The following is a 57,671-nucleotide window of genomic DNA, read 5'->3' as shown; positions in this document are numbered from 1 at the left end:
TCTGAAAACAGGCCGCTTCCGGTTTGTTTGCGGCAGGGTTTATAATCCTGCCTTTATTTTTCAGACGGCCGCATCATGAATAAAGAACTGCTCGGTATCATTTTTCTGCCCGCAGGCGTAATCAGCATGTGTATGGCGGCTTTGTGGCAGATGTATGTGATGATCACCGAAAGCTACACGCTCAACCGCTTCAAAGACAAACAGCTGGTGTGGGTGGTGGCCGCCCTGTTTTTCAGCTTCAGCCTCGCCGTTTACTGGTTTTGCCCGAACGCGCGCAAGAAAGGCATTTTGTTTGTGCTGCTGGGCGGGGGCGGCGCGGTGATGTATGTGTTGGCCAGAATGTGGCTGCCGTTTGGCAAATAAAGATAAAGGCGGAATCCGGCAGGCCGTCTGAAAGTTTCAGACGGCCTGCCGTGTAGGAAACGCTGGCGTTGTTTGTACGTTTCATCCCGTTTTGGTTAGGTTTATGCCCGAGTTTTCATTTACCGACTGGCTGCTGTTCGCCCTGCTGTGCGTGCCGGTTTTGGCCACGCTGCTGCCGCTGGTGAACCACAACCATTGGTCGTTCCGCATTTTCGATTTTCCGCGCCCGCAGATTGCCGCCGTGAGCCTGTTGTGCGTGGTGCTCAACTATGTTTTGCAACAGCACGAGCATTGGCTGTTTGTGGCATTCGAAATATTGAATTTGGGCTGTTTCGCCTACCAGTTGAAAGAAATATCCGCTTATACGCGGTTGTCGAAACCCGAGGTTTTGCGTTATCGCGGCGAAGACAACGGCCGCACCGTGTCGCTGATTACCGCCAATGTTTTAACCGGCAACCGCCGTTCCGGCCTGCTGCTCGGGCAAATCAGCCGCTACCGCCCCGATGTGGTGCTGACGCTGGAGAGCGATGATTGGTGGGAGCGGCAGCTTGCCGTGTTGGAACGGGAGCAGGGCTACGGCTACACGGTGAAGATTCCGCTCGACAATCTTTACGGTATGCACCTATACAGCCGCCTGCCTTTACGGAATGCGGAAGTCCGCCATTGGGTTGCCGAAGATATTCCCTCGATTGCCGCCGAAATGCAGTTGCGCTCGGGCGAATGGATACGCATCTATTGCCTGCACCCGATGCCGCCCAGCCCCACCGAGGCAGACACTTCTACCGACCGCGATGCCGAGCTGTTGCTGGTGGGCAAGGAAATCGCGCAAAACAACCATTCGGTGCTGGTGTTCGGCGATTTGAACGATGTAGCTTGGTCGCGCACTTCACGCCTGTTTCAAAAAATCAGCGGCTTGTTAGACCCGCGCAAAGGGCGCGGGCTGTTTAGCACGTTTCATGCCGGTTACCCGCTGTTCAGATGGCCGCTCGACCATATTTTCCACAGCAGCGATTTTATGATGAGCGAAATCAAAGTTCTGCCCCACATCGGCTCGGACCATTTTCCGGTGTACGGCAAGTTTCAATTTGTACCGGCCGCCGAAGCCGTGCAGGAAAAAGAAGCGGCCGACGCCGAAGAAAAGCAGGAGGCGCGTGAAAAAATCGCCGAGGCGGAGCCGGTTAAGGAGGTTGTTCGGGAAAAATACACCGATAACGGCAGATAGATTTGCAAATAGGTTTGCAAAAATAACAGGCCGTCTGAAAGCGTTTCAGACGGCCTGTTTTGCTGTGTGGAAATTACAGGCTGTTGGTGAAGGTGCGGGTAATCACATCGCGTTGCTGTTCGGGCGTGAGCGAGTTGAAACGCACAGCATAGCCGGAAACACGGATGGTCAGCTGCGGATATTTGTCGGGGTTGGCAACGGCGTCTTCCAGGGTTTCGCGGGTTAACACGTTCACGTTCAAGTGTTGGCCGCCTTCCACTTTCGGGCGGGCGGTGATGTCCACCGGCACTTCTTTGTAGGAAACGTCGCCCAAGGCGGAGAGGGCGGTAACGTCGTCTTCGCGGTATTTGCCGCCTTTAACGCACAGGCAGCGCACTTCTTGGGTTTCGTCGTCCAACAGCCAGAAAGAGTTGAGCAGGTCCGCATCGGTGCTGCGGGTGATTTGGATACCTTTGATCATGGTTTATCCTTTCGTTCAGGGTGGGTGTTGAAAAATTACGTTTTAAGCATTGTATACCCCGTGCCCGAACGGATTTTGACTTAAGTCAACTTACAAAACACTACACCCGACGAATTGAAATGATTTCCATGGGGTGTTTAATACATTGTTTTGCATATTTTATTTGAATTTCGTTCAGACGGCCTGCATAACGACCCCGCTTTTTAAAGCAGTTTCCGGCAATTTGAAACTATGTTACAAATAAGAATTGAGACCTTTGCAAAATCCCCAAATGCGGATGCAGTTCAAGGCGTAGCAGCGCAGCGAGCGCAGACATAATATGGAGTTAGGCAAGCGAGAGGGCAGCACACAACGCAGAAATGCGCCGCAGATGGGGGGGTGCAAAGGTCTCAGTTTAATATTGATTAGATATTCAGGTGGATAATGGACATTTCTTTATTACTGCAACTGGCCGTTTTGCTGGGCGCGATTTTTCTCGGTGTGCGCTTGGGCGGCCTGGCCATCGGCTACACCGGCGGTTTGGGTGTGGCGGTGCTGGCGTTGGCATTGGGCATGGAGCCGGGCAAGGTTCCTTACGACGTGATTCTGATTATTATGGCGGTGATTTCCGCCATCGCCGCGCTGCAACTGGCGGGCGGTTTGGATTACTTGGTGCGCGCCGCCGAACGACTGCTGCGTAGAAACCCGAAAAACATCAACTTCTTGGCGCCTACGGTTACTTATTTTCTCACCATTCTCGCCGGCACGGGGCACACGGCGTTTTCGATGATGCCGGTGATTGTGGAAGTGGCCAAAAGCGAAAACATCCGCCCCAGCGCGCCGTTGAGCATCGCCGTGGTGGCCTCGCAGATTGCCATCACCGCTTCGCCCGTGAGTGCGGCGGTAGTGTTTATGAGCGGCGTGCTCGAGCCTTTGGGGGTGAGCTACCCCAAATTGCTGCTGGTGTGGCTGGTTACCACTTATGCGGCTTGTATGCTGGTGGCGCTGCTGATTAATTTGTTCGGCAATCTGGATTTGTCGAAAAGCAAGGCTTACCAACGGCGTTTGGCCGAAGGTTTGGTGAAGCCGCACAACGTGGGCGAGCGCGGGGAGCTGCCTGAGGGTGCGCGCACATCGGTGTGGATTTTCTTCGGCGGCGTGGTGGCGGTGGTGCTGTATGCCTGCGCGATTTCGCCTGCCGTGGGTTTGATTAAAGAGCCGGTGCTGCCGCGCGACGGTGCGATTATCAGCTTTATGATGATTATTGCCAGCCTGATTGTGATGTGCTGCAAGCTCGATACCGGCAAACTGCTGGATATGAGCACGTTTAAATCGGGCATGGCCGCCTGCGTGTGCGTGCTGGGCGTGGCATGGCTGGGCGACACGTTTGTGAGCGGCCATATCGATGCCGTTAAAGAAACCGCTTCGGCGCTGGTGGGCAATTATCCGTGGTTGTTGGCGGTGGCGCTGTTTTTCGCCAGCATGCTGCTGTATTCACAGGCGGCAACGGCCAAAGCCATTATGCCCGCCGTGATTCTGGCGCTGGGCATCACGCCGGAAAACAATTCGCAAGTGTATATTCTGGTGGCCAGTTTCGCCGCCGTATCGGCCCTGTTTGTGCTGCCTACTTATCCGACCCTGCTCGGTGCGGTGCAGATGGACGACACCGGCAGCACGCGCATCGGCCGTTTCGTGTTCAACCACTCGTTTCTGATTCCCGGCGTATTGGCGATTGTGTTTGCCGTGGCTTTGGGTTTTGTGGTGGCACCGTTGGTGCTGTAACCGGATAGGGCGGAAAGGCTGTCTGAAATACACCCCATTCACGTTATATTCGGGCTTGACCCGCGCATCTTTTTATTGCGAAAGAAAGAACAGATGCCAGGGTCAAACCCGGGCATGACGCAGATGTTTTAATATGTGGTATGAATCTTTCAAAGAGTTTATGTACGAACAGAAAGGCCGAGGCCTTTGCAAAATTCGTTTAGGCCGTCTGAAATATTCAACCATCGTCATTCCCGCGTAGGCGGGAATCCAGTCGTTTTTTTATAAGTTATTGAAATAAAATACTTGATAGTTTTAAGGCTGGATTCCCGCCTACGCGGGAATGACGGAATCTAAGCATTTCAGACGGCTTCAAGGTATTTTTGCAAAGGTCTCAGGCCGTCTGAAAATATTTCAGACGGCCTTTTGACATTAAAATCAAGCTGTAAATCAAGCCAGTTCGAATGCTTTGTGCAGCACGCGGGTGGCCAGCTCCATGTATTTTTCGTCGATCAACACGGAAACTTTGATTTCGGAAGTGGAAATCATCTGGATATTGATGCCTTCTTCGGCCAGCGTGCGGAACATTTTCGAGGCCACGCCCACATGCGAGCGCATACCCAAACCCACGATGGAAACTTTGCACACGGTGTCGTCGCCGTCGATTTCGGTGGCGCCGAGGCTGTCTTTCAAGCCGTTGAGAGATTCCAAAACAGGTTTGTAGTCGCCGCGCGGTACGGTGAACGAGAAGTCGGTGGTGCCTTCGGCACCTACATTTTGGATAATCATATCCACTTCTACGTTGGCGGCGGCCACTGCGCCTAAAATCTGATAGGCCACGCCGGGTTTGTCGGGCACGCCGCGCACGTTGATGCGGGCTTGGTTTTTATCGAATGCGATACCGGATACGGCAGCTCTTTCCATGTTGTTGTCCTCTTCAAAGGTAATTAATGTACCGTTGCCGCCTTCCTGAAGGCTGCTCAATACGCGCAGGCGCACTTTGTATTTGCCGGCGAATTCCACCGAACGGATTTGTAAAACTTTCGAGCCTAAGCTCGCCAGCTCGAGCATTTCTTCGAACGTGATGGTGTCGAGGCGGCGGGCTTCGGGCACCACGCGCGGGTCGGTGGTGTACACGCCGTCGACGTCGGTGTAAATCTGGCACTCGTCGGCTTTGAGGGCGGCGGCCAATGCAACGGCCGAGGTGTCGGAGCCGCCGCGGCCGAGGGTGGTGATGTCGCCTTTGCCGTTAATGCCTTGGAAACCGGCCACGATAACCACACGGCCTTCTTTCAAATCGGCGCGCATGGCGGCATCGTCGATATCTTCGATACGGGCTTTGGTGTGCGACGCGTCGGTTTTCACCGCCACCTGCCAGCCGGTGTAGCTTTTGGCCGGCACGCCGATGTCTTTTAAGGCCATCGCCAAAAGGCCGATGGTAACTTGTTCGCCGGTTGCCAGCACCACGTCGAGTTCGCGCGGGTCGGGCAGGTCTTGCATTTCGTGAGCCAATGCCACCAAACGGTTGGTTTCGCCGCTCATGGCGGACACTACCACAACAACGTCGTGCCCTTCGGCGCGGGTTTTGGCAACACGTTTGGCTACGTTTTTGATGCGTTCGGCGGAACCTACCGAGGTGCCGCCGTATTTTTGTACGATTAACGCCATTTTTTCGTGCTTTCTTGATTGGGATTTAGAGGTGCAACGGCAGAATCGTTGCGGTTTGGAAAATGTGTAACATTATTACCTATTTTTACGCCCGAAAACAAGGCTGCGGGCATGATTAATCGGTGTTTTGTGGTGCGGCCGCCGCTTGTTTTGACACGTGTCAAAACAGGGCAGGCCGTCTGAAATGTTTCAGACGGCCTGTCCTGCTTTGCAAAATACCTTTAAATATCTTAAATCCTCTGCGTCATGTTCGTGCTCAACCCGAGCATCTTTTTGTTTCATAAAGAATATATAGATACTCGGGTCAAGCCCGAGTATGACGAGATAAAAATATTTTCAGGAGTGGGCAGGATTTTTGCAAAGGTCTCGACCAGTTATTCTTTTTTGGCCTTAGCCGCCAGCATGGCCTGCAATCCGGCCAGATTGCTTCTGCCTTCTTCTTTGCTCACGATGGGGTCGCCGCCTTTGCGGCCCAAGATTTTCAAGTCTTCCTGCGGCATTTCGTCGATAAAGCGGCTGGGTTCGGGAAACTGCCAGGTGCCCTGGCGTTTGCGCTTGATGCAGTGGGTGAGCGTGAGCTGGCGTTTGGCGCGGGTGATGCCCACATACATCAGCCGCCGCTCTTCTTCGACGTTGCTCTCTTCGATGCTGTCGGCGTGCGGCAGCATGCCTTCTTCGCAGCCCACCAAAAACACATACGGATATTCCAGCCCTTTGGAGGCGTGCAGGGTGGAGAGTTTCACCGCGTCGGCTTCTTCTTCGTTTTTGCCTTCCAACAGCGTCATCAGCGCGATGGTTTGGGCGATTTCGATGATGTTTTTGCCGTCTTGTTCGCCTTTTTTCGCCAGCCAGCCGGTTAGGTCGCACACGTTGCGCCATTTGATTTCGCCGGCCTTGCCTTCTTCGCTGTTCAACAGGTGCGCTTCGTAGCCGATGTCGGCAAGCAGGTTGTTGATCAATTCGCCGGCATCGTCGTGTTCGGCGCGGGCGCGGTAGTTTTCCATCAGCGTCATAAACTGGTGCAGATGTTCGCGGTTGGCGGCGGCAAGTGCGGACTGTGCCTCTTCGTTTAAGGCCGCTTCATAAAGGCTGCACCCGTGCTGTTGGGCATGGGCGTTGAGCTTGCCCAGCGTGGCCTCGCCGATGCCGCGTTTGGGCGTGGTGGCGGCACGCAGGAAGGCGGGATCGTCGCTGGGGTTGGCTAAAAGGCGGATATAGGCGAGCACGTCTTTGATTTCGGCTTTATCGAAAAAACTCTGCCCGCCGGATAGCTGATAAGGCACGCGCGCGCTGCGCAGGGCTTCTTCAAACACGCGCGCCTGATGGTTGCCGCGGTAGAGTACGGCGAAATCGGCATAGCGGGTTTTGTCGCCGCCCACCAGCTTTTGTTTCACAATCTGCCCCACCACCCATTCGGCTTCGTGCTGTTCGTGCTGGCAGGCCACGATTTTGATGTGTTCGCCCATGCCGAACTGCGACCACAAGGTTTTTTTAAACAGTTTGGGGTTGTTTTCAATCACTTTGTTGGCCACTTTGAGAATCCGCGCGGTCGAGCGGTAATTCTGCTCGAGCTTGATCACTTTCATCTGCGGATAGTCGGCCTGCATTTGGCGCAGGTTTTCCATATTGGCGCCGCGCCAGGCATAGATGGATTGGTCGTCGTCGCCCACGGCGGTAAACATGCCTTCGGCGCCGGTTAAGAGTTTCATTAAGGTGTATTGGCAGGCGTTGGTGTCTTGGCATTCGTCCACCAGCAGATAGCGCAGGCGAAGCTGCCATTTGTGGCGCACTTCGCTGTTTTGCTGCAACAGCAGGGCAGGCAGGCGGATTAGGTCGTCGAAATCCACCGCCTGATAATGCTCCAGCGTGGCCTGATAGCCGGCGTAAACGGCGGCCATTTGCCTGTCCCATTCGTTTGAGGCCGTCTGAACAATGTCTTCGGGTGTTTTCAAATCGTTTTTCCACAACGAAATCTGGTGTTGGGTTTTGTATAAGGCTTCTTTGCCGGTGCCGCCCAATAATTCGTTGAGGATTTTGGTGCTGTCGGTGCCGTCGAGTATCGAAAAATTCTTTTTATAGCCGATGTGCGGCGCTTCTTCGCGCAGAATGCGCATACCGAGCGAGTGGAAAGTGCAGATGGTTAACCCGCGCGTGTGCTTTTTCGGCAGCATCTTGCCCACGCGCTCCTGCATTTCGCGGGCGGCTTTGTTGGTGAACGTGATGGCCGCCACATGATGCGGCGCATAGCCTACGTCGGTAATCAGATGCTTGATTTTTTGGGTAATCACGCCGGTTTTACCGCTGCCCGCACCCGCCAGCACAAGCAGCGGTCCGCCGAGATACTTTACTGCCTGAAGTTGCTGGGGGTTGAGTTTCATGGAAGATGGGCCGTCTGAAAAAAGAGGCGGGATTATAACATTGCACGGAAACCTTGAAGGCCGTCTGAAAGTTTTCAGACGGCCTGAGAATTTTGCAAAATTTGTTGGGATTGCCTGAAATGCCTTTTCTTCGTTATTCCCGCGCAGGCGGGAATCCAGATGGTAAAGTTAAAGTATTGATTAAACAAACACTTGAATGTAAACGTCTGGATTCCCGCCTGCGCGGGAATAACGGATTAAAACGTTTCAGACGGCCTTTTAAGGCATTTTTGCAAAGGTTGCGGCCTTTGTGTTTGTTCGGCATAACGGCTAGGCGTTTTGCTCGAAATAGCTTAAAACCGTTTGCGGCATCCAATCGAGGCTGCCTCTGCCGCTACCGCTCACAAAGGCGCAATGCCCGCCGCAGGCGGGTTGCAGCAGGGTAACCTGCGGGGAAACTTGGGCGGCGTTTGGCAGGGCGGACGGCGGCAGAAAGGGGTCGTTGACAGCGTTCAGCAGCAGGGTGGGCACGGCGATGTGCGGCAGCAGCGGCTTGCTGGAGGCGCGGCGGTAATAGTCGTGCCGGTCGGCGAAGCCGTGCAGCGGGGCGGTAAAGGCGTCGTCGAAATCGCCCAGCGTTTTGCAGCGGTTCAGCAGGTCGGTGTGAAAGCTGGTGGCGCGGGCTTTGGGCAGCAGCGAGTCGAGAAAATAGCGGGTGTAGAGCAGGCGGGTCAGGCCGCGATCGAAGCGGGAGCCGGCGGCGGTTAAATCGACGGGGGCGGAAACCACGGCGGCGGCCTGAGGTATGGCTAAGCGGCCTTGCTCGCCCAGATATTTGGCTAGTGCGTTGCCGCCGAGCGATACGCCTGCGGCGTAGATTTTGGAATAGCGTTTGGCCAGAGTGGCGAGCATAAAGCCGATTTCGGGGCTGTCGCCCGAGTGGTAAAACACGGGGGCTGTGTTGGGTACGCCGCCGCAACTGCGGAAATGCGCCACCACGCCGTGCCAGCCTTTGGCCTGAACCGCCTGCATCAGCGCCACGGCGTAATGGCTGCGGCTGCTGCCTTCCAAACCGTGAAACAGCACCACCAGCGGGGCATCGGGGTTGGGGCTGTCGATAAAGTCGTAGGCGGTTAGGGTTTGGCCGGTGCTGTCGGGCAAGAGTTCGCGGCGGTAGGCGGGCGGCGGCTGTTGCAGGGTTTTGGCATAAAGGGTTTCGATATTGCCGTTACGCAGCCAGCGGGGCGTGTGCAGCGGGGGCAGGTTCATGATGGTTTTCCGGGGAGCTTGCGGAATAAAACGAGATAGAGGCCGATAACGGTGCTGGTGCCGGTTATCCAGCCGACCAACACGTCGGTGGGGTAGTGTACGCCCAAAACCATGCGCGACAAACCCATCAGCAGGGCAAAAGTTACGGCAGCGGCGATAATCGGCACGCGGCGCGGCGACTGCCAGTAAATCAACACCACCATGGTGGCGAAAGCGGCGGCAAAGGTGCTGTGGCCGCTGGGAAAGGAAGCGTTGGTTTCTTCGATGATGCGCGGCCAAAATTCGGGGCGGGGGCGGTTGAAAAACTGTTTGGCGGCGAACATCAGGGCGGTGGGCAGGGCGGCCGCGAGCAGGGCGAACACGGCATAGCCGCGCTGTTTGCGGAAAAACAGCCAAACCGCAAACAAAATAACCAGCAGCGCGGCAACGGTGGTTTTGCCGATATGGTGCAACACAACCGCCACGGGCGTAAATGCGCTGCCGATGTTGTGGTGCAGCCACAACATAAAGGGCTGTTCGAAATAGAAGCGGTCTTTATCCCAAACGTCTTCGGCAATGAATCCGGCAATCACCAACGGAATCAGGATGCCGAAGAAGAGCAGCAGTAATAAGGGCAGGGAGGGGCGGTAGGCGCGTAATGGCAGCATAAAGGAATAACAGGCCGTCTGAAAAGGCCGTATTGTATAGATTGGCTGCGGTTTTGGGCAAACTGCGGTTGCGGGCGGGATAGGGCAGGTTAATAACGGTTGGCGGTTCTTGCAGAAAGGGAAATGTGAATATGGGTTAAATTTGGTTTACCCTTTTAATTGTATTGATTTATTTTCCTATTTATTGATGATAACCATTGTAATTTTCAGAGTGGAAAGTTAAGTAAAGGTAAAGAAATGTTATGAATTTGTTGGTATGATAGCACCTGATTTTTACAACAACGACAAACCGCTGTTTGCACCAAGCGCGGCGGCCCGCATGATACGGAGATTCTTATGTCTGTTTTCTTTCTGCAAATCATCATTCTGATAGGCTGTGCATCGCTGGTTACTTTGGCTGCGTTGTGGCTGGCCGAACGGGATTCTTTTTAATTAAACTATTAATGTTTTTTGAGGCCGTCTAAACAATCCGTTTCAGACGGCCTCTGCCGTTGCAGACGTTCAAAATAAAATAGACGGCTGCGATTCAAATGGCTTACAATCCGCTACATCAAACCACACAACAAAACACTACAACCAAAGTAGTAGATAACGAAAGCAGTAGCAGAATAAAAAGGCCGTCTGAAAAAAAGGCGGCCGGCCAAAAGGAACACAACATGAAAGTAACCAGACGGCAGTTTTTCAAAGTAACCGCTGCCGGCGCAGGTGCGTCGGGCTTGGCGGTAATGGGCATGATGCCTGCCAATGCGTGGGCGGAAGTGCGCCAATATAAGCTGACCCGCGCCACTGAAACCCGCAACAACTGTACCTATTGCTCGGTGGGCTGCGGCACATTGCTTTACAGCTTGGGCGACGGCGCCAAAAACGCCAAAAAGAAAATTTTCCACATCGAAGGCGACCCCGACCATCCGGTCAGCCGCGGTTCGCTCTGCCCCAAAGGCGCATCGCTGGTGGATTTCGTCAACAGCCCCAACCGCGTGCTTTACCCCGAGGTGCGCGAGCCGGGCACCAACGAATGGAAACGCATTTCCTGGCACGACGCGCTCACCCGCATCGCCCGCCACATCAAGGCCGACCGTGATGCCAACCTGATTGTGCAAAACGAAAACGGCGTTCCCGTACACCGTCTGCCCACATTGGGTATGCTGACGGCTTCCGCTTCTTCCAACGAAACCGGCATTCTCACGCAAAAATGGATGCGCTCGCTGGGCATCGTCGCCACCGACGCGCAGGCCCGCGTCTGCCACGGCCCCACCGTGTCCGCGCTGGCTTCCACTTTCGGCCGCGGGGCGATGACCAACACTTTCGTCGATATCCAACATGCCGATTTCATTATGGTGATGGGCGGTAATGCCGCCGAAGCCCACCCCGTCGGCTTTAAGTGGGTAATCGAGGCGAAAAAGAAAAAAGGTACCAAGCTGTTTGTGGTCGACCCGCGCTTTAACCGTACCGCAGCCGTGGCAGATTTCTACGCTCCCATCCGCTCGGGTAGCGACATCGCCTTTTTGGGTGCATTAATCAATTGGCTGATTGAAAACAATAAAATCCAGTGGGAATACGTTAAAGCCTATACAAATGCTAGCTTTATCGTGGCCGAAGGCTTCGATTTCGACGAAGGTATGTTTTCGGGCTATGAAGAGTCTAAGAAAAAATACGACAACGAAACCTGGTATTACGAACTGGATGCCGACGGTTATGCCAAAACCGACCCTACGTTGGAACACCCCCGCAGCGTGTGGCAGCTGCTGAAAAAGCATTATTCGCGCTACACGCTCGATATGATGACCACCATCTGCGGAACTTCAAAAGAAGATTTCCTCAAAGTGGCCGAAGCATGGGGCGAAACGGCCGCACCAAACAAAGCGGGCACCATTCTCTACGCGCTGGGCTGGACGCAGCACACCACCGGCAGCCAGATTATCCGCACCATGGCGATGGTCCAATTATTGCTGGGCAATATCGGTATGGCGGGCGGCGGCGTGAATGCTCTGCGCGGCCACTCCAATATCCAAGGTTTGTCGGATTTGGGCCTGCTCTCCACCATGCTGCCGGGCTATCTGGTTTTGCCCAACGAAACTAACCACCCGACCTTTGCCGATTATTTGGAAAAGCAAACCCCCAAAGCATTGCAACCCGGCCAGATGAACTACTGGCAGAATACGCCCGCATTTTTCGTGAGTTTTTTGAAGTGGATGTATGGCGACAACGCCACCAAAGAAAACAATTGGGGCTACGATTGGCTGCCCAAGTGGGACAAGATGTATGACATTATGCAGCTGATAGAGCTGATGTATCAGGGCAAGGTAAACGGCCTGTTGGTGCAGGGCTTCAACGCGCAGGGTTCGTTCCCCGACACGCACCGCGTAACCGAGGCGTTTTCCAAGCTGAAATACATGGTGGTGATGGATCCGCTCGATACCGAAACCGCCACTTTCTGGCAAAGCCACGGCGAAGCGCACGATGTCGATCCCGCCAAAATCCAAACCGAAGTGTTCCGCCTGCCTACGCCGTGTTTTGCCGAAGAATCGGGTTCGATTGTGAACTCTTCGCGCTGGCTGCAATGGCACCACCCGGGTGCCGAGCCGCCCGGTGAAGCGTTGCCCGACTTGGATATTTTGGGCGAACTGCACCTGTTGCTTAAAGAAATGTATGAAAAAGAGGGTGGCACCGCGCCCGAGCCGATTACCAAACTTTCTTGGAAATACGCCAAACCGCACGCGCCTACGCCCGAAGAAATGGCAAAAGAATCAAACGGTTATGCGCTGGCAGACATCAAAGACAAAGACGGCAACGTTATCCGTAAAAAAGGCGAGCTGCTCGACGGTTTCGCCCAATTGCGCGACGACGGCACCACCGAGTGCGCCACCTGGATTTTCTCAGGCTCGTGGACGCAGCAGGGCAACCAGATGGACCGCCGCGACAACACCGATTCCGGTTTGGGCAATACGCCCAAATGGGCATGGGCTTGGCCTGCCAACCGCCGCATTCTCTATAACCGCGCCTCATGCGACCCCGGCGGTAAACCGTGGGATCCGAACCGTGTGCTGATTCATTGGGACGGTAGCAAATGGACGGGTGCCGACGTGGCTGATTTCAAAGCCGATGCCGCGCCGGACTCCGGCATGAACCCGTTTATTATGAACGAAGAAGGCGTGGGCCGTTTATTCTGCGCCCGCAAATTGGTGGACGGCCCGTTCCCCGAACACTACGAGCCGCTCGAATCGCCCATCGGCACCAACCCGCTGCACCCGAAAGTGGTGCAGGCACCCGCCATACGCCTGTTTGACAGCGTGAAAGAACGCATCGGCACGCATGAAGAATTCCCTTATGTCGGCACCACCTACCGCCTGACCGAGCATTTCCAATTCTGGACCAAATCGGTGAAGCTGCTGATGATTGCCCAACCCCAGCAGTTTATCGAAATCAGCGAAGAGCTGGCGAAAGAGAAAGGTATTCAGAAGGGCGATTGGGTGAAAGTCAGCTCTAAACGCGCATGGATTAAAGCCAAAGCCGTAGTTACCAAACGCATGAAACCGCTTACCATCAACGGCAAAACCGTGTATCAGGTAGGCATTCCGCTGCACGGCGGTTGGGTGAACGTATCGGGCGAGCAGCAGTTTTTGGTGAATTCGCTCACGCCTTTCGTTGGCGACTGCAATACCCAAACGCCCGAATACAAAACCTTTTTGGTTAACATAGAAAAAGCATAAGGAACGGAAAACATGGCTCTGCAATCATTAGACATTAAACGCCGTTCCGCCACGGCCGAAATCACGCCGCCGCCGGGCGTGCGCCGTCCGACGGAGGTGGCCAAGCTGATTGACGTTACCACCTGCATCGGCTGTAAAGCCTGCCAAGTGGCCTGTTCGGAATGGAACGATATCCGCGACGACATCGGCATCAACCACGGCGTGTACGATAACCCGATTGATTTGACCGCCAAAAGCTGGACGGTGATGCGGTTTTCGGAAGTGGAAGAAAACGGCAAGCTGGAATGGCTGATCCGCAAAGACGGCTGTATGCACTGCGCAGATCCCGGCTGCCTGAAAGCCTGTCCTTCGCCCGGCGCGATTATCCAGTATCACAACGGTATTGTGGATTTCCACGAAGAAAACTGCATTGGCTGCGGCTACTGCATTTCGGGTTGTCCGTTTAACATTCCGCGCATCAACAAACAGGACAACCGCGCCTATAAGTGCACATTGTGTTCCGACCGTGTGGCCGTCGGCCAAGAGCCTGCCTGCGTGAAAACCTGCCCTACAGGTGCGATTCAGTTCGGTGCCAAGGAAGACATGAAACAGGTGGCGCAGGAGCGCATCAAAGATTTGAACAACCGCGGTTATAAAAACGCCGGCCTGTACGATCCCGAAGGCGTAGGCGGCACACATGTGATGTATGTGCTGCACCATGCCGACAAACCCGAGCTTTACCACGGCCTGCCGAATAATCCGGCCATCAGCACCACCGTAAAACTGTGGAAAGGCCTGCTCAAGCCGTTGGCCACCATCGGCATTGCCGCCGCCACCTTAACCGGATTCTTCCACTACATTACCGTAGGCCCCAGCAAAGCCGAGGAGGAAGGCCCCGAGGTAATCGGCAAAGACGGTAAAACCCTGCATGGCGAGGAGGATGCATAATGAAAGAAAAACTGATTCAGCGCTATAACCGCAGCGAACGTATCAACCACTGGATTGTGGCCATTTGCTTCGTGCTGCTGGCAATTTCCGGTTTGGCGTTTTTCTATCCCGCCTTTTTCTGGCTGACCGGCGTATTCGGTACCCCTCAATTGGCACGGATTATCCATCCGTTCGTAGGCGTGGTAATGTTTATCGGCTTCTTCGTGCAGTTTTTCCGCTATTGGAAATACAACTTTATCGATAAAGAAGACGTAAAGTGGATGAAATCTGTAGGCACCGTGCTCAAAGGGCATGAAGTGGGTGATACGGGTAAATACAACGGCGGTCAAAAAGGCATGTTTTGGCTGATGACCGGCTGCATGATTGTTTTACTGTGCACCGGTATCATCGCGTGGCGCCCGTATTTCGCCGAATTGTTCCCGATTCCTGTTATCCGTTTGGCTTTGCTGTTTCACGCATGGGCGGCCTTGATTCTAATTGCCGGCATCATCGTACACGTTTATGCCGCCTTCTGGGTTAAAGGCACGATACGCGCGATGGTGGAGGGCGTGGTTACCCAAATGTGGGCGAAAAAACACCACCCGCGCTGGTATCGCGAAGTGATGGCAAAAAACGAACAAGCACAAAAAGCGGGTAAAAAACCGGAGTAATTTCCCGTTGAGTTTGGGTTTTAGAGTAAAACAAAGCCTTCCTGTGTCGGAAGGCTTTGTCGTTGGAACAGGTTGGGTTATTTACACTTTCTATGTCAAACAGCTTTTATTTTCTGAGATATCCCGCTGCCCGTGCCGGTGGTTTACCACAGCTTCGGCGGCTGGAAGCAGTCGATGTTTGGCGATTTGGGCACCTACGGCCCCGACGGTACCCGTTTCTACACCCGCCGCAAAACCGTTACCCAACGCTGGCCGGCTTCCGAAGTGCGCGACGGCGCGGTGTTCTCCATGCCCACTTTAGGCTGAACCGCTGCCACGTGGCCGTAGGCCGCAATTAATATAATGTAACAGGCCGTCTGAAAAAACGGGTTCTGCACAACAAACGCAGCTGCCGTTGTTTTCAGACGGCCTTCCGATAAGGCCGTTTCGGGCAGGTAAAATAAAGGGGGCAGCATCGCAACCGCCGTGCAGAAGCGGCCGTTTTCGTTTACAATCCGCCTATCCAAACCCAACGGAACAGTTTTAAGAGGAAACGCCGTGAACACAACGCCAAAATACATCGCCTTGCTGACGGCTTCGGCCTTGGCTTTGAGCGGCTGCGACAAAATCGACAGCTTTTTCGGTAAAGACGGAAAGCCGCAAGACGATTTGGTGCAGAAAGTAGAAACCAAAACCGATGACGGCAAGGTGCAGATGCTGTTGCCCGACTTTACCAAGCTGGTGGAGCAGGAAGGACAAACAGTTGTCAATATCCAAGCCACCAAAGCGCCGGCGAGCAGGCAAAACAGCGATAACGGTATGGATTTGAACCAGTTTCCCGACAACGATCCGTTTTACGAGTTTTTCAAACGCCTCGTGCCCAATATGCCCGAAATGCCGGAGCAGGACGACGAGGGCGAGTTGAATTTCGGTTCGGGTTTCATCATCAGCCCCGACGGCTATATCCTCACCAACACGCATGTGGTGGCCGGCATGGCCAACATCAAAGTGGTGTTGAACGACAAACGCGAATATCCGGCCAAATTAATCGGTTCCGACCAGCAGTCCGACGTTGCCTTGCTGAAAATCGACGCCGCCGACCTGCCGGTGATTAAAGTGGGCAACGCCAAAGATTTGAAACCGGGCGAATGGGTGGCCGCCATCGGTGCACCGTTCGGCTTCGATAACAGCGTTACCGCAGGCATTGTGTCGGCCAAAGGCCGCAGCCTGCCCAACGAAAACTACACGCCGTTTATCCAAACCGATGTGGCCATCAACCCCGGCAATTCGGGCGGCCCGCTGTTTAACCTGCGCGGGCAGGTGGTGGGCATCAACTCGCAGATTTACAGCCGCAGCGGCGGTTTTATGGGCATTTCGTTCGCCATTCCGATTGATGTGGCCATGAACGTAGCCGAGCAGCTGAAAACCACCGGCAAAGTGCAGCGCGGCCAATTGGGCGTGATTATTCAGGAAGTTTCCTATGATCTGGCCAAATCGTTCGGCCTCGACAAAGCTTCCGGCGCCCTGATTGCCCGTGTGCTGCCCGGCAGTCCGGCGCAACGTGCGGGCTTGCAGGTGGGCGACATCGTGCGCAGTGTGAACGGCGAAGAAGTGCGCCAATCGAGCGATTTGCCCGTGATGGTGGGTGCGATGGCGCCGGGCAAAGAAGTTACCCTCGGCGTGTGGCGCAAAGGCAAAGAAAGCACGGTGAAAGTGCAGCTCGGTGCCAACGGCCAGGATACCGAAATGAGCGAGGAGCAGGCGTCCGACCCGTCATACACGCCCGAAGGCCAAACCTTTACCATTGAAAACACGGGCTTAACCCTGCAAACGCGCTCGGCCAACAACGGCAAACGGTTGGTGGTGGTAAAAGCCGAAGGTGCCGCCCAGCGCGCCGGCCTGAAGCGCGGTGACGAAATTCTGGCGGTGAGCCAAATCAATGTGGAAGATGAATCCACATTCCGCAGCGCGTTGGAGAGCACCGGCAAAACCGTGCCCCTGCTGGTGCAGCGCAACGGCAGTACGCTGTTTTTGGCGTTAAACCTGCAATAAGCCGGCACATTTGTTTTCAGACGGCCTCAATGCAGCAGGCCGTCTGAAACGTTTCCGGCCGTCAGGTATATTTCTGTAGCCTTAAACCACATCTGCCCGCGGCGGCTTTGCCAAAACTTTGAGGCCGTCTGAAAACTGCGGCAGCCCGAACCGATTTACCTTATCTTTTATGAGATTAGTATGACCCAACCCGTTATTCCGCGTGGCCCGGTAATGGCCGATGTACACGCTTTCCGCCTTAGCAAAGAAGAAAAGCAACGCTTGCTCGACCCGGCAGTGGGCGGCGTGATTCTGTTCCGCCGCAATTTTGAAAATATCGAGCAGCTCAAAGCCTTGGTCGGCGAAATCAAAGCCCTGCGTTCGCCCGAGCTGGTGATTGCCGTCGACCACGAAGGCGGGCGCGTGCAGCGTTTTATCAACGGCTTTACCCGCCTGCCCGCGATGGACGCACTCGGTGCGGTTTGGGACAGCGAAGGCCCCGAAGCGGCCAAAGCGCGCGCGGAGCAGGTAGGTTGGGTGTTGGCCGCCGAATTGAGCGCGTGCGGCATCGACTTATCGTTTACACCCGTACTCGATTTGAACTGGGGGCAGTGTGCCGTTATCGGCAACCGCAGCTTCCACTGTGATGCTGGAGTGGTGGCCGAGCTGGCGCTGGCGCTGCAAAAAGGCTTGAACCGCGGCGGCATGAAATCGTGCGGCAAACATTTTCCCGGCCACGGCTTCGTAGAAGGCGACAGCCACCATGTGCTGCCGCAAGACGACCGCACGCTGGCAGAATTGGAAGCCGCCGATATATTGCCGTTTAAAAAAATGAGTGCCGCCGGCATGGCCGCCGTGATGCCCGCGCACGTGGTGTATCCGCAGGTTGATGGCTTGCCCGCAGGTTTTTCCGCCAAATGGCTGAAAGAAATTCTACGCCGGGAAATCGGCTTTAACGGTGTGATTTTTTCAGACGACCTCACCATGGAAGGCGCGGTGGGTGCAGGCGGTATCAAAGACCGCGCCCGTTTGTCGTTTGATGCGGGCTGCGACATCGTGCTGGTGTGCAACCGGCCGGATTTGGTTGACGAATTGCGCGAAGGCTTCGTTATCCCCGCCAATCCCGATTTGGCCGCACGCTGGCAATATATGGCGAACACTTTGAGCACCGAAGAAGCCGCCGCCGTGATGCAGACACCCGAATTTAAAGCCGCGCAACTGGCCACCGCGCAACTGGCCACGCCGAAAGACATTGAAGGCGGCGTGAAAGTGGGCGAGGCGTTTTAGGGCGTGTCGTCAAAAGGCTTGTGAGGCGGATTTTTGAGGAAAAATCCGCAAATGCCACGAAGGCGCACTTTAGTTTTAAGGCATTGTTATCCGCCGGTTGGCATATGTTTCAGGCCGTCTGAATCTTTTCAGACGGCCTGAAACAATAACCTGATATAAATCCCGCCTCTTCCCGAATAATCATAACCTTAAGGATTAATTGCCCACATTTACCGTTGTGGCCGTCTGAAACACCGTTCCAACGCGCCCGAACTGTATTAAAATAACGGCCTTTTCCTACATTCCACCGCTTTATGGCACATCATCCCTACCGCCGCCTGCGCGCGCAGCAATCCGAACTGCCGGAGGTGGGTATTTCCGAATCCGGCAACATCCGCTCGCTGCATTTGGGCAGCGCCACCGTGCAAAGCTCGATGAACCTCGACCATCCCGCCGAGCTGGTGCTTTCATACAGCCGCGCGATGATGGGCTGGCTGCTGTTTGTCGAACAGGCGCCTGCACATATCACCCAAATCGGCCTGGGCGGCGGCTCGTTTGCACGCTGGATAGACGCCTATCTGCCCGACACGCGCCAAACTGCCGTCGATATCAACCCGCAGGTTATCAACGTGGCGCGCAGCCTGTTTGACTTGCCGTTTGAAGACGAGCATTTTGAAATCATCGAAGCCGATGGTGCCGAATACATCAAAACCCTGCGCGGCGGCACCGATGTGGTGCTGGTGGACGGCTTCGACGGCCTGCAAATCGTTGATGCGCTGGTGGAAGAGCCGTTTTTTGAAAACTGCCGCCAAGCATTGTCGGCAAACGGCATTTTCGTAACCAACTGGTGGAGCGGCGACCGCCGCTACCGCCGCTTCGTCGAACGCCTGCTGGGCGTGTTTGAAGGCCGCGTGTTGGAGCTGCCCGCAGAAAGCCACGGCAATGTTGCCGTGATGGCATTCCAAAGCAGCCCGAAAGAGCAAAACCTCGACAAATTGAAAAAGCGCGCCGACAAACTCAGCACGCAATACGGTTTGGATTTCAAACGGATGTTGTCCGAATTGAAAGCCAACAATCAAAACAACGGCAAGCATTTTTATCTGTAAGGCCGTCTGAACAACCATCGAGGCCGTCTGAAACATAACGGGCGGCTTTAAGTAGAAAGAAGTGCCATGAGCTATTTCCAACGTCACCTGTTTATCTGCACCAATGCCCGTCGCGACCCGTGCAAACAAAGTTGCAACGATAACGGCGAAGCCGATGCCGCCGTCGATTTCCTCAAAGGCAATGCCAAAAAAATGGATCTGATCGGCCCCGGCAAACTGCGTATCAGCAGCACAAGCTGCTTGGGGCGCTGCGAGTCCGGCCCGGTGATGGTGATTTATCCGGAAGCCCGCTGGTACACCTATGTGGACGAAGAAGACTTACAGGAAATCCTCGAACAAGATTTGGCAGGCGGCAAAGCCGTTAACCGCCTGCTGGTCGATCAACCGGAAAACCGCTGATTACGTCCGGATTTTTCAGACGGCCAATACACAATATAGATTATCATGCTGAAACCCATTAACCAACTGCATATCCCCGGCCCTGTGGGCATACTCGAAACCATCTATCTGCCCGCGCAAGGGCGGGAGCGCGGCGTAGCCGTAATCAACCATCCCAACCCGCTGCAAGGCGGTACCAACACCAACAAAGTGATACAGACTGTAGCAAAAGCTTTGAGCATACTCGGGTTTCACTGCTATCTGCCCAACCTACGCGGCGTAGGCAACAGCGAAGGCAGCCACGATTACGGCAGGGGCGAGGCCGACGACTGCATCGCCGTTATCGACTATGCCCGTGCAAAACACCCTGAAGCCGCGCTGTTGGCCATCAGCGGTTTTTCGTTCGGCGGTTATGTTTCATTGTTTGCGGCACAACAGCGCGAACCGGATTTGCTGTTATTGGTTGCCCCTGCCGTTAACCATTATGAAAACTGCGAACCCACGGCTCCCGATGCGTCCAAAACCTTGTTGGTTCATGGTGAAACCGATGAAATCGTGGGTTTGGAAAAGGCTTTCAAATGGGCGGCGCCGCAGGATATTCCCGTGTTGGTTTTGCCCGAGTCTTCACACTTTTTCCACGGCAAACTGATTGTTTTGCGCGAAACCTTGCTACGCTTTGTGCCTGTGGTTTTAGGCAGCAGGCAGGCCGATGGTGCTGCCGGCTAACGGCCGAAGGCCGGTTTTGAAAGATTTCTAAAAGGTTTCTGCTATTGGATTGCAGTAACAACGGAAAAGGCACGCCTGTTTTGAAGGCGCGCCTTTTAAGGGGATACGGAACCCATACTTTATTTGGTTAAACCTGCGTGTTGCACCGGCGCGCTTTTGCTGAAATTGATTTCTTTAATCACGCTCAGGTCGATCGAATCACCGTTCATGGTTGCGGGGCGCAAATATTGCGCTTCCATCCAGTCAACCGCTGCGGCGTCAATACTGGCAGAACCGCTGCTGCGCACCACGCGGGCGTCGCTCACATTGCCTTCGGCATTGATGGTGATGCGCATGGCTAAATTGCCGCTGATCGGCGCGGCGGCATCGGAAGCCTTGTGATGGAAAGTAACGCCTTGGGCGAAAGCGGTTTGGGCGCCGGCCAGCAGGGCGAAAGCAGCCACGGTAGAAAGAGCACGTTGGATTTTCATAATTTTGTCCTTGTTGTAATACGTTTCGTAATGTGTTTGGCCATCTTTCAGCATAAAATGGTGGTTAGCTGGCCTTTTGGGTGGGAAAAGCATTGAGAAATATAATATTGCAATATTTTCTGCTTTTCTTGTTATGTATTTTGCATGCTTGAAAAAAATAATGCAATAAGAAAATGCAAGATAAATGGAAAATTTTTTAGATAATCGGTTTGTTTGGAATAATGGTGATAGTTTTATTTAGGCCTGATTGATGGTGTGGCGATAAGGCCGATAACGATGAATCTTATTAAAATTATTTAAAAACAGTATGATATAAAAATGGTTGTTGCGGTATACCATTTTTTTGTGCCTGTAAACTTGGTACTACCGTTTATCTGAATAAAATTCCGATTGTCTCTTGTATGCAACTGTCAATTTTTATTTTCGGTTGAAAACAACGGCCGAAAACCGAAAAAACGTTGATATGAGCCGTATTTCGTTTACGCATCTGTTTTTGTGGTTGCAGGTAACAGCAAAAGCAGATGGTTTGGTGTAGAATCGTCGCCTACGCTTTCAGACGGCCTGAAACAGGGCAGGGAGGGATAATGATGAAAACGCTGAAATTTACCAAAATGCACGGTTTGGGCAATGATTTTATGGTTATCGACGGCATCAGCCAGCCGTTTGAGCCGGAAAACGCACCGCTGACCAAATGGGCCGACCGCCACACGGGCGTGGGTTTCGACCAGCTGTTGTTGGTGGAAAAAGCGCATTCCGATGCGGTGGATTTCCGTTACCGTATCTTTAATGCCGACGGTAGCGAAGTCGAGCAGTGCGGCAACGGCGCGCGCTGCTTTGTACGCTTCGTAGTGGATAAGGGATTGACCGATAAGCAGGAAATTGTGGTCGAAACTGCGCGCGGCATTATTCTGCCCCGTTTGGCGGAAAACGGGTTGGTCAGTGTGAACATGGGCAAGCCCCATTTTATGCCGTCTGAAATTCCTTTTATACCGGCGGCGGGAGAGGCTGTCGATGCGTTAACGCATATTATTTTAGTGGGGCTGGAGTCGGTTCCCGTCAGCTGTGTCAGTATGGGCAACCCTCATGCCGTGATTGTGGTGGACAGCGTGGAAACCGCACCGGTCGAGCAATGGGGCGAAGCGATTGAGTCGCACGAACAATTTCCCGAACGGGTGAATGTGGGCTTCATGGAAGTGGTTGACAGCGGCCACATCCGCTTGCGCGTATATGAACGCGGCGCAGGGGAAACACAAGCCTGCGGCACCGGTGCCTGTGCGGCGGTGGTGGCGGGCATGAGGCTCGGCCTGCTGGAAGCGGGCAAGCAGGTACGTGTGAGTCTGCCGGGCGGCGATTTATATATTTCTTGGCAAAACGGCACCGATGTGGTGATGACCGGCCCTGTGGAAACCGTGTTTGAAGGCGAGTTGCAATACTGATGAATAAAGAAAATATTTTGGCGTTTTTAAGGGAGCATCCGGATTTTTTGGCGGAACATGCCGACGAACTGGGTGTACGCCTGCGTGATGAAAAAGTCCGCTCTTTTGCCCAAGCGCAAGTGGCGGCTTCGCAACTGAAAATCGAAAAAATGGCTTCCCAGCTGAGAACCATGCTGGCCGATTCAGAGGCAAACCGCACGATTATGCTGCGCCAGTTGGCATTGGATGTGCAATTGCTGGGGGCAAATACGGCCGGCCAATTGATTCATGCCTTATACCGTTCGTTGCAGGAAGATTTCGGCCTGCAACAGTTTGTGTTGAAAATTGCCGTCAAACCGAAAAACAAAGCGCGTATTCCCGATGAGGCCGCCGTGTCTGGTAACACCAAAGTAAGCGCGGAAATCGTCGGGCTTAAAAAACCGTTGTTAGGCAATAAAATAAGCAAAGAAATGCGGGCATTGCTGCCTGATGATTGCAATACGGTTGCGGAAAGTTTTTTGCAGTTGCCTATTCCGATAGGCGGCGGAACAGGTGCGGTGCTGTTGGCGGCAGATGCCGATGTTAACCGCTTTGCCGAAGGCTTGGCTACGGAATCTGTCGAATATATGGCGGCGGCAGTGGGTGCGGCGCTGTCGCGGATTATGGGTTATCGTTAAATGGCCGGTTGGGATGTGTGGATTTCGGCCGTTTATATCGCCGTGTTTTTCACCGCTGTTTTTAAAGCGGGAGAATTCCAATGGTTGTGGGGCAGCGTGCTGTTGTGGATAGGGTTCGGTGTTGCTGGCGCACGCCTTCTGCCGGGTGTGTGGGGCATCACCCATTTGGCTCCGCTTTATATCCCCCATTTCTATATCACGCTGGCGAGCCTGTTTTTCTTTGTGAACCATTGGAAAAGAGCACCAGAAAAAAAGATGTGGCAAGCCGAAAATACCAACGGCTTTATCAGTTTGTTTGCGGTGAGCGGTATGCTGATGAGCATCGTATTCGCCGCATTGGTTCTGATGGTGTACAGCCGCTTTCCGGGAGGCATTACGCCTTATGTACTGCCCGCGCTGTTGCAGCTTTACGCACTCAAACCGGCTTATTGGTTCGGTATGCAGGCGGTGATTATGGTGGTTTTCTACCTGCACCGCAAAGTTATAGCGGGCGAAACGGCAAACCGTTTCAGCAGCCGCCAGCTGCAACTGGGTTTTTTGCTGGCGTTATTGTTTCAGACGGCCTGCGTAGTTGCCGCATTGTCGGATATCCGTTACGGTTAAGTGCTGCACGGCTCGGCTTACAACCAAAAGTTATAAATTAAGAAAGATATGGTATTGGTTTTTCAGACGGCCTGAATTTAATATGCCGGTTGTCAATATCCCCCAATCTATCAGGAGTAGAATGATGAACATTGCACACAGCATTACCGACTTAATCGGCAATACCCCGTTGGTTGAGCTGAACCGCCTCACCGAAGGCTTGCCCGGCCGCGTTGTTGCCAAACTGGAATTTTTCAACCCCGGCAGCAGCGTAAAAGACCGTATTGCCACCTCAATGATCGACGCGGCCGAAAAAGCCGGCAAAATCAATAAAGACACGGTTATCGTCGAAGCCACCAGCGGCAATACCGGCATCGGTTTGGCCATGGTGTGTGCCGCCCGCGGCTACAAACTGGCCATCACCATGCCCGAGAGCATGAGTAAAGAGCGCCGTATGCTGTTGCGCGCGTTCGGTGCCGAACTGATCCTGACCCCCGCCGCAGAAGGCATGGGCGGTGCGATTGCCAAAGCTCAGGCTTTGGTCGACGAAAACCCCAATACTTACTTTATGCCGCGCCAATTCGATAATGAAGCCAACCCGCAGATCCACCGCGAAACCACCGCCGAAGAAATTTGGCGCGATACCGACGGCAAAGTGGATATTTTCGTGGCCGGTGTAGGCACGGGCGGCACGATTACCGGCGTGGGCGAAGTGTTGAAAGCGCGCAAACCCGAAGTGGAAATCGTTGCGGTGGAGCCGGAGGCTTCGCCCGTGTTGAGTGGCGGTGAAAAAGGTCCGCACCCGATTCAGGGTATCGGCGCGGGTTTTGTACCCAGCATTCTGAATACCGGTATCTACGACAGCATTATTAAAGCGTCTAACGAAGCTGCATTTGCAACAGCCCGAGCCATGGCCGAGAAAGAAGGTATTTTGGTGGGTATTTCTTCGGGCGCAGCCGTAGCTGCCGCGTTGGAGCTGGCTAAAAAGCCTGAAAATAAAGACAAATTGATTGTGGTGCTGATTCCTTCTTACGGTGAGCGTTATCTGTCTACCCCGCTGTTTGCCGACTTGGCATAAAAACACAGCAACCCCATATTAAAGGCCGTTCAGACGGCCTTTTTTACGTTTTTCTTTATGCTGTCGGATAAAGTAAAATAATGACCGTTTGTCATTTATTATTGGATTATCCGTTAAATCTGATTATAATGTGCCGTATGAAAAAGCATATCCCCCTCCTATTCGTATTGGCTGCATTGGCAGGTTGTGAAACCATTTACCTTCCTTCTTTAAAAGAAGTGCCGGTTAAACCCACCAATGTTAAAAAAGAGCCTGCTAAAAAACAAACGGAAAAAGCTCCGTACCGTTTGGCGGAAAGCCATTGGACGGATGTGTCGAAAATCCGTGACGAGGCAACGCGTTTGAGTTATCAGGTCAGCCAAGGCCAGATTACCAAAGTTCAGGCTGCGCAGTATCTCAACCGCTTCCGCATCCAGCAGGTCGGCAGAAACTCCGTGGACGACAGCATGTATGAGGTTTACCTGCGTTCGGCCGTGGATAGCCAGCGCGGCGCCATCAGCAGCCAGCAATCCAAGCTGTATGTACAGAATGCGTTGAGAGGCTGGCAACAACGCTGGCCGAATATGAGCAATAAACCTTCCAATCCCGCATTTACCAACTTCCTGATGGAAGTGATGGACATGCGCCCGTTGGAGTAATTTTGATAACAACACTTTAAAGGCCGTCTGAAAAATTTTTCAGACGGCCTTTAAGCTTTTCAAAATCACATATCAGCGCGACAACAGTTTTTCGGTTGCCAAGCGCGCTTTTTCACGGATTTCATCGGTGAGATGGCTTTTCATTTGCGCATACACCAAGGTAATCACCGCAATATCGTCGCTAAACCCCAAAGGGCCGAGTAAATCGGGAATACTGTCTATCGGGCTGAAAAAATAAACCAATGCGCCGAGAATAATCATTTTCGTCCGCTTGGGTGTGGCAGGGTCTTTAAACAGAAAATAAAGAGCATAAAGCTGTCTGACTGCCGGGGCACCCAATCTGCCTGCAAAGCGTGCGAGTTTTCTCAGAAAACCCGGTTCGTCTAATTTTTTTCGGCGGAATTTGGGAATAAACTCTTCAGGGGAGGGGCGGTTCATATTTAACATCCTCTATACACAATAAGGGTTTTACCAAGGCGGTTTTGCAGCCTGAACATAACACTAAATGGTGGAAGTTGCGCCGATTACAAGGGATGGAGCGTGTGAAGTACATGTAAAATATTGAAATATGGTTGTTCAACATACGGTACGGTTTCATTATATTTATGAAAATTTGGTTTATAAAAAAAGGCCGTCTGAAAAATATTTCAGACGGCCTTTTTGTTGGGTAAAGCGGAAAATAAACCGGTAAGGATTAAGACAGCAAATGGGCAACGCCGGCTTTTTCTTCTTCCAATTCTTTCAGGGTGATGTTGATGCGTTCACGGCTGAAATCGTCGATTTCCAAACCTTCAACCAATTTGTATTCGCCGTTTTCGCAAGTTACGGGGAAGCCGAACATGGTGCCTTCGGGAATACCGTAAGAGCCGTCAGACGGAATACCCATGGTTACCCACTTGCCGTTGGTGCCCAATACCCAGTCGCGAATGTGGTCGATAGCAGCATTGGCAGCCGAAGCGGCGGAAGAAAGGCCGCGTGCTTCGATAATGGCCGCGCCACGTTTGCCAACGGTAGGCAGGAACACATCGGCATTCCAGGCTTGGTCGTTAATCATATCCTTAACGCTGTCGCCGTTGATGGTGGCGAAACGGTAATCGGCATACATGGTGGGCGAGTGGTTGCCCCATACGCACAGTTTTTCAATGGCTGAAACCGGTTTACCGGTTTTCTCTGCGATTTGGCTCAAGGCCCGGTTGTGGTCGAGACGCAGCATGGCGGTGAAGTTTTTAGCAGGCAGGTCGGGAGCCGATTTCATGGCGATATAGGCATTGGTGTTGGCAGGATTGCCCACAACCAATACTTTAACGTTGCGGTCGGCCACTTTATTCAAAGCAGCGCCTTGCTTGGTAAAGATTTCGGCGTTCGCCAGCAGCAAATCGGCACGCTCCATGCCTTTGCTGCGGGGGCGCGAACCAACCAGAATGGCAACTTGGGCATCTTTAAACGCAACCTCAGGATCATCGGTAGTGAACATATCGGCCAAGAGCGGGAATGCGCAATCTTGCAGTTCCATCATCACGCCTTTCACGGCGTTTTGAGCTTGCGGCAAATCCAGCAATTGCAGAATAACAGGCTGGTCTTTGCCCAGCATTTCGCCGCTGGCGATACGGAACAGTAAAGCATAACCGATTTGGCCGGCAGCGCCGGTTACGGCAACACGAACGGGTGATTTCATACCAAAACTCTCCTGAGTGATTTGTGATCGTGAAAACAACGTTTGGTAAGTGTTTTTCAGACGGCCTTTTGAGTTGGTTGAAGGCCGTCTGAAAATAGTTGGAAAACCAAAACGCTGGTTGGCGGATAAGCCAGAAAGCATCTTCCATGATTGACATGAAAACAGACAGATTCGACTCGCCGGCATTGTATTCTATTATCCGATTCAGGCTGTATCATACCAAAATTATCTAACGGGGCAATAAAATTTTGTAATCGGATGAAATTATTTTGTTATCAGGTGAAGCAATTACTTGTTTATGCCCGATTGTCAGGTATTGCAGGAAGTTAGAGAAGCGTTTGAATATGGGGTAAAAATAAGAAATAAATGAAATTTTCTCTGCCTAAAACAGATGTTTGTTAAACAGGTTGTTAAATTTTATTAAAAAACTGTCTTTCGGGGCTAGCCAACAAGTGGCAAACCATGTAAATTACGCCGTGACGTAGTTTCATGTAGCCGATTTCAGCAAAAAGCTGGGGGCTGCTTCAGGTTTTGAGTTTTTGAGAAATTCTGTGAAAGAGGATATTGAAATGCAGACGAAACAGCGCCCTGTATTCCTAGAAATCCCCAATATCAGGTTGCCGATACCCGGGATTGTTTCCATTCTGCACCGCATCAGCGGGGTCATTTTGTTTGTGAGCCTGCCTTTGCTGTTGTGTTTCTTGGCCGGCACTTTGAGCCGTGAGGCCGCATTTGAAACCTACCGCTCCGTGGTGTCCAACCCTTTGGTTAAACTGATTTTGATCGGTTTGTTGTGGGCGTATTTGCATCACTCTCTGGCCGGTATCCGTTTCCTGCTGCTGGACGCACATAAAGGTTTGGAATTGCAAACTGCCCGCGCTACTGCGAAATTGGCATTTGCATCCGCTTTGGTGTTAACTGTGGTAATAGGAGCATGGTTATGGTAGACCGTAAACTGGCCGGTGCCCATTACGGCTTGCGCGATTGGGCAATGCAGCGTGCTACGGCTGTTATTATGCTGATTTATACCGTTGCATTCATTATCTTTTTGTTGGCATTGCCCGGTGATTATGAATCGTGGCAGGCATTTTTTGCACAAGTATGGGTGAAAGTGTTTACCCAAGTTACTTTTATTGCGTTGTTTCTGCATGCGTGGGTAGGTATCCGGGATTTGTGGATGGACTACATCAAGCCTTTCGGCTTACGCTTGTTTTTGCAAGTGGCCACCATCGTTTGGTTGGTTGGTTGCTTGGTTTATTCGGTTAAAGTAATTTGGGGTATCGTATGAGTTTTCCTATCCGTAAATTTGATGCTGTTATTGTCGGTGGCGGTGGCGCCGGTTTGCGTGCTGCATTGCAACTGTCCAAATCGGGCTTGAATACCGCTGTTTTGTCTAAAGTGTTCCCCACACGTTCGCATACGGTTGCTGCGCAAGGCGGTATCTCGGCTTCTTTGGGTAATGTGCAGGAAGACCGCTGGGACTGGCATATGTATGATACCGTAAAAGGTTCCGATTGGCTGGGCGATCAGGATGCCATCGAATTTATGTGCCGCCGCGCCCCCGAAGCCGTTATCGAATTGGAACATATGGGTATGCCGTTTGACCGTGTGGAAAGCGGCAAAATCTATCAGCGTCCTTTCGGCGGCCATACCGCCGAACACGGTAAACGCGCGGTAGAGCGTGCCTGCGCTGTGGCAGACCGTACCGGCCATGCCATGCTGCATACGCTCTACCAGCAAAACGTGCGTGCCAATACCCAATTCTTTGTGGAGTGGACCGCGTTGGATTTGATTCGCGACGATAACGGTGATGTGGTTGGCGTAACCGCGATGGAAATGGAAAGCGGCGACGTTTATATTTTCCATGCAAAAGCCGTGTTGTTTGCTACCGGCGGAGCCGGCCGAATCTATGCTTCTTCAACAAATGCCTTTATGAATACCGGCGACGGTTTGGGTATTTGTGCGCGCGCAGGCATTCCGTTGGAAGATATGGAATTTTGGCAATTTCACCCCACCGGCGTAGCCGGGGCGGGTGTGCTGATTACCGAGGGCGTGCGCGGTGAGGGCGGCATTCTGCTAAACGCAGACGGCGAGCGCTTTATGGAACGTTATGCACCGACTGTAAAAGACTTGGCTTCGCGCGATGTGGTTTCGCGTGCGATGGCGATGGAAATTTATGAAGGCCGCGGCTGCGGTAAAAATAAAGACCACGTACTCTTGAAAATCGACCATATCGGTGCAGAGAAAATCATGGAAAAACTGCCGGGTATCCGTGAGATTTCCATTCAGTTTGCCGGCATCGATCCTATTAAAGACCCGATTCCCGTTGTGCCGACTACGCACTATATGATGGGCGGTATTCCCACTAACTATTTGGGTGAAGTAGTCGTACCTAAAGACGGTAACCCCGAAACAATAGTAAACGGCCTGTACGCAGCCGGGGAGTGTGCCTGTGCATCGGTTCACGGTGCCAACCGCTTGGGCACCAACTCGTTACTGGATTTAGTGGTATTTGGTAAATCCGCCGGCGACAGTATGATTGAATACATCAATCAACAAAACGGTTGGAAAGAATTGCCCGCCGATGCGGGGCAACTGACCAAACAACGTTTGGATCGTCTGAACAATCAAACCGGCGGCGAAAATGTGGATGCCTTGCGCAACGAGCTGCAACGTACCGTTCAACTGCACGCTGGCGTATTCCGAACCGATGCCATCTTGAAAGAAGGCGTTGAAAAAGTTTTGAAAATTGCCGAACGCGTAAAAAACACCGAAATCAAAGACAAGAGCCAAGTTTGGAATACGGCGCGTATCGAAGCTTTGGAGCTGGATAACCTTATCGAAGTAGCCAAAGCCACTTTGGTTGCTGCCGAAGCCCGCAAGGAGTCGCGCGGCGCCCACGCTTCGGACGACCACCCCGAGCGTGATGACGAGAACTGGATGAAACACTCTCTGTTTTACACGGCAGACAACAGCTTGGCCTACAAACCGGTTCACACCAAACCATTAACCGTTGACTATATCGAACCGGCCAAGCGCGTTTACTAAAAAGAACATAAGGAACACAGCACATGGAAAAAGTACGTTTTCAGGTGTATCGCTACAATCCTGATGTAGATGCCAAGCCGTATATGAAAGATTACGAGCTTGAAATCGAACCTACCGACGTAAAACTGCTGGATGCTCTTGTGAAGCTGAAAGCAATGGACGACAGCTTGTCGTTCCGCCGCTCTTGCCGCGAAGGTATTTGCGGTTCAGACGGCATGAATATCAATGGTAAGAACGGTTTGGCTTGTTTAACGGATATCCGCAGTTTGAAACAGCCGATTAAACTCCGCCCGTTGCCCGGCTTGCCGGTAATCCGTGATTTAATCGTTGATATGACGCAGTTTTTCAAGCAATACCATTCTATTAAGCCGTATGTGGTCAATGATACCCCGGCTCCTGATCGCGAACGCCTGCAAACTCAGGAAGAGCGTAAAGAGCTGGATGGTTTGTATGAGTGTATTTTGTGTGCCTGTTGTTCAACGGCGTGCCCGTCTTTCTGGTGGAACCCAGACAAATTCGTGGGACCGTCAGGCTTGCTGAATGCTTACCGCTTTATTGCGGACAGCCGTGACACGATTACCAATGAACGTTTGGATAATTTGAACGATCCCTACCGGTTGTTCCGTTGCCACACGATTATGAACTGCGTTGACGTATGCCCGAAACACTTGAATCCGACCAGGGCTATCGGTAAGATTAAAGAAATCATGTTGAAGCGAGCAGTTTAATATGCCTGTTTTCGACGAAGCTGCCAAACGCAGAATCCGTTATCAAACCCGTCGTGGGCTGCTTGAGCTCGATATTGTGCTCGGGCGGTTCATGGATAAAGAATTCCAGAATCTCAGCGATGAGGAACTGGCGGTATTTGTGGATATTTTGGAATTACCCGACCAAGAGTTTTTGGCTCTGGTTAACCAAAAAGAAGAAACAACCGATGCCCGTTTTCTTCCTCTTCTGGAAAAAATCAGGGGAGCCTGAGTGTTATCGGGCCGTCTGAAAACCGCAGGACCGGGTTGCGTAAATTCAATGCGCCGAGTCTGATCCCAATAGAAAAATATAAGGAGCAAGAGATGTCTAAAACAGTAAAATTGCAGGCCGAAGGTAAAGATACGCTGGAATTGCCGGTGTTGGAAGGTACTTTAGGCCCGGATGTGGTCGATATCCGTACCTTTACCAAAGGTACTGGCATGTTTACGTTTGACCCCGGTTTTGTATCTACCGCCAGCTGCGAATCGAAAATCACGTTTATTGATGGTGATAAAGGCCAGCTTTATTACCGCGGTTATCCGATTGAACAGTTGGCTGAAAGCAGCGATTATTTAGAAACCTGTTATTTGCTGATTTACGGCGAGCTGCCGACAGCAGAGCAAAAAGCTAAGTTTGAAGATACCGTTATGCACCACACTATGGTGCACGAACAATTAACGTGGTTCTTCCGCGGTTTCCGCCGCGATGCCCACCCCATGGCCATGATGGTGGGTGTAGTGGGAGCGTTGTCGGCTTTCTATCAAGACAGCTTGGAAATTTCAGATCCCGAGCACCGCAAGATTGCCATTTACCGCTTGATTTCAAAAATTCCGACAATTGCGGCAATGTGTTACCGTTATTCAAACGGCCTGCCGTTTAATTATCCGCGCAACGATCTTTCTTACACGGCAAACTTTATGCACATGATGTTTGCTACTCCGTGTGAGAGCTACACGCCGAATCCGGTATTGGTTCGTGCGCTTGACCGTATCTTTATTTTGCACGCTGATCACGAACAAAATGCCTCCACCTCTACCGTGCGCTTGGCCGGTTCTTCAGGTGCCAATCCGTTTGCATGTATCGCTGCCGGTATTGCCAGCTTGTGGGGACCTGCCCACGGCGGTGCAAACGAAGCAGTGCTGAAAATGCTTGATGAAATCGGCGATGTATCCAATGTTGCGGCCTTCATGGAAGGTGTGAAAGAGCGTAAATACCGCTTGATGGGCTTCGGTCACCGTGTTTACCGCAATATGGATCCGCGTGCGAGCATTATGCGCGAAACGTGTTATGAAGTGCTGAAAGAGCTTGGCTTGGAGGACGATCCGCAATTCAAGCTGGCTATGGAATTGGAACAAATCGCGCTGAACGATCCTTATTTTGTTGAGCGCAAACTGTATCCGAATGTGGACTTCTATTCAGGTATCGTATTGTCTGCATTAGGCATTCCGGTTTCTATGTTTACTGTTATTTTTGCGTTGGCGCGCACCGTCGGCTGGATTTCCCATTGGCATGAAATGATTAGTGATCCGAATCAGAAAATCGGTCGTCCGCGCCAGTTGTATACAGGTGCAGCACGCCGCGACTTCGTTCCTGTTGATAAGCGTTAATGACGGCGTGCCCTGTAAATTTAAATATGAACGGTTTAGGTTTTCGGGGTATGCTTTGTAATTAAATTACTTGAAAATCAACATAGAAAACATTAGCAAACTTAAAATGCAAAGAGTAGAATAAACGTATTTTCAGACGGCCTTTGGCTATGTTTTGAAAATAAGAAATTCTACTCTTTATTTTATACAGGCAAAGGGCAATCCCCATGATGGAAGACAAGCTCAATTTTTCATATTTATTTGGTTCAAACGCACCTTACATTGAAGAGTTATACGAAAATTTCCTAAACGATCCGAATTCTGTGGATGATAAATGGAAACAATATTTTAGCGACCTTGCCGCACAACCGGGAGCGGCAGAGCGCGATGTTCCGCACCGCCCGATCCAGGAATCATTCGCCAATCTGGCTAAAAACAGAGCAACCGCTGCCATTTCGGGCGGTTTGGATGAAAGTATGATGAAAAAGCAGGTCGGCGTTTTGCGCATGATGTCTGCTTACCGTATCCAAGGCGTAGGCGCGGCACAGCTTGATCCGCTCCAGCGTATGCCTCCCAGAAACATTGATGCTTTAGACCCCAAATTCCACGGTTTGGATGCTGCCGATATGGCGGTACAGTTCAGCGTGGGTGAAGGGGACTTTGCCGGCAGCGATAAAATGACCCTGTCTGATATTGTCAGCAAGTTGAAACAGACTTATTGCGGTCATATCGGTATTGAATATATGTATATCGCCAATACTGAAGAGCGTCGTTGGATTCGCAATTATTTTGAAGGTTCTTTATCTACCCCCAAATTTGATGCCGATGAAAAGCGTTATATTCTCAAACAATTAACTGCGGCAGAAACTTTGGAGCGTTATCTCCATACCAAATATGTCGGCCAAAAACGCTTCTCGGTCGAGGGTGGGGAAAGCTCGATTGTAGGTTTGAACTACCTGATTCAGAACGCCGGAAAAGACGGTATCGAAGAAGTGATTATCGGTATGGCGCACAGGGGCCGTCTGAATGTATTGGTGAACACGTTGGGTAAAAAGCCCGGAGATTTGTTTGCGGAATTCGAAGGCCGTGCGGCTGCCACACTCCCCAGCGGTGACGTAAAATACCACATGGGCTTCAGCTCGGATATTGCTACGCCCAACGGCGCAGTACACGTTACGTTGGCATTCAACCCTTCTCACCTTGAAATCGTTAATCCGGTGGTGGAAGGCTCGACGCGGGCAAAACAGCGCCGTCGCGGAGAAGGCGGCCAAAACCAGGTGTTGCCGGTATTGATTCACGGCGACTCCGCCTTTATCGGCTTGGGTGTAAACCAAGCAACGTTCAACCTCTCCAAAACACGCGGCTATACCACCGGCGGTACCATCCACTTGGTTATTAACAACCAAATCGGCTTTACCACATCCGATACCCGCGATGTGCGCTCTACTGTGTATTGCACAGATATTGCCAAAATGGTGGAAGCCCCCGTATTCCATGTGAACGGCGATGACCCGGAAGCCGTATGCTTCGTGGTGCAGGCGGCGTTGGATTACCGCAAGCAATTTAATAAAGACGTTGTTATCGATTTGGTTTGTTACCGCAAGCTCGGCCATAACGAGGGCGATGATCCCACGCTGACTCAACCGATGATGTATAAAAAGGTTGCCAAGCATCCCGGTACCCGCGCACTATATGCCGATAAACTGCTGGCTGAAGGTGTGATTAAAGCGGAAGAGGCAGAAAGCTTTATCCAAGCCTATCGTGATGCTTTGGACAAAGGCGAGCACGTCGAGCAAACACGCCTCACCGACTATGAAAGCAAACACCGTGTGGATTGGTCAAAATACCAAGGCCAAGACTGGCGCGAGCAAGTGGAAAGCGGCTTATCGGCGGCGGATATCCAACGCTTGACAGACAAATTTACCGAAGTGCCTGAAGGCTTCGCTTTGCACAATACTGCAAAACGCGTATTGGAGGCGCGTAAATCAATGGCGGCGGGTGAACAGCCGATAGACTGGGGTATGTCGGAAACGCTGGCATACGCGGCGCTGGTAACCAATGGCACGGGCGTGCGTATTTCCGGCGAGGATTCTGGACGCGGCACATTCTCACACCGCCATGCGGTTTTGCACGATCAAAACCGTGAGAAAAGCGATGCGGGTGCTTATATTCCGCTTCGCCATATGGCGGAAAACCAAGCAAACTTCTTGGTGATTGATTCCATCTTGAACGAAGAAGCCGTTATGGCCTACGAATATGGCTTTGCCTGCTCGGCGCCCGATAAACTCACTATTTGGGAAGCGCAGTTCGGCGACTTTGCCAACGGCGCGCAAGTGGTTATCGACCAATTTATTTCTTCAGGCGAAACCAAATGGGGCCGCTTGTGCGGGTTGACTACCATCCTGCCGCACGGTTATGACGGCCAAGGTCCCGAGCACTCTTCGGCACGTTTGGAACGCTGGTTGCAATTGTGTTCCGAGCAGAATATGCAGATTGTGATGCCGTCTGAAGCATCGCAGATGTTCCATATTTTGCGCCGCCAAGCCTTGCGTTCATACCGTAAACCTTTGGTCATCTTCTTGTCTAAACGCTTGTTGCGTTTCAAAGATTCAATGAGCCCGCTGGAAAATTTCGCCGAAGGTTCGACTTTCCGTCCGGTTATCGGCGATACGGTCGAGCGCGCCGATAACGGTAGCGTAAAACGCGTTATTCTGTGTGCCGGCCAGGTTTATTACGATTTGGCGGCTGGCCGTGCGGAGCGCGGGCTGGAAAACGATGTTGCCATTGTGCGTGTGGAACAGCTGTATCCGTTCCCGTATGAAGAAGTTCAGGCAGAGCTGGCAAAATACCCCAACGCTAAAGATGTGGTGTGGTCGCAGGAAGAACCGCGCAACCAAGGCGCTTTCCACCAATTACGCCACCGTATCGAAAAAATCTTGGGCGAACAGCAGAAGCTGGGTTATGCAGGCCGCCCGGCCAGCGCGTCGCCGGCAGTCGGCTATATGAGCAAACACGTTGCCCAGTTGAAACAGCTGGTTGAAGATGCAATGACTTTAAGCTAAACCATTTAAGGCCGTCTGAAACCGATTTGATTATTCAGACGGCCTCACACCACCGGAGAATAAAATGATTGTTGAAGTAAAAGTACCCGTTTTGTCTGAAAGCGTATCTGAAGGCACTTTGATGTCTTGGCATAAAAAAGTGGGTGAATACGTTGAACGCGACGAAATCCTGATTGATGTCGAAACCGATAAAGTTGTATTGGAAGTGCCGTCGCCGCAAGCGGGTGTTTTGGTTGAAATTGTTGCCCAAGACGGCGAAACCGTTGTGGCCGAGCAGCTGCTGGCCAAAATCGATACCGAAGCCAAAGCCGAAGCCGGTGCTTCTGCGCCGGCAACAGAGCAAGCCGCCGCTCCCGCAGCACAAGCTCCTGCTTCCAATACGCAAGCCGGCGTAGCGATGCCGGCGGCCGCCAAACTGGCTGCCGAAAAAGGCGTAGATATCGGTAGCGTACAAGGCTCCGGCCGTGACGGCCGGGTGTTGAAAGAAGACGTGCAGAATGCCGTCGCAGCTCCCAAAACCGCAGCCGCAGCACCTGCCGCTCCGGTGCCTGCCGGTGCGCGCCCTGAACAGCGTGTGCCGATGAGCCGTCTGCGTGCCCGCGTAGCCGAGCGTTTGCTGGCTTCCCAGCAAGAAAACGCGATTCTTACCACTTTTAATGAAGTAAACATGAAGCCGGTAATGGATTTGCGCAATAAATACAAAGAAAAATTTGAGAAAGAGCACGGCGTTAAGTTGGGCTTTATGTCGTTTTTCGTAAAAGCCGCCGTGGCCGCGCTGAAAAAATACCCGGTTGTCAATGCTTCTGTAGACGGCAACGATATCGTTTACCACGGGTATTTCGATATCGGCATCGCTATCGGCAGCCCGCGCGGCTTGGTTGTGCCGATTCTGCGCGATGCAGACCAAATGAGCATCGCCGATATTGAAAAAGCCATCGTCGATTACGCCGTAAAAGCCAAAGACGGTAAAATCGCATTGGAAGATTTAACCGGCGGCACGTTCAGCATCACCAACGGCGGTACATTCGGTTCGATGATGTCCACACCCATCATCAACCCGCCGCAGTCTGCCATTTTGGGCATGCATGCCACCAAAGAGCGTGCCGTGGTAGAAAACGGCCAAGTAGTGGTGCGTCCGATGATGTATTTGGCGCTTTCTTACGACCACCGCATCATCGACGGCCGTGAAGCCGTGCTGACTTTGGTAACCATCAAAGACTTGTTGGAAGATCCTGCACGTCTGTTGCTTGATCTGTAATTCGCAAAATCTGCGGTTTTCAGACGGCCGGATGCGAAAGGCCGTCTGAAAAGCGTTACAGCTGAATGTTAAGATAGGGGGAAATATGAAATATCTGCTTCTTTTATCCGCTTTGGCTTTAAGTGCCTGTGCGGCAACCCATCAGGAAGAATACTTGGTATCGGCCTATGACGGTAAAGGGCGCTTGCTCAGCAAGCGTGTGCAATTGGGCAGCAATAAAGCAGGCGTGCCGTTGGCGCGTGACACTTTGTGTAAAATACACCCGAGAGCCGTTATCCGCGTGCATACAAAAGGCAGCAAGCAGCTTGCCGAGGATTTCAAACCTTATTCATGCAGTTTGAAGAAAGAGATCTGAAAAAGCCACACGGCAATTTCCGGAAATATCCGGTTTGTTTGGCCAATTCGCACTATCAATTTTGTTTTCAGAAACTTCTTTCGATAATTATGCCGTCTGAAAAGTGCCCATGGTTTCAGACGGCACCATACAGATAAAGAGAAAAGGATTAAACATGTCTCAGTTCGACGTAGTCGTTATCGGCGCAGGCCCCGGCGGTTATATCGCCGCAATCCGTGCTGCGCAACTTGGTTTCAAAACCGCCTGTATCGATGCGGGTGTAAACAAAGCAGGCGATGCGCCGGCTTTGGGCGGCACCTGCTTGAATGTGGGCTGTATTCCTTCCAAAGCCTTGTTGCAGTCTTCAGAGCATTACCATGCCGCACAACATGATTTTGCCGAACACGGCATCACCGTCGGCAATGTGAAATTCAATGTCGCTAAAATGATCGAGCGCAAAGATGCTATCGTTACCAAGTTGACCGGCGGTATTAAGTTTCTGTTTCAAAAAAACAAAGTGGAAAGTTTATTTGGTAAGGGTTCGTTGAAGGGCCGTAACGGCGACTTATGGCAGGTTGAAGTTGATAACAAGGGCGAAAAAACAGTGCTGGAAGCTAAAAACGTGATTATCGCCACCGGTTCCGTGCCGCGCCCGTTACCCTTGATTGATATCGACAACGTTAACGTGCTGGATAACGAAGGCGCGTTGAACCTGACCGCTGTGCCGAAAAAGCTGGGTGTAATCGGTTCTGGCGTAATCGGTTTGGAAATGGGTTCGGTTTGGAAGCGCGTAGGTTCCGAAGTAACGATTCTCGAAGCCATGCCCACGTTTTTGGCTGCGGCTGACCAGCAAATCGCCAAAGAAGCATTTAAAATTTTCACCAAAGAGCAGGGACTGGTTATCGAGCTGGGCGTGAAGTTGAATGAAATCAAAAACAGCAAAAAAGGCGTAACCGTTGCTTACGAAGTTGGCGGTCAGGCCAAAGAAGAAACGTTTGACAAACTGATTGTTTCCATCGGCCGCATTCCGAACACCGAAGGCTTGAATGCCGAGGCGGTAGGTTTGGAAAAAGACGAGCGCGGCTTCATTAAAGTGGACGATGAGTGCCGCACCAATCTGCCCAATGTTTGGGCAATCGGCGATGTGGTACGCGGCCCGATGCTGGCACACAAAGCCAGCGATGAGGGTGTGGCCGTGGCCGAGCGCATCGCTGGCCAAAAGCCGCATTTGGATTTCAACACCATTCCGTTCGTTATTTATACAGACCCCGAAATCGCGTGGGTCGGTAAAACCGAAGAGCAGTTGAAAGCGGAGGGTGTGGATTATAAAAAAGGCACTTCGGGCTTTGCCGCTAACGGCCGCGCTTTAGGTTTGGGTAAGGCAAAGGGCACGGTCAAAGTGTTGGCCGATGCAAAAACCGACCGTATTCTCGGTGTGCACATGATCGGCCCGATGGTTAGCGAGTTGGTTGCCGAGGGTGTAACCAGCCTTGAATTTAAAGCCAGCAGCGAAGATATCGCCCGTATCGTTCATGCCCATCCGACGTTGTCGGAAGTGTTGCACGAAGCTTCTTTGGCGGTGGACAAACGCGCTTTGCACGGTTGATCTCAATCTAATGCTGGCTATGTACTGTCGGCTTGCCTTGAATTCCCATTAATATCCAAATGGAAACCAAAGGCCGTCTGAAACGCAAGTTTTCAGACGGCCTTTCACTTCTAACGGATAACACAGTTATAATATAACCTATCCCCTTAAGATTAAGGCCGTCTGAAAGCCGCTTATGACCACGAAACAGAAAATCCTTGCCCAAGCCAAGCACGACGGCGTGCAGGTAACCGCATTGCGCGAACAGGTGCTGGATATTATTTTGCAGCAAACCGGTGTGATTAAAGCCTATAACGTGCTTTCGCAAATGCAGCAGCAGAGCGAAAGTGTAGTTGCCCCGCCCACCGCCTACCGTGCCTTGGATTTTTGGGCGGAGCAGGGCGTTTTGCACAAAGTGGCGGCGGTAAACGGTTATGTGCTGTGCAGCCACGCGCAGCATGATTGCAGCGACCATTGCCACGGGCACGGCGAAGCCGCGCACCACAGCGCCTTTATTTTAGTGTGCACCGAGTGCGGCGCAGTCGACGAACAAACCCTCAGCCAAGAATGGGCGGCGTTGCGGGCAGGCGTGGCCGCCAGCGGCTTTGCATTGAAAGAAGAACACGTTGTTTTAACAGGAACCTGCAAAAAATGCCAGTAAACAAAACCAAAGTGCACCTGATTTCGGGCTTTTTGGGCACCGGCAAAACCACCGCCCTCAAAAGCCTGATGGAACAAAAAGACCCTAACGAAAAATGGGTGATTATCGTGAACGAGTTTGGCGAAATCGGCATCGACGGCGCCGTATTGAGCGATAACGGCATCCCCGTAGCCGAAATTGCCGGCGGCTGCCTGTGCTGTACCGCCGGCGCGCAATTGGGCACGACCGTGCAGAAAATGCTGCGCGACGCCAAACCCGCCCGCCTGATGATAGAAGCCAGCGGCTTGGCGCACGCCGCCAGCGTGATTGACGATTTGAAAGTCAAACCGTTGCAGGAGCAGCTCGAAATCGCCACCGTGTTTACCGTGGTCGATCCGCGCCAGTTCATCAACCCCGATTATGCGCAACAGGCGCTTTATAAAGACCAAATCGGCGTGTGCGACGTTTTGGTGGCGAGCAAAACCGATTTGTGCACCCCCGAAGAACTGGAGCAGTTCCGCGAAAATGCCGCCAAGCTGTTCCCGCCTAAAGCCAAAGTGGTAGAAGTGGAAAACGCCCGCATGGACATTGCCTGGCTCGACATTCCCGTTATCGAAAAACCGCGCTACCGCATCAAAGTGCTGCCCGACAACACCATGGGTTTTCAGTCGCAAGGCTTTACCTTTCCCGCCGGAAAAGATTTCGACGGCGAGAGGCTCACCAATTTCTTCAACGACTTACCCAAGTTTGCCGAAGGCTTGGTGCGCGCCAAAGGCGTGTTTCAGGTGATGGGCACCTGGGTGTGGCTCAACTGGGTGGACGGCAAATGGGGTGCCAGCCAGGTTTCATGGCGGCGCGACAGCCGTTTCGAGCTGATTGCCAAATCGTTTGATGCCGATTTAATCGAAAAAAAATTGAACGAAGCGCTCGAATAAGTTTTCAGACGGCCTTTCGGAAAACAGGATAAGGCCGTCTGAAAGAAGCGGCCAGAATCCAAGCTGCATGGGGTGCGGTATGCGTATTGACAAGCGGGCGGGGCGGTAATTATAGTAAGCGACTAAGAGCATTTAGCCTAACCCCAAAACTCTTTGAACAGAAATAGAGAAGGAGACTGCAAATGGCAACTTTTGAGTTGAAAAAAAGCGATTCCGGCGAATTCCACTTCAATTTTGTGGACGGCGACGACAAAACCATTCTGCGCAGCGAGCAATACGGCAGCAAGGCTTCGGCGCAAAACGGCATCGAATCCGTGCGTAACAACGCAGGCAACGATGCGCGCTACGAGCTGAAAACCAGCGCTTCGGGCAAACTTTATTTCAACCTGAAAGCCGCCAACGGCCAGATTATCGGCACCAGCATGATGTATGCCGACGAAGCCGGCCGCGAAGCCGCCATTGCCGGCCTGAAAAGCAGCGCCGCCCAAGCGAGCGTGGTGGAGGGTTAATAGGCCGGCAGCGTTTTAAAAAACGAGATAAGAGAAAACCGCACTTTTCCGAATCGGGAAAGTGCGGTTTTTCTTTCAGACGGCCTGAGACCTTTGCAAAAATACCCTTAAGGCCGTCTGAAATGCTTAAAATCTCGTCATTCCCGCGTAGGCGGGAATCCAGCCTTAAAACCATCAAGTATTTATTTCAATAACTTACGAAAAAAAACGACTGGATTCCCGCCTACGCGGGAATGACGATAATCGGATATTTCAGACGGCCTAAACGAATTTTGCAAAGGTCTCGGCCTAAACGAATTTTGCGAAGGTCTCGGCCTGTGGGTTTTGCAAGTTGTTTAGGCCGTCTGAAACGTTTGATCCCGTCATTATCGGGCTTGACCCGATAATCCAGTATTTGTTGTTCAGGCGAAAGGCGGATATTTCAGAAACATCCGGCGCTGTATTGCCGGGCCAAGCCCGGTAATGACGGGTAGATTTTACTGGAAACCGTATATCCACATTAAGTTTTCAGACGGCCTTAGGGTATTTTCGTAAAGATTTCAGGCCGTCTGAAATCCCCAATCGTTGTCATACTTGAGTCAAGTCCGCGCATGATGGCTCAGGTTGAAAGTACGGGCTTTAACCCGCCGTCCGCATCTGTCAGCGGAACCAGCCGCGCACGGCTTCGAGGCCGCCGAAATTGATGCAGGCGTCGGCGTGCTGCTGCGCTTTCGGTTTGGCGTGGTAGGCGATGCCCGTACCGGCTTCGAGCAGCATGGGGATATCGTTGGCACCGTCTCCCATGGCAACCACCTGATGGGTGGCCAGTCCCAGTTTTTCGCGGTATTCGGCCAACAGTTCGGCTTTGGCTCGGGCATCGATGATTCTGCCGGTGAGTTTGCCGGTTAAGAGTCCGTTTGAAATTTCCAATACGTTGGCGTGTTGGTATTCAAAGCCCAGCCGCTGTTGCAGGCGTTCGGTGAAAAACGTGAAGCCGCCCGACACCAGCAAAAACGCCACGCCGTGTTTTTTGCATTCGGCCAGCAGGTATTCGGCGCCGGGCGAAAGTTGCAGTATTTGCTCATAAACCTGTTGCAAAACCTGTTCGTTCAAACCCTCCAGCAAGGCAACGCGGCGGCGCAGCGACTGCTCGAAATCCAATTCGCCGCGCATAGCCTGCTCGGTGATTTCGGCCACCTGTGCTTTGAGGCCGACTCCGGCGGCGATTTCGTCCACGCATTCGATGGTAATCAGGGTGGAATCCATATCGCTCACAATCAGCCCCAAATCGGCAAAGGCCAAATCGGGCAGAACGGCATGGTCGATGCGTTGGCGGTTAAGTTCTGCGGCGGCGGCTTCGGGCAGCCGGAAAGTTTCGGTAACGTGAATACGCAAAACGCTGCCGTTTACGGCGGCAGGCGGCAGCCCTAGGGTGTTTAAAACGCTTAAATCGCATTGCGAAAGGGCGGAGTGCTGAAGAACGAGTACGCGCGGCATCATGGTTCGGAGAAGTGGTTGGTGAAAAGCGGGATTATAAAAGAAATCGCGGCGGCCGTCTGAAAAGCGGGCGGCGTTCAGACGGCCTTTGCCGTCGGAAAGCTTAGGGCGTGTTGTCACAAGCCTTCTGACAACACGCCCTGCGGTATGGCTACAAATACACGATTTCGCCGCTGCGGCCTTTGCTCTCTTGGCTGCTCCACCACACAAACTGCGGCATGATGTCTTCGTAGTTTTTGCGTTCGCTGCGGGCTTCGCCGGGGTGGGTTTTCATGCGCTGGGGCGAGTTGACGGCGCCGGGCACCAGCACGTTGGCGCGCAGGTTGGGAAAGCGCGACCATTCGTCGGCGGCCACTTTGCACAAATAGTTCAGCGCGGCTTTCGAAGCGCCGAAACCGCCCCAATAGGCTTTCGGATCTTCGCCGTGGCTTTCCCCCACGAAAATCACCGAAGCGTCGGGCGATTCTTTCAACAGCGGGAAAAAGGCGCGGGTCAGCCCCATCGGGGCAACGGTGTTGATGCGGTATTGGTTTACCCATTCGGCCACGGTTTGGAAGTCGAGCGGCGAGAGGGCATAGAAATAGCTGGCGCAATGCACGATGCCGTCGAGGCGGTTGCCGGTGGCCTCGGCAATGGTGGCGGCGAAACGGTCGAACTCGGCTTCTTCGGCGGTGAGCAGGTCGAAGCAGATGGCAAACGGTTCGGGGCCGCCGGCGGCAACGATGTCGTCGTATACTTTTTCGAGCTTTTTCTGGTGGCGCGCCACCAGCACTACGGTGGCGCCGGCGGCGGCGTAGGCTTTGGCCACTTGCTCGCCTATGCCTTGCGATGCGCCGGTTACCAGAATGATTTTGTCTTGCAAGGGGTTCATGCGGAATCCTTTTTTGTTGGGATGTTGCGGTATGTTTTCAGACGGCCTGTTACGTTTCAGTGCAGCCTTCTGACTGCACGCCCTAAGGCCGTCTGAAAAAACGGCGTTAAAAAACGTGTTTGCCGCCGCAGCAATCGGTGTAGCACACATCCGCCGCGCTCAGGCCCGATTGTACGGCGGCTTCGAGGGTGGAAGGGTAGCGCGGGTGCAGGTAGTCGCCTGCGGGGTAGATGCGGCGGCGGTGCAACCACGATAAATCGGGCAGGGTGCGGGCAACGGTTGCGGCGGCGGTGGCGCGCTGTTCGGTAATCACGCGGGCGGCCAGCGGCTTGCCGAGGTAGGGGCAGAGCGTTTTCAAATCGGCGTGCACGCGTGCCGCCCATTCTTCGGGTTTCAGACGGCCGATAAGGTCGGACAGGCTGATCACGGCGGCGGTTTCGTTGGCAGGCAGGCCGAGCGCGCCGCGGTGGATAAACCATTGCGCCGTGCCTTCGGTTAAACCGGTGAGTGGGGCGGGCAGGTGCACGGTTTCGGCGTAGCGCAGATAAACGGTGGTGATGGCATGGTAGCGGACGGCGTTGAAAGCCGACAACACGGCATCGGGCGTTTCCTGCGGCATCAGCGCGGCCGCATGATAGGGCGCGACGGCGAGCACGGCGGCATCGAAAGCTTGGCCGTTCACTTCCACTCGGCCGTCCGGCAGGTTGGCCAGCCGCGCCGCACGTGTTTCCAAATGCACGGTTGCGTCATGTGCGGCAAGAAACGCCAGCGCGGGTTCGGCGATGATGCTGCCCAAATCCTGCTTCGGCAGCAGATAATCGCTGCCTTCCTTGCTTGACCATACGCCGTCTTGCAGCACGTTGCACAGCGTGCGCAGGCTGGCGTGTTCGAGCGGTGTGTTGAGTGCGCCCCACACCAAAGGCTGCCAGAAGTTGCCGCTGAGTTTGCGCGAAACGTTGCGTTCGCGCAGCCACTCGGCCGTGCTGATGTCGGGCAGCGGCGAGGTGTGGTATTGCTGTAAGGCGTGCATATCGTTGAGCAGCCTGATTTTTTCGCCGAAACGCAGGTTGCGGGCTTTGAGCAGGCCGAAGGCGATATGCAGCGGCGCGGGCAGGGAGGCCGTCTGAAACTGCAAACCGTCGGCCAGATGCCATTGCAGCGGCAGCCGCAAAAAGGCATCTTGTTCGCGCACGCCGATCAACTGCATCAGCGCGAGCACGCCGTGATAAGCGCCGATCATGATGTGCTGGCCGTTGTCGAGAAAGCTGAATCCGGCCTGGTTGCCCGCAAGCATACGCGCCCGCCCGCCCGCCTGTTTGCCTGCTTCAAACAGGCTCACGTCGGCACGGCCGGCCAGCCGGACGGCGGCGGAAAGGCCGGCCCAGCCTGCGCCGATAACGGCGATTTTCGGGCGGTGTGCGGTGGGCTTCATGGGTTAAATCCGAACAGCCAGGTTTTCAGGGCAATGCGTTTTTTGCGCGGCGAAGGAATGGCGATTTTGTATTGCAATACATGTTCGGCACCGTCGCGCTCGATTTCGTTCAGTAAAGCAAAGTAAATGCTGCCCATCACCAGGCCGACCTTTTGGTTTTTGCGCTCTTCGCGCGGCAGCAGCGCCACGGCTTCGCGGTAGGTTCGGCGGGCGCGTTCGATTTGAAACGCCATCAGCTCGGCAAACTCGGGCGTGGGCGTGCCTTGCAGAACGGTTTGCGCGGGCACGTTGAAGCGTTGCAATTCTTCGGTGGGCAGGTAGATTCGGCCGTTGCGCGCGTCTTCGCCCACATCGCGGATGATGTTGGTTAATTGCAGGGCAAGGCCCATTTTGTCGGCATAATCCAGCGTTTCGGGGCGTGAAAAGCCGAGTATGCGCGTAATCAGCCGCCCCACCACGCCCGCCACGCGGTAGCAGTAAAGCTGCAAATCTTCAAAGCGCCCGTAGCGCGCCTGCTCCAAATCCATCTGCATGCCGTTGATGATTTCTTCCAGCTCGCCGTGCGGCAGCGAAAAATCGCGCACTACGGTTTTCAGGGCTTGGCAGACGGGGTGTTCTGGCGTTTGGCCGTCTGAAAAAACTTTTTCCAAATCGGCCCGCCACCAGTTGAGCGTGGTTTGGGCGACGTGCGGCTCGGAGCAGCCGTCCACCACATCGTCGAGTTCGCGGCAGTAGGCGTATAAAACCGTCATCGCGTTTTGCTTGGGCTGCGGCAGAAAACGGAAACCCGCCAAAAAGCTGGATTTGCTTTCGGCGGCTTTTTGGCGGCAATATTCAAGCGGCTGCACGGCGGTTCCTGATTGGTTATTCGAATAAGGCGGGATTGTAGCGGGAAACAGGGGGGAGAACAATTTAAGCGGCCGTATGCGGCAGCCCAATAATTAAAGGCCGTCTGAAAAATGTTTTTCAGACGGCCTTGTGTGCCGGTTTATGTGCGGCGGGCGTTATCCCATACCTGTTGCAGGTAACTGAGGGTCAGGCTGCGGGTGTCGGCTACCACGGCAATATCGCTGCCCAAGTGCTCGGGGCTTCCTACGCCGACGGGCAGGGCGCCGGCCGATTTGATGGCGGTAATGCCCGCTACGGCGTCTTCGATACCGATACAGTCTCCGATGGATGTGCCCGTACCTTTCGCCGCGGCCAGAAAAATATCGGGCGCAGGTTTGGATAGGGCGACTTTGGCAGGGTCGGCGATGGCGTCGAAGTATGGGGTCAGCGCCATTTTTTCGAGTAGGAAGGGGCCGTTTTTGCTGGCGGAGGCCAAAGCGATTTTTTTGCCGGCAGCTTTCAGGCTCTGCAACAGCGCCAGAATGCCCGGATACACGTCGGCCGGGGTAATGGCCTGTATCATTTCGACATACCAGTCGTTTTTTTGCGCCAGAAGTTCGGCAAACCTTTCGGGCGTAAAGGCGTTTTGCAGGCCGCCGTGGGCGAGGATTTTTTTCAGCGAATCTTCGCGGGATACGCCTTTGAGCTGCTCGTTGAAACGGCGGTCGATGGTAATGCCCAAGCTGTCGGCCAGTTTTTTCCAAGCTTGGTAGTGGTATTCGGCGGTGTCGGTGATGACTCCGTCCAAATCAAATAAAACGGCTTTGAAGGTCATCGCTTTATCCTTTCCGGCAGGGGGCGGTGTGGGTGCGTTCGAGCAGCACTTTGCCGCCGTACACTTCGATTTCGATGGGTTCGCCTTTGAGCAGGGTAAGGGTAACGCTGCCGCCGACTTCGACTTTCAACAGGCGGCCGCGGTAGTTGATATGGAAGGCGTAGCCTTTCCATGCGGCCGGCAGGAAGGGGGCGAAGCTGAGTTTGCCGTTCCAGGTTTTCATTTGGGCGAAACCTTGCACGATGGCCAGCCACGAACCGGTCATGGAGGTGATGTGCAGGCCGTCGTCGGTATCGTTGTTATAGTTGTCGAGATCGAGGCGGGCCGTGCGCTCGTACATTTCCACCGCTTTGGCCTCCATACCGAGTTCGGCGGCCAGAATGGCGTGGACAGACGGGGAAAGCGAACTCTCGTGTACGGTCATCGGTTCGTAGAATTCGAAATTGCGCCGTTTTTCGTCGAGGCTGAAACGGTCGCCGAAGAAATAAATGCCCTGCAAAACGTCGGCTTGTTTGATAAACGGCGAACGCAGGATTTTGTCCCACGACCATTTCTGGTTGAGCGGCAAATCTTCGGGTTTCAGGTCGGCTACGGGGCGGATGTCTTTATCGAGGAAGCCGTCGTGCTGTACGAAAACGGCCAGCTCTTCATCGTAGGGGTAATACATGTTGGCGATAATGTCCTGCCATTTGGCGGCTTCTGCGGCGGTAACGTTCAAGTCGGGGCGCGGGTGTTTTTCCAGCGCTTTGAGGGTGTAGTCGAGCACCCAAACCGCCAAGGTGTTGGTGTACCAGTTGTTGTTGATGTTGTTTTCGTATTCGTTGGGGCCGGTAACGCCGTGTATCATGTATTTACCGTTGCGTTTCGAATAATGCACGCGGTCCGCCCAGAAACGCGACACTTCCACGAGCACTTCCAAACCTTCTTTGGCAAGGTAGCTTTCGTCGCCGGTGTAGTTGGTGTAGTTGTAAATGGCGTAGGGGATGGCGCCGTTGCGGTGGATTTCTTCAAAAGTGATTTCCCATTCGTTGTGGCATTCGATGCCGGTAAAGGTAACCATGGGATACAGTGCGCCGGCAAGGCCTTGTTCGCGGGCGTTGTGCTGTGCCTGCGGCAGTTGGTTGTGGCGGTATTTGAGCAGGTTGCGGGTAACTTCCGGCTCGGCCAGCGATAAGTAGAGCGGCACGGCGTAGGCTTCGGTGTCCCAATAGGTGGCGCCGCCGTATTTCTCGCCGGTAAAGCCTTTGGGGCCGATGTTCAGGCGCGCGTCTTCGCCGTAATAGGTGGAGAATAATTGGAACAGGTTGAAATGGATGCCTTGCTGCGCCTCGTCGCTGCCCTCGATAACCACATCGGCGATTTCCCAGCGGCGCAGCCAGCCTTGCTCGTGCGCTTTGAGCAAATCTTCAAATGGAGTGTTTCGGATTTGCGCAGTCAGTTTGTCTGCGGCGGTTTCCGTTTCGGCCAAGCCGGCGTAATCGCGGCTGGTGGTAACCACCACGCGTTTTTCCAAGGTTTTCACGCTGGCGCCGACTTCCGTTTCAAAGGTGTTGCCCACTTCCCAATCGGTTTTCAGACGGCCTGTTTCGTTAAAGTCGCCTGCAAACGATTGCTGTGCGTTCACGATAAACTGGGGCACGCCGAACGGGTTGGCAACAGTTTGTGCGGCGATATGTGCGCCGCCGGTTTCCGCCTCTTGGTTGAGTACCTGCCAGAATTGCTCTTCATAGTTGGCGTCTTCATTGCGGACGTCGGCGTCAATCAGGGCTTGGATTTTCACTTGATGGCTGCTGCCGTCGGCGGAAACCGCTTCCCATTTGATTAATGCCAGCTCTTTTTGCGCCACCGACAAAAATTTGGTAACGGTAAATTTTACGCCGAGCACGGTAAATGTGCGGCGCAACACGCCGGCCTGCATATCGAGGCACACGGAAAAATCCCGCACATCGTTTGCTGCCAAGTCGACCTCCTGCCCGTCGACAAAAATTCTGGCTTTGAAGAAGTTGACGGCGTTGATGGCTTTGCCGAAATATTTCGGGTAGCCGTTTTTCCACCAGCCGACGCGGGTTTTGTCGGGAAACCACACGCCGGCGATGTAGGTGCCCAAGTGGCTGTCGCCGGAATAACTTTCTTCAAAATTGCCGCGCACGCCCATATAGCCGTTGCCGAGGCTGGTCAGGCTTTCTTGCAGGCGTTTGTGTTCTTTTTCCAAGCACGAAGACTGGATTTTCCAAGGGTGCACGTCCATGATTCGGGTATACATAGCGGTTTCCTTCATTCAATTGGTTTCGATTTGATAAACAATGGTGGTTTGTTTGGTTTCGCCGCCGCGCATACGGATTTCTCCGAATTCGGGGCGGTGCAGGCTGTTGGGCAGCGTTTGTGCTTCGGTGGCCAAAGCGTTGTAGATGCCTTTATCGTGTTTGGCCGGATCGGCCGGACAGGCGGTAAACAGCACCAGGCCGTTGCGGTCGCTGAAAATTTTGATGCGGCAGCCGTCGACCGTGTCTAAAACGGCGGCTGGCCGGTTTAGGTTGGATTCGACCTGATAAATATCGTCGAACCCTTGCCGGGGCGTGTTTGCCCGCAGTTGCGCAACAGCTTCATCAAGCTTGAGGCCGTCTGAAAAATCAAATACCGCATCTTCGGGATAGGGCGGATAAGCGGGTAATTTTTCGCTGTCGGCCGGAATATGCCGGCCTGCCGGTATTTTCAGACGGCCGTTGCCCAAACCTTCGGCAAGCTGCCAGTAGATGTGGACGGTGGGGTCGAAAACTGTATCGCCTTGCGCCTCGGCCTGATAATGTACTTCCAAACGGTTGTCGTCGGTCAGGCGGTAGCGGATGGAAAGCTTCAGGTTGTTCGGATAACCGTCGGTTTCTTCCCGCAGCACTGTGGAGAGTACCAGCTCCTGCGTGCCTGCGGCGCTTGCTTCCAATATTTGCGACCCCAGGCCGTTGGCACCGCCGTGCAGGGCGTGTCTGCCTTCGTTGGCTTCCACTTGGTAAACCTGTCCGCCGATTTCGAAAGAGGCGTTTTGAATGCGTCCGGCCACGCGTCCGATTTGCTTGTTAATCTGAAAGGGATTGCGTACATAGCTTTCCGCATTATCCAGCGACACCACCAGTTGGCGGCGCATGCCGTTTTGCAATACCGAAAACTCCTGAATAATCCCGCCCAGAGTCAAAATGGCGGCCTGCGTGCCCCGGGCGTTGCGCAACATATATTTGTAAATGTCGCGGCCGCCGGTCCGGCCGAAAAAAATGGGTGCGGCAGTCATGGCGGCTTCCTAGGTTCTGTGCGTTTCTTTAATCAAAAACACCGACAGCGCCCCGGCCAGCAACATCGCGCCCGCCACCAGAAACATATTCGCCTGATGGCCGCCCAGCATGGGGAACAAAGCGAAGCTCAGCAGGGAGGCAACAATCTGCGGCAGGCAGATTGAGCCGTTGAACAGCCCCAGATAGGTGCCCATGTGTTTGCCCGACAAAGCATTGGTAACAATGGTTAGCGGATAGGTAAGGATGCCTGCCCAAGCGATGCCGACCAAAATGTAAGACAAAACCAACACATATTGATTCGTTACCGCAAACACAGAGAAGAAGCCGGCGGCGCCCAATGCCAGGCAGAGCGAATAGACCTGTTTATGATACTGGTTGGGCACTTTGGCCAAAACGTAGGAACACACTACCGCAGCGATAGACTGCACCGCCGCCAAAACACCGTACCAGTTGCCCGCTTCCTGATAACCCAAAGAAGACGCATCGGTGGTGTGCCATACGTTTTCCGCAATCGCGCCTGCGGAATAAGTCCACATATATTGGAAAGCAAACCAGCAGAAAAACTGCACCAGCGATACCGTCCAAAATGCTTTTGGCGCCTCTTTCAACAACTGAATCCAGCTCACTTTTTCATGATTGGCCTGAGGGTCGATACCGTGGTAGCGCGCATAGGTTTCGGGGTCGTATTCCTTTACCTTAAACACGGTTAACGCACTGGTTACCACCAGCAGCGCGGCGCCCACATAAAACGCCACCACCACAGTTTGCGGCACCACACCTTTGGGCGCCGTATTGGCCAAGCCCCAAAAGGCAAACAAAAAAGGCAGAATGGCCGCGACAATCGCACCGGTATTGGACAAGAAGCTCTGAATGCCGTAGGCATAGCTTTTCTGTTTGTCGTTAACCATGTCGCCGACCATCATTTTGAACGGCTGCATCGCCATGTTCGACGATACATCCAACAAAGCAATCATCAGCGCACCGAACAGCAGAGCCGTTAAAGAAGCGTAACCGAAGCCGAAACTGCCCGAATTCGGCATCAAAATCATCACGATAACGGCAATCAAGGTACCGTAAATCAAATAAGGCAGACGGCGGCCGCCCAGTTTAGGGTTCCATGTGCGGTCAGAGTAGTAACCCACGATGGGTTGCACCACCATGCCCGCCAGCGGAGGCAATAAAAAAAACCAGCCCAAATCGTGCGGGTCGGCGCCGAGTGTTTGGAAGATACGGCTCATTTGCGAGCTTTGCAGGGTAAAGGCCGTCTGAACGCCCAAAAAACCGAAGCTGAGCATCCAAATCATGCTTTTGGAAAGGTCGGGCAGCCCTTGACGGGAAGACGGGGTTTGGTGTTCCGCCATTTTTGATTCTCCTGAATGAAGTAAGTAATTTTCCGATAATGTAGTAGTATTCCTACTGCCGCACCTTGACTCATATCAATATGTTGTAGTGGTGTGTTGCAGCGCCTTTGCCGGTTATAAATGGATTTGGTTTAATATTTTGAAGCTGCTGGAGATTATTTTGACTTTTGCATAAAGAAATATATAAAGAAAGTAAATTACAAATGAGAATATTTTATTTGGTAAAGTAATTATCCTATTTTAAAAATCTTTCAAACTACAAGCCGCCTGAAAAGGCTCCGACAGTTTGTATTCCCGACAAAATCACTCAACTACCCGCGCCAAATCTGCTAAAATACGCGCCGATTAAAAATAAATGACTCAAAAGGCACACAAAACATGGCACTTCTGCAAATCGCCGAACCCGGAATGTCGGCCGCACCGCACCAGCACCGTTTGGCCGTTGGCATCGATTTGGGCACCACCAACAGCCTGGTCGCCACGGTAAAAAGCGGCAGCGCCGCGTGCATTGCCGACGAGCAAGGCCGCGTAACCCTGCCTTCGGTGGTGCGCTATTGCGAAGAAGCGCGCACCGAAACCGGCTACGACGCGCTCAAAGCCCAAAAAATCGACCCGCTCAACACCATTTCGTCGGCCAAACGCCTAATCGGCCGCACGCTGGCCGACCTTAAGCAAGACAGCCATTATCTGCCTTACCGTTTCGGCAGCAACGAACGCATTATCGAAATGCAAACCCGCCAGGGCGCGAAAACGCCGATAGACGTTTCCGCCGAAATTCTGCGCACCCTCAAAACACGCGCCGAAAATGCCCTCGGCGGCGAGCTTACCGGCGCGGTGATTACCGTGCCCGCCTATTTCGACGACGCCCAGCGCCAAGCCACCAAAGATGCCGCGCGCCTGGCCGGTTTGAACGTTTTGCGCCTGCTCAACGAGCCGACCGCCGCCGCCATCGCCTACGGTTTGGACAACGCCTCCGAAGGCACGTTTGTGGTGTACGACCTCGGCGGCGGCACGTTCGACGTGTCCGTGCTGCAATTGTCGAAGGGATTGTTTGAAGTGAAAGCCACCGGCGGCAACAGTGCGCTGGGCGGCGACGATTTCGACCACCGCCTGTTCTGCCACCTGCTCGAACAAAACAAGCTCTCGCAGCTCAACGAGCAAGACAGCCAACTGCTGTTAAGCCTCGCCCGCGCCGCCAAAGAAGCCCTGACCGCCGACAACAGCACCACCATTCAGGCCGCGCTTTCAGACGGCCGCAAGGTCGACAGCACCATTACCCGCCAAGAGTTCCAAAACCTTACCCAACATTTGGTAGCCAAAACCATCGAGCCGGTGAAGCAGGCGCTGAAAGACGCCGGCGTAACCAAAGCCGCCATCAAAGGCGTGATTATGGTGGGCGGCGCCACCCGCATGCCCCATGTGCAGCAGGCCGTCGCCACCTATTTCGGCCAAACCCCGCTCAACAACCTCAACCCCGACGAAGTGGTGGCGCTGGGCGCCGCCATGCAGGCCAACGTGCTGGCGGGCAACAAAAACGACGGCGAATGGCTGCTGCTCGACGTTACCCCCTTGTCGCTCGGCCTCGAAACCTACGGTGGGCTGGCCGAAAAAATCATTCCCCGCAACAGCACCCTGCCCACCGCCCGCGCACAAGAATTCACCACCTTTAAAGACGGCCAAACCGCCATGACCATCCACGTGGTGCAGGGCGAGCGCGAGCTGGTGGCCGACTGCCGCAGCCTCGCCAAATTCACCCTGCGCGGCATTCCGCCGATGGCGGCGGGCGCCGCGCGTATCCGCGTAACCTTCCAAGTGGACGCCGACGGCCTGCTTTCCGTATCCGCCCGCGAACAATCCACCGGCGTGCAGGCGCAAATCGAAGTGAAACCTTCCTACGGGCTGGATGACGAAACCATCACCCGCATGTTGAAAGAGAGCATGGCCAACGCTTCCGGCGACATGGCTGCCCGCGCCCGTGCCGAAGCCGTGGTGGAGGCCGAAGGCCTAACCGCCGCCGTAAAGGCGGCGCTCGAACTCGACGGCGACCTGCTCGACGAAAACGGCCTGCAAACCGTTCAGACGGCCGTTGCCGAATTGGAAAAGCAAATGCAGACCGGCAGCGCCGAAGCCATCCGTGCTGCCGTATCGGCCCTCGGACACGCCACCGACGACTTCGCCGCCAAGCGCATGAACCGCAATATCCAGCGCGCGCTGGCGGGTAAAAACGTAGAAGAGCTTTGACGGTTTCAGACGGCCCCGAAAGAAATATAGTGAATCCACTTACTCCGTTACGGCGTTGCCGCGCCTTAGCTCAAAGAGAACGATTTTGTAAGCCGCTGAAGCGGCAACAGAATCGGTTCCGTACTATCTGTACTGTCTTCGGCTTGCTGCCTTGTACCAAAGTAAGTGGATTCACTATATCATTAAGCCTTTACAGGCCGTCTGAAAACCTTATTTAATCAAAAATATCACCAGAAAGAACCGACACACCATGCCGAAAGTAACCGTACTCCCCCATGCCGAACTCTGCCCCGAAGGCAAAACCATAGAAAACGCTCCCGAAGGGCAAACCATCTGCGACCTGCTGCTCGACAACGACATCGAAATCGACCACGCCTGCGAAAAATCCTGCGCCTGCACCACCTGCCACGTAATCGTGCGCAAAGGCTTCGACAGCTTGGAAGAGCCGAGCGAAATCGAAGAAGACCTGCTCGACCAAGCATGGGGCTTGGAGGCCGAATCGCGTCTGAGCTGCCAGGCCAAAGTGGCGGGCGAAGATTTGGTGGTGGAAATTCCGAAATACACCATCAACCATGCCCGCGAACACCATTAACCGGCGGGTTGGGTTTGCCGGATTAAAACCGGTGCAACCCTTGCCGGCTCTAACCGGCATCCGCATCATACTCGGGCTTGGCCCGAGTATCTTTTTGTCCGTTATGAAAATAACAAATCATCAGGCCGTCTGAAAGATTTTGCCGCTTTCAGACGGCCTGATATGATTGCCGCAGTTATTTGAAAGTTTTTGCCATGCAGTTAACCGACACCCATTGCCACCTTGCCGATCCCGCCTTGCTCGGCAGCTTGCCGCAGGTTTTGGCCGCCGCGCGCGCGGCCGGTGTGTGCCGCTTTATCGTGCCTGCCACGCAGCGCGGGGATTTTGCCGACGTGGCGGCTTTATCGGCTCTGCCGTCGGTGCATATTGCGTTCGGTATCCATCCGTGGTTTGCCGGTGCGGCCGAAGAAGCCGATTTTGCCTGCCTTGAACAGCAGTTGGCGCAACACCCGCAGGCGTTGGCGGGTGAAATCGGTTTGGATTACGGCAGGGCGCAAACGCAGGAACAGCGGCTGCGGCAGGTTGAGGTGTTCGAGCGGCAGCTCGTTTTGGCGCAGCGGCTGCGCCGTCCGGTGATTGTTCACAATCTGAAAGCCACGGCGGCCGTGGCGCAGTCGGTGAAAAGCTGCCGCTTCACGCAGGGCGGTATTGCCCATGCGTTTTCCGGCAGTTTGGAAGAGGCGCAGATACTCACGGGCTGCGGGTTCAAAATCGGCATAGGCTCGCTGCTGCTCAACCCGGCCGCGCGCAAAGCCCGTCGGGCGGCGGCGGAACTGCCGCTGGCAGATATCGTGTTGGAAACGGACAGCCCGTTTATGCTGAAAAACACGGTGAACACACCGGCCAACGTGCGTGAAATTGCGGCCGTTACCGCGCAGCTGCGGGGTATTGCGCCGAAAGAGGTGGCGGCACAAACCGAACGGAATGCTAACGCTTTGCTGGAAAGGGTTGGCGGGTTTTGACGGAGTTGGATAGCTAACCAACTTAAGAAAAATTATATACGTCATACTCGGGCTTGACCCGAGTATCTTTTTAGCTTTTATGAATTTTTTAAGAAAGTGAGATGCGCGGGTCAAGCCCGAGTATGACGGAGATCGTTGTTTTTGTTTGTCCGTTATAGAACGGTTGAAAAGGCTCAGGCCGTCTGAAAAATATTTTCAGACGGCCTGAGCCTTTTCAAAAAAACAATTCAAACCTGAAAGCGTTTGTGTCTCGTCATTAGCTTTGCAAGTCCACTGCGCGGGAATGACGGGATTTAAGCCTTTCAGACGGCCTTAAGGCATTTTTGCAAAGGTTTCGGCCTGAGAACTTTGCGGCATTTGCTTAGGCTGAAACCTTTGCAAACCGTTGAGGTCGTCTGAAATGTCCGATGCCGTCATACTTGGGTTTGATCCGAGTATCTCATTCTGCCGAAAGTTTTTGGAAAACAAAAAGATACTCGGGTCAAGCCAGAGTATGACGCAGGTGTTTTGTTTTGCAGGTGGTTAAGTTTTCTTACGGTTTAGCCGTGATACGGGCGCGACAATTCGTGCACGGAGTCCACCAGTATCTTGGCGTGTTCGGGGTCGGCGTGTTGGTTGATGCCGTGGCCGAGGTTGAACACATGGCCGCTGCCGCTGCCGTAGGCGGCCAGAATGCGCGCAACTTCGGCGTGGATGCTCTCGGGCGTGCCGAAGAGGGCGAAGGGGTCGAAATTGCCTTGCAGGGCAACTTGGCCGCCCACGCGCCTTCGGGCTTCGCCGATGTTGCACGTCCAATCGAGGCCCAGCGCGTCGGCGCCGATGGCGGCCATTTTTTCCAGCCACAGGCCGCCGCCTTTGGTGAATACGATCAGCGGCACGCGGCGGCCTTCGCTTTCGCGTTTGAGGCCGTCTGAAATCTGTTTCATATAGCGCAAGCTGAACGCTTCAAAGGCTGCGTCGCTCAATACGCCGCCCCAGGTGTCGAAAATCTGCACGGCTTGCGCGCCGGCGTCGATTTGGGCGTTCAGGTAGGCGGTAACGGCCTGCGCGTTGGTGTCTAAGATTTTGTGCAACAGCTCGGGGCGCGAATACATCATGGTTTTGACGGTGCGGAATTCTTTGCTGCCGCCGCCTTCAACCATATAGCAGGCCAGCGTGAACGGGCTGCCGGAAAAGCCGATTAGGGGCACGCGGCCGTTTAAGGCGCGGCGGATGGAAGCGACGGCGTCAAACACATATTGCAGCTTGGCCATGTCGGGCACGGCAAGTTTGGCGATGTCGGCTTCGTGTTGCAGCGGCCGCTCGAATTTCGGGCCTTCGCCTTCGGCAAAATACAGGCCCAAGCCCATGGCGTCGGGCACGGTGAGGATGTCGGAAAACAGAATCGCGGCGTCCAAATCGAAACGTTCCAGCGGCTGTATGGTTACTTCGGTGGCCAGTTTGGTGTTTTTGCACAAATCCAGAAAACTGCCGGCGCGCGCGCGGGTGGCTTTGTATTCGGGCAGGTAGCGGCCTGCCTGGCGCATCATCCACACGGGGGTGTATTCGACGGGTTGTTTGAGCAGGGCGCGCAGGAAGGTGTCGTTTTTCAAAGTGGTCATGTTTATCTTTCGGTTGTTCGGGATAAGGCTGTCTGAAAAGGTTTCAGACGGCCTGTTTGCTTGTTTAAAGGTTTGGGGCTTCAAACGGTGCCGGTTTATTTGTGTGCGGGCAGAAGCGCGGTTTCGCTTTCGTCGTGCACCACGCTTTCCAAAGCCAGTTTGCGCTGCGTTTCGGCTTTTTCAGGCTCTTCGGTGGCATCGAACACTTTGGCCAGCGCCAAGCGGGCGGGCACTTCGGGTTTGAGGGCAATGCTGGCCTCGAGGTAGCCCTGCGCTTTGCCCCACAGCTGTTTGTCGTAGGCAAGTTGGCCGAGATACATCAGCAGGCGGGCGTTGTCGGGGTGGGCTTGCAACCAGCCGTCGGCGGTGTCGATGGCGCGGCGCTGTTCTTTGTCGCCTAAAAAGCGCACGCTTTCAACCAGCGGTTCCAAAAGCTCGGTTTGCTGCGTTTTCGGGTAATACTCGTTCACCCATTTCACGGCTTGGGCATACATGCCCAAACGCTGGTATTTTTCGGCAACCGGCACGCACAAATCACCTGCTTTGAGGCTTTCGGGAATGCGTTTCAGGCAGGCTTTCAGGCCGCCCGCATCGGAGGCCAGCGCCAGCAGACGGCGGTAGGCCCAGCTTTGGTATTGTTCGGCTTCGTAATCGCTTATTGCGCCGGCTTTAACCAGTTTGTCGGCCTTGTCGAGCACATCGAGCGCATTGCCCTTATCAAACGCATAGCGCAATTGCAGGCGCACCAGGCGGGTGAGGCTGGGGTTGATTTGCGCGGCGGCGGCAAGGTGGTTTTCGGCGGCGGGGTAGTCGCGGCGGCCGAGTGCGGATTCGGCCAGCAGCAGATGGCGCGAAAGCTGCTGTTTGGCGGGCAGCGATTCGATGTCTTTCAGATAACGGTCGCGCAGGGCGGTGTCGTCCATCTGGTCGGCGGCGTGCGCGCCCAGCATCAGCGCCAGCGTGCGGTTGTCGCCCGCTTCTTTGTTGGCCAGCACTTTGGCGGCTTCTTGTTCGGCTTTTTGGAATTTGCCTTCGAAATACGCCAAACCGGCGTTGTTGAGCGCGTGGGCGGCCTGACGGCCTTTGCGCGCGGTACCGAAACGCTGCATACGGCCCGGCACGTTGAGAATGGCGGCAATCAGGCGCACCAGCAGATACAGCACCACCACCAGCGCAATCAGGCCGAGAATGAAGGCGTGCAGGTTAATGCGCAGCAGGGTTTGTTCCACCACCACATACACGTTGCCGTTATAAGAGCCGGCGGCAATCGCCAAGCCCACGGCCACGGCGAACAACACGATAATCCAAATCAGCCCTCTCATGCGCGTTCCCCTTTCACTTCAGCCTGATTGGCGGCAGGTTTGCGCTCACCCGGCACGGTGGTCGGTTTCACGGGTTTGGATGCTTCTTCGGGTTTGGGGGTGATGGCGGAGGGTGAGGCAGGGGCAACGGG

50 protein-coding genes and 2 pseudogenes are annotated in these 57,671 nt (G+C 53.7%); 33 read left to right on the top strand and 19 right to left on the bottom strand.

The features are described 5' to 3' along the window. Positions 1–75: 75 nt before the first annotated feature. Positions 76–363 (top strand): hypothetical protein, encoded by a 288-nt coding sequence (locus NQ012_RS09975; RefSeq protein WP_257067463.1) that lies wholly within the window; start codon positions 76–78, stop codon positions 361–363. 103 nt (positions 364–466) lie between these two features. Beyond that, on the top strand, positions 467–1,585 hold the full coding sequence (locus NQ012_RS09970) for an endonuclease/exonuclease/phosphatase family protein (protein WP_257067462.1): 1,119 nt from the start codon (positions 467–469) through the stop codon (positions 1,583–1,585). Positions 1,586–1,658: 73 nt separating this feature from the next. On the opposite strand, the gene grcA is transcribed toward NQ012_RS09970, so the two are convergent. Together grcA and NQ012_RS13090 are read right to left on the bottom strand one after the other, a co-directional pair. Next, on the bottom strand, positions 1,659–2,045 hold the full coding sequence (gene grcA / locus NQ012_RS09965; RefSeq protein ID WP_257067461.1) for an autonomous glycyl radical cofactor GrcA: 387 nt from the start codon (positions 2,043–2,045) through the stop codon (positions 1,659–1,661). A 229-nt stretch (positions 2,046–2,274) separates the two neighbouring features. Then, positions 2,275–2,415 (bottom strand): annotated as a pseudogene (locus NQ012_RS13090) (lipoprotein signal peptidase). A 53-nt stretch (positions 2,416–2,468) separates the two neighbouring features. Here NQ012_RS13090 and NQ012_RS09960 point away from each other — a divergent pair. Beyond that, the gene (locus tag NQ012_RS09960) at positions 2,469–3,806 is read left to right on the top strand and encodes an anaerobic C4-dicarboxylate transporter (RefSeq protein ID WP_257067460.1); all 1,338 of its coding nucleotides are present in this window, start codon (positions 2,469–2,471) and stop codon (positions 3,804–3,806) included. Positions 3,807–4,235: 429 nt separating this feature from the next. Here NQ012_RS09960 and NQ012_RS09955 read toward each other — a convergent pair whose 3' ends face one another. From NQ012_RS09955 to NQ012_RS09940, 4 genes are all read right to left on the bottom strand, one after another. Beyond that, entirely contained in the window at positions 4,236–5,453 is a 1,218-nt protein-coding gene (locus tag NQ012_RS09955; protein ID WP_257067459.1) for an aspartate kinase, read from the bottom strand. Between the two features lie 374 nt (positions 5,454–5,827). Further along, positions 5,828–7,831 (bottom strand): DNA helicase Rep, encoded by a 2,004-nt coding sequence (rep, locus tag NQ012_RS09950; RefSeq protein ID WP_257067458.1) that lies wholly within the window; start codon positions 7,829–7,831, stop codon positions 5,828–5,830. A 309-nt stretch (positions 7,832–8,140) separates the two neighbouring features. Further along, the gene (locus NQ012_RS09945) at positions 8,141–9,079 is read right to left on the bottom strand and encodes a YheT family hydrolase (RefSeq protein ID WP_257067457.1); all 939 of its coding nucleotides are present in this window, start codon (positions 9,077–9,079) and stop codon (positions 8,141–8,143) included. Next, a complete protein-coding gene (locus NQ012_RS09940) occupies positions 9,076–9,726 on the bottom strand; it encodes a phosphatase PAP2 family protein (protein ID WP_257067456.1) in 651 nt (216 codons plus the stop codon). Before NQ012_RS09940 ends, NQ012_RS09945 begins: the two co-directional genes overlap by 4 nt. Before the next feature lie 656 nt (positions 9,727–10,382). Here NQ012_RS09940 and fdnG point away from each other — a divergent pair. The 9 genes and pseudogenes from fdnG to NQ012_RS09895 all read left to right on the top strand — a co-directional run bounded on the left by fdnG (position 10,383) and on the right by NQ012_RS09895 (position 20,499). Beyond that, positions 10,383–13,436, top strand: coding sequence for a formate dehydrogenase-N subunit alpha (fdnG, locus tag NQ012_RS09935; protein WP_257067455.1), 3,054 nt, complete (start codon positions 10,383–10,385; stop codon positions 13,434–13,436). Between the two features lie 12 nt (positions 13,437–13,448). Then, positions 13,449–14,363 carry a formate dehydrogenase subunit beta gene (gene fdxH / locus NQ012_RS09930; protein WP_257067454.1) on the top strand — a complete coding sequence of 305 codons (915 nt, stop codon included), beginning with the start codon at positions 13,449–13,451 and terminating at the stop codon, positions 14,361–14,363. After that, positions 14,363–15,013, top strand: a complete 651-nt coding sequence (locus NQ012_RS09925) for a formate dehydrogenase subunit gamma (RefSeq protein ID WP_257067453.1) — start codon at positions 14,363–14,365, stop codon at positions 15,011–15,013. The genes fdxH and NQ012_RS09925 overlap by 1 nt, the downstream gene beginning before the upstream one ends. A 117-nt stretch (positions 15,014–15,130) precedes the next feature. Continuing rightward, positions 15,131–15,319: pseudogene (locus NQ012_RS09920) on the top strand (methylmalonate-semialdehyde dehydrogenase (CoA acylating)); the annotation flags it as partial. 231 nt (positions 15,320–15,550) lie between these two features. Continuing rightward, positions 15,551–17,044, top strand: a complete 1,494-nt coding sequence (locus NQ012_RS09915) for a DegQ family serine endoprotease (RefSeq protein ID WP_257067452.1) — start codon at positions 15,551–15,553, stop codon at positions 17,042–17,044. A gap of 180 nt (positions 17,045–17,224) precedes the next feature. Next, complete coding sequence (gene nagZ / locus NQ012_RS09910) at positions 17,225–18,310, top strand: beta-N-acetylhexosaminidase (protein WP_257067451.1); 1,086 nt, start codon at positions 17,225–17,227, stop codon at positions 18,308–18,310. Positions 18,311–18,603: 293 nt separating this feature from the next. After that, positions 18,604–19,395, top strand: a complete 792-nt coding sequence (locus NQ012_RS09905; RefSeq protein WP_257067450.1) for a polyamine aminopropyltransferase — start codon at positions 18,604–18,606, stop codon at positions 19,393–19,395. A gap of 66 nt (positions 19,396–19,461) precedes the next feature. Then, on the top strand, positions 19,462–19,794 hold the full coding sequence (locus tag NQ012_RS09900) for a (2Fe-2S) ferredoxin domain-containing protein (protein WP_257067449.1): 333 nt from the start codon (positions 19,462–19,464) through the stop codon (positions 19,792–19,794). Positions 19,795–19,839: 45 nt separating this feature from the next. Then, the gene (locus NQ012_RS09895) at positions 19,840–20,499 is read left to right on the top strand and encodes an alpha/beta hydrolase (RefSeq protein ID WP_257067448.1); all 660 of its coding nucleotides are present in this window, start codon (positions 19,840–19,842) and stop codon (positions 20,497–20,499) included. Positions 20,500–20,618: 119 nt separating this feature from the next. Here the strand turns inward: NQ012_RS09895 and NQ012_RS09890 are convergent, their stop codons facing one another. Then, positions 20,619–20,969, bottom strand: a complete 351-nt coding sequence (locus tag NQ012_RS09890) for an energy transducer TonB family protein (RefSeq protein WP_257067447.1) — start codon at positions 20,967–20,969, stop codon at positions 20,619–20,621. A gap of 587 nt (positions 20,970–21,556) precedes the next feature. Here NQ012_RS09890 and dapF point away from each other — a divergent pair. The 5 genes from dapF to NQ012_RS09865 all read left to right on the top strand — a co-directional run bounded on the left by dapF (position 21,557) and on the right by NQ012_RS09865 (position 25,359). Further along, positions 21,557–22,405 (top strand): diaminopimelate epimerase, encoded by an 849-nt coding sequence (gene dapF, locus NQ012_RS09885; RefSeq protein WP_257067475.1) that lies wholly within the window; start codon positions 21,557–21,559, stop codon positions 22,403–22,405. Then, positions 22,405–23,061 carry a DUF484 family protein gene (locus tag NQ012_RS09880; protein ID WP_257067446.1) on the top strand — a complete coding sequence of 219 codons (657 nt, stop codon included), beginning with the start codon at positions 22,405–22,407 and terminating at the stop codon, positions 23,059–23,061. The genes dapF and NQ012_RS09880 overlap by 1 nt, the downstream gene beginning before the upstream one ends. Further along, positions 23,062–23,664: a hypothetical protein gene (locus tag NQ012_RS09875; RefSeq protein WP_257067445.1), complete on the top strand. Its 603-nt coding sequence runs from the start codon at positions 23,062–23,064 to the stop codon at positions 23,662–23,664. 124 nt (positions 23,665–23,788) lie between these two features. After that, positions 23,789–24,721, top strand: a complete 933-nt coding sequence (gene cysK / locus NQ012_RS09870; RefSeq protein ID WP_257067474.1) for a cysteine synthase A — start codon at positions 23,789–23,791, stop codon at positions 24,719–24,721. A 128-nt stretch (positions 24,722–24,849) separates the two neighbouring features. Continuing rightward, positions 24,850–25,359 (top strand): prokaryotic membrane lipolipid attachment site family protein, encoded by a 510-nt coding sequence (locus NQ012_RS09865; protein WP_257067444.1) that lies wholly within the window; start codon positions 24,850–24,852, stop codon positions 25,357–25,359. 72 nt (positions 25,360–25,431) lie between these two features. Here NQ012_RS09865 and NQ012_RS09860 read toward each other — a convergent pair whose 3' ends face one another. Next, complete coding sequence (locus NQ012_RS09860) at positions 25,432–25,797, bottom strand: YkvA family protein (protein WP_257067443.1); 366 nt, start codon at positions 25,795–25,797, stop codon at positions 25,432–25,434. Between the two features lie 256 nt (positions 25,798–26,053). Continuing rightward, positions 26,054–27,034 carry a malate dehydrogenase gene (locus tag NQ012_RS09855; protein WP_257067442.1) on the bottom strand — a complete coding sequence of 327 codons (981 nt, stop codon included), beginning with the start codon at positions 27,032–27,034 and terminating at the stop codon, positions 26,054–26,056. A gap of 569 nt (positions 27,035–27,603) precedes the next feature. Here NQ012_RS09855 and sdhC point away from each other — a divergent pair. The 13 genes from sdhC to NQ012_RS09790 all read left to right on the top strand — a co-directional run bounded on the left by sdhC (position 27,604) and on the right by NQ012_RS09790 (position 40,738). Further along, positions 27,604–27,981: a succinate dehydrogenase, cytochrome b556 subunit gene (sdhC, locus tag NQ012_RS09850; RefSeq protein ID WP_257067441.1), complete on the top strand. Its 378-nt coding sequence runs from the start codon at positions 27,604–27,606 to the stop codon at positions 27,979–27,981. Next, the gene (sdhD, locus tag NQ012_RS09845) at positions 27,975–28,322 is read left to right on the top strand and encodes a succinate dehydrogenase, hydrophobic membrane anchor protein (protein WP_257067440.1); all 348 of its coding nucleotides are present in this window, start codon (positions 27,975–27,977) and stop codon (positions 28,320–28,322) included. Before sdhC ends, sdhD begins: the two co-directional genes overlap by 7 nt. Beyond that, a complete protein-coding gene (gene sdhA, locus NQ012_RS09840) occupies positions 28,319–30,082 on the top strand; it encodes a succinate dehydrogenase flavoprotein subunit (protein ID WP_257067439.1) in 1,764 nt (587 codons plus the stop codon). Before sdhD ends, sdhA begins: the two co-directional genes overlap by 4 nt. Before the next feature lie 23 nt (positions 30,083–30,105). Further along, positions 30,106–30,810: a succinate dehydrogenase iron-sulfur subunit gene (locus tag NQ012_RS09835; protein WP_085364737.1), complete on the top strand. Its 705-nt coding sequence runs from the start codon at positions 30,106–30,108 to the stop codon at positions 30,808–30,810. Between the two features lies 1 nt (position 30,811). Then, positions 30,812–31,060 carry an FAD assembly factor SdhE gene (locus tag NQ012_RS09830; RefSeq protein ID WP_085364738.1) on the top strand — a complete coding sequence of 83 codons (249 nt, stop codon included), beginning with the start codon at positions 30,812–30,814 and terminating at the stop codon, positions 31,058–31,060. A gap of 92 nt (positions 31,061–31,152) precedes the next feature. Continuing rightward, a complete protein-coding gene (gltA, locus tag NQ012_RS09825; protein WP_085364739.1) occupies positions 31,153–32,436 on the top strand; it encodes a citrate synthase in 1,284 nt (427 codons plus the stop codon). 206 nt (positions 32,437–32,642) lie between these two features. Further along, the gene (locus tag NQ012_RS09820; RefSeq protein WP_257067438.1) at positions 32,643–35,477 is read left to right on the top strand and encodes a 2-oxoglutarate dehydrogenase E1 component; all 2,835 of its coding nucleotides are present in this window, start codon (positions 32,643–32,645) and stop codon (positions 35,475–35,477) included. A gap of 64 nt (positions 35,478–35,541) precedes the next feature. Further along, positions 35,542–36,735, top strand: coding sequence for a 2-oxoglutarate dehydrogenase complex dihydrolipoyllysine-residue succinyltransferase (odhB, locus tag NQ012_RS09815; RefSeq protein WP_257067437.1), 1,194 nt, complete (start codon positions 35,542–35,544; stop codon positions 36,733–36,735). A gap of 85 nt (positions 36,736–36,820) precedes the next feature. After that, positions 36,821–37,090, top strand: a complete 270-nt coding sequence (locus NQ012_RS09810; protein ID WP_257067436.1) for a hypothetical protein — start codon at positions 36,821–36,823, stop codon at positions 37,088–37,090. 154 nt (positions 37,091–37,244) lie between these two features. Beyond that, positions 37,245–38,675 (top strand): dihydrolipoyl dehydrogenase, encoded by a 1,431-nt coding sequence (lpdA, locus tag NQ012_RS09805; protein ID WP_257067435.1) that lies wholly within the window; start codon positions 37,245–37,247, stop codon positions 38,673–38,675. 175 nt (positions 38,676–38,850) lie between these two features. Then, entirely contained in the window at positions 38,851–39,315 is a 465-nt protein-coding gene (locus tag NQ012_RS09800) for a Fur family transcriptional regulator (RefSeq protein WP_257067434.1), read from the top strand. Next, positions 39,306–40,229 carry a CobW family GTP-binding protein gene (locus NQ012_RS09795; RefSeq protein ID WP_257067433.1) on the top strand — a complete coding sequence of 308 codons (924 nt, stop codon included), beginning with the start codon at positions 39,306–39,308 and terminating at the stop codon, positions 40,227–40,229. Before NQ012_RS09800 ends, NQ012_RS09795 begins: the two co-directional genes overlap by 10 nt. A 182-nt stretch (positions 40,230–40,411) precedes the next feature. After that, entirely contained in the window at positions 40,412–40,738 is a 327-nt protein-coding gene (locus NQ012_RS09790) for a YegP family protein (protein WP_257067432.1), read from the top strand. Positions 40,739–41,377: 639 nt separating this feature from the next. Here the strand turns inward: NQ012_RS09790 and serB are convergent. From serB to NQ012_RS09750, 8 genes are all read right to left on the bottom strand, one after another. Further along, entirely contained in the window at positions 41,378–42,214 is an 837-nt protein-coding gene (gene serB, locus NQ012_RS09785; RefSeq protein WP_257067473.1) for a phosphoserine phosphatase SerB, read from the bottom strand. Between the two features lie 151 nt (positions 42,215–42,365). Further along, positions 42,366–43,085: an SDR family oxidoreductase gene (locus NQ012_RS09780; protein ID WP_257067431.1), complete on the bottom strand. Its 720-nt coding sequence runs from the start codon at positions 43,083–43,085 to the stop codon at positions 42,366–42,368. Between the two features lie 106 nt (positions 43,086–43,191). Next, positions 43,192–44,517, bottom strand: coding sequence for a hydroxysqualene dehydroxylase HpnE (gene hpnE, locus NQ012_RS09775; RefSeq protein ID WP_257067430.1), 1,326 nt, complete (start codon positions 44,515–44,517; stop codon positions 43,192–43,194). Beyond that, on the bottom strand, positions 44,514–45,365 hold the full coding sequence (hpnD, locus tag NQ012_RS09770) for a presqualene diphosphate synthase HpnD (protein WP_257067429.1): 852 nt from the start codon (positions 45,363–45,365) through the stop codon (positions 44,514–44,516). Before hpnD ends, hpnE begins: the two co-directional genes overlap by 4 nt. A gap of 140 nt (positions 45,366–45,505) precedes the next feature. Then, positions 45,506–46,180 (bottom strand): beta-phosphoglucomutase, encoded by a 675-nt coding sequence (gene pgmB, locus NQ012_RS09765; RefSeq protein WP_257067428.1) that lies wholly within the window; start codon positions 46,178–46,180, stop codon positions 45,506–45,508. Between the two features lie 4 nt (positions 46,181–46,184). Beyond that, a complete protein-coding gene (locus NQ012_RS09760; protein ID WP_257067427.1) occupies positions 46,185–48,443 on the bottom strand; it encodes a glycoside hydrolase family 65 protein in 2,259 nt (752 codons plus the stop codon). 15 nt (positions 48,444–48,458) lie between these two features. Continuing rightward, positions 48,459–49,460, bottom strand: a complete 1,002-nt coding sequence (locus NQ012_RS09755) for an aldose epimerase family protein (RefSeq protein ID WP_257067426.1) — start codon at positions 49,458–49,460, stop codon at positions 48,459–48,461. Positions 49,461–49,469: 9 nt separating this feature from the next. Then, positions 49,470–50,822, bottom strand: a complete 1,353-nt coding sequence (locus NQ012_RS09750) for an SLC45 family MFS transporter (protein ID WP_257067425.1) — start codon at positions 50,820–50,822, stop codon at positions 49,470–49,472. A 378-nt stretch (positions 50,823–51,200) separates the two neighbouring features. Here NQ012_RS09750 and hscA point away from each other — a divergent pair, with 378 nt between their 5' ends. The 3 genes from hscA to NQ012_RS09735 all read left to right on the top strand — a co-directional run bounded on the left by hscA (position 51,201) and on the right by NQ012_RS09735 (position 54,617). After that, the gene (gene hscA, locus NQ012_RS09745; protein ID WP_257067424.1) at positions 51,201–53,063 is read left to right on the top strand and encodes a Fe-S protein assembly chaperone HscA; all 1,863 of its coding nucleotides are present in this window, start codon (positions 51,201–51,203) and stop codon (positions 53,061–53,063) included. 250 nt (positions 53,064–53,313) lie between these two features. Next, the gene (fdx, locus tag NQ012_RS09740) at positions 53,314–53,655 is read left to right on the top strand and encodes an ISC system 2Fe-2S type ferredoxin (RefSeq protein WP_257067422.1); all 342 of its coding nucleotides are present in this window, start codon (positions 53,314–53,316) and stop codon (positions 53,653–53,655) included. Positions 53,656–53,849: 194 nt separating this feature from the next. Then, positions 53,850–54,617 (top strand): TatD family hydrolase, encoded by a 768-nt coding sequence (locus NQ012_RS09735; RefSeq protein WP_257067421.1) that lies wholly within the window; start codon positions 53,850–53,852, stop codon positions 54,615–54,617. 539 nt (positions 54,618–55,156) lie between these two features. Here NQ012_RS09735 and hemE read toward each other — a convergent pair. Both hemE and NQ012_RS09725 read right to left on the bottom strand, forming a co-directional pair. Next, positions 55,157–56,218 (bottom strand): uroporphyrinogen decarboxylase, encoded by a 1,062-nt coding sequence (gene hemE / locus NQ012_RS09730; protein ID WP_257067419.1) that lies wholly within the window; start codon positions 56,216–56,218, stop codon positions 55,157–55,159. A gap of 95 nt (positions 56,219–56,313) precedes the next feature. Beyond that, positions 56,314–57,540: a heme biosynthesis HemY N-terminal domain-containing protein gene (locus tag NQ012_RS09725; protein ID WP_257067418.1), complete on the bottom strand. Its 1,227-nt coding sequence runs from the start codon at positions 57,538–57,540 to the stop codon at positions 56,314–56,316. Positions 57,541–57,671 lie beyond the last annotated feature (131 nt).

The organism is Neisseria dentiae, from assembly GCF_024580525.1.
Taxonomy (GTDB): Bacteria; Pseudomonadota; Gammaproteobacteria; order Burkholderiales; family Neisseriaceae; genus Neisseria; species Neisseria dentiae_A.
This window is presented reverse-complemented; position numbering and strand designations above follow the sequence as displayed.

Bases quoted from the DNA above. Each gene is read 5' to 3' on its own strand.
- NQ012_RS09940 (WP_257067456.1), bottom strand. From the start codon at position 9,726: ATGCTGCCATTACGCGCCTACCGCCCCTCCCTGCCCTTATTACTGCTG.
- NQ012_RS09895 (WP_257067448.1), top strand. From the start codon at position 19,840: ATGCTGAAACCCATTAACCAACTGCATATCCCCGGCCCTGTGGGCATA.
- hscA (WP_257067424.1), top strand. From the start codon at position 51,201: ATGGCACTTCTGCAAATCGCCGAACCCGGAATGTCGGCCGCACCGCAC.
- NQ012_RS09820 (WP_257067438.1), top strand. From the start codon at position 32,643: ATGATGGAAGACAAGCTCAATTTTTCATATTTATTTGGTTCAAACGCA.
- hemE (WP_257067419.1), bottom strand. From the start codon at position 56,218: ATGACCACTTTGAAAAACGACACCTTCCTGCGCGCCCTGCTCAAACAA.
- fdx (WP_257067422.1), top strand. From the start codon at position 53,314: ATGCCGAAAGTAACCGTACTCCCCCATGCCGAACTCTGCCCCGAAGGC.
- NQ012_RS09925 (WP_257067453.1), top strand. From the start codon at position 14,363: ATGAAAGAAAAACTGATTCAGCGCTATAACCGCAGCGAACGTATCAAC.
- NQ012_RS09905 (WP_257067450.1), top strand. From the start codon at position 18,604: ATGGCACATCATCCCTACCGCCGCCTGCGCGCGCAGCAATCCGAACTG.
- NQ012_RS09970 (WP_257067462.1), top strand. From the start codon at position 467: ATGCCCGAGTTTTCATTTACCGACTGGCTGCTGTTCGCCCTGCTGTGC.
- rep (WP_257067458.1), bottom strand. From the start codon at position 7,831: ATGAAACTCAACCCCCAGCAACTTCAGGCAGTAAAGTATCTCGGCGGA.
- NQ012_RS09790 (WP_257067432.1), top strand. From the start codon at position 40,412: ATGGCAACTTTTGAGTTGAAAAAAAGCGATTCCGGCGAATTCCACTTC.
- NQ012_RS09945 (WP_257067457.1), bottom strand. From the start codon at position 9,079: ATGAACCTGCCCCCGCTGCACACGCCCCGCTGGCTGCGTAACGGCAAT.
- fdnG (WP_257067455.1), top strand. From the start codon at position 10,383: ATGAAAGTAACCAGACGGCAGTTTTTCAAAGTAACCGCTGCCGGCGCA.
- hpnE (WP_257067430.1), bottom strand. From the start codon at position 44,517: ATGAAGCCCACCGCACACCGCCCGAAAATCGCCGTTATCGGCGCAGGC.
- NQ012_RS09755 (WP_257067426.1), bottom strand. From the start codon at position 49,460: ATGACTGCCGCACCCATTTTTTTCGGCCGGACCGGCGGCCGCGACATT.
- fdxH (WP_257067454.1), top strand. From the start codon at position 13,449: ATGGCTCTGCAATCATTAGACATTAAACGCCGTTCCGCCACGGCCGAA.
- NQ012_RS09855 (WP_257067442.1), bottom strand. From the start codon at position 27,034: ATGAAATCACCCGTTCGTGTTGCCGTAACCGGCGCTGCCGGCCAAATC.
- sdhA (WP_257067439.1), top strand. From the start codon at position 28,319: ATGAGTTTTCCTATCCGTAAATTTGATGCTGTTATTGTCGGTGGCGGT.
- NQ012_RS09875 (WP_257067445.1), top strand. From the start codon at position 23,062: ATGGCCGGTTGGGATGTGTGGATTTCGGCCGTTTATATCGCCGTGTTT.
- gltA (WP_085364739.1), top strand. From the start codon at position 31,153: ATGTCTAAAACAGTAAAATTGCAGGCCGAAGGTAAAGATACGCTGGAA.
- NQ012_RS09830 (WP_085364738.1), top strand. From the start codon at position 30,812: ATGCCTGTTTTCGACGAAGCTGCCAAACGCAGAATCCGTTATCAAACC.
- nagZ (WP_257067451.1), top strand. From the start codon at position 17,225: ATGACCCAACCCGTTATTCCGCGTGGCCCGGTAATGGCCGATGTACAC.
- dapF (WP_257067475.1), top strand. From the start codon at position 21,557: ATGAAAACGCTGAAATTTACCAAAATGCACGGTTTGGGCAATGATTTT.
- NQ012_RS09890 (WP_257067447.1), bottom strand. From the start codon at position 20,969: ATGAAAATCCAACGTGCTCTTTCTACCGTGGCTGCTTTCGCCCTGCTG.
- NQ012_RS09900 (WP_257067449.1), top strand. From the start codon at position 19,462: ATGAGCTATTTCCAACGTCACCTGTTTATCTGCACCAATGCCCGTCGC.
- serB (WP_257067473.1), bottom strand. From the start codon at position 42,214: ATGCCGCGCGTACTCGTTCTTCAGCACTCCGCCCTTTCGCAATGCGAT.
- grcA (WP_257067461.1), bottom strand. From the start codon at position 2,045: ATGATCAAAGGTATCCAAATCACCCGCAGCACCGATGCGGACCTGCTC.
- NQ012_RS09780 (WP_257067431.1), bottom strand. From the start codon at position 43,085: ATGAACCCCTTGCAAGACAAAATCATTCTGGTAACCGGCGCATCGCAA.
- NQ012_RS09725 (WP_257067418.1), bottom strand. From the start codon at position 57,540: ATGAGAGGGCTGATTTGGATTATCGTGTTGTTCGCCGTGGCCGTGGGC.
- NQ012_RS09835 (WP_085364737.1), top strand. From the start codon at position 30,106: ATGGAAAAAGTACGTTTTCAGGTGTATCGCTACAATCCTGATGTAGAT.
- sdhC (WP_257067441.1), top strand. From the start codon at position 27,604: ATGCAGACGAAACAGCGCCCTGTATTCCTAGAAATCCCCAATATCAGG.
- pgmB (WP_257067428.1), bottom strand. From the start codon at position 46,180: ATGACCTTCAAAGCCGTTTTATTTGATTTGGACGGAGTCATCACCGAC.
- NQ012_RS09810 (WP_257067436.1), top strand. From the start codon at position 36,821: ATGAAATATCTGCTTCTTTTATCCGCTTTGGCTTTAAGTGCCTGTGCG.
- NQ012_RS09795 (WP_257067433.1), top strand. From the start codon at position 39,306: ATGCCAGTAAACAAAACCAAAGTGCACCTGATTTCGGGCTTTTTGGGC.
- NQ012_RS09960 (WP_257067460.1), top strand. From the start codon at position 2,469: ATGGACATTTCTTTATTACTGCAACTGGCCGTTTTGCTGGGCGCGATT.
- NQ012_RS09735 (WP_257067421.1), top strand. From the start codon at position 53,850: ATGCAGTTAACCGACACCCATTGCCACCTTGCCGATCCCGCCTTGCTC.
- NQ012_RS09800 (WP_257067434.1), top strand. From the start codon at position 38,851: ATGACCACGAAACAGAAAATCCTTGCCCAAGCCAAGCACGACGGCGTG.
- NQ012_RS09880 (WP_257067446.1), top strand. From the start codon at position 22,405: ATGAATAAAGAAAATATTTTGGCGTTTTTAAGGGAGCATCCGGATTTT.
- odhB (WP_257067437.1), top strand. From the start codon at position 35,542: ATGATTGTTGAAGTAAAAGTACCCGTTTTGTCTGAAAGCGTATCTGAA.
- NQ012_RS09955 (WP_257067459.1), bottom strand. From the start codon at position 5,453: ATGGCGTTAATCGTACAAAAATACGGCGGCACCTCGGTAGGTTCCGCC.
- NQ012_RS09750 (WP_257067425.1), bottom strand. From the start codon at position 50,822: ATGGCGGAACACCAAACCCCGTCTTCCCGTCAAGGGCTGCCCGACCTT.
- sdhD (WP_257067440.1), top strand. From the start codon at position 27,975: ATGGTAGACCGTAAACTGGCCGGTGCCCATTACGGCTTGCGCGATTGG.
- cysK (WP_257067474.1), top strand. From the start codon at position 23,789: ATGAACATTGCACACAGCATTACCGACTTAATCGGCAATACCCCGTTG.
- NQ012_RS09760 (WP_257067427.1), bottom strand. From the start codon at position 48,443: ATGTATACCCGAATCATGGACGTGCACCCTTGGAAAATCCAGTCTTCG.
- NQ012_RS09975 (WP_257067463.1), top strand. From the start codon at position 76: ATGAATAAAGAACTGCTCGGTATCATTTTTCTGCCCGCAGGCGTAATC.
- lpdA (WP_257067435.1), top strand. From the start codon at position 37,245: ATGTCTCAGTTCGACGTAGTCGTTATCGGCGCAGGCCCCGGCGGTTAT.
- NQ012_RS09865 (WP_257067444.1), top strand. From the start codon at position 24,850: ATGTGCCGTATGAAAAAGCATATCCCCCTCCTATTCGTATTGGCTGCA.
- NQ012_RS09860 (WP_257067443.1), bottom strand. From the start codon at position 25,797: ATGAACCGCCCCTCCCCTGAAGAGTTTATTCCCAAATTCCGCCGAAAA.